This window comes from uncultured Brachybacterium sp. (assembly GCF_947500705.1).
In the GTDB taxonomy this organism is placed as follows: domain Bacteria; phylum Actinomycetota; class Actinomycetes; order Actinomycetales; family Dermabacteraceae; genus Brachybacterium.
In genome coordinates this window covers 113,656-160,737 of the sequence record NZ_CANMSY010000008.1, presented here as the reverse complement: position 1 = coordinate 160,737, position 47,082 = coordinate 113,656, and the positions used below count along the sequence as shown (strand labels likewise).

Below are 47,082 nucleotides of genomic sequence, written 5' to 3'. Positions count from 1 at the left end.
ACTGCACTCGGGAGGGTGTGGGAGAGTAGGTCGCCGCCGGACATCTTTGTGGGAGTGGGAGTGAGCTGGAGACCCTTTCGGGTTTCGCTCCTCCCACTCCCTTTTTTCATGCCCGAAAACAGGCCGGCGAGATCACGGCAGGGACGGCCGCGCCACGCGAAGGGGCACCCTCGGCGTATTCCAGCGGGCACAGCTGCGCTGAGTGGTGTGCTGCGCGCTGCGGTGGCGAGGCGCTGATCCGGCACGACGTTCCGCCGCTCACCTCGGGACGCTGGGGACGCTGAGGAGCCTCTGTCCCCGGTAGACTCGGCTGTCGGGTCTGTGCAGCTCACCGTTGCTGGTCCTGACCCTCGAAGCGACACCGCATCGAACAGTCCGCAGTTCACGTCCAGGGAGCGCCGCCGGTGCCCCGCTGAGTTCCAGGAGAGCCATGCCGTCCACGTTGCCGGGCGTTCCCGACATCGATGAGCAGCTCGCGAACAGCATCGTCGAGCGTCTCGGAGTCATCGAGGAGCGATTGCGCGAGTCCGTGGCCACGTCCGATGACATGGTTCGCTGGACCAGCCGGCACCTGATGGACGCCGGCGGGAAGCGTGTGCGCCCGATGCTGGTGCTGCTCGCAGCATCGCTCGGTGACGTGGACGCCGACGGTGTGCTGGATGCCGCCGTCCTGGTCGAACTCACGCACCTCGCAAGTCTCTACCACGACGACGTGATGGACTCTGCCCCCACCCGTCGTGGCACGGACAGCGCCCATGCCCTCTGGGGCAACAACGTCGCGATCCTCACCGGTGACTTCCTCTTCGCCCGTGCGAGCGCGCTCAGCGCACGTATCGGAACGGAAGCTGTCCGCCTCCACTCCGAGACCTTTGAGCGGCTGTGCCTGGGGCAGCTTCACGAAACCGTGGGCCCGAAGGAGGACGAGGACCCTTTCGCGCATTACATCTCTGTGCTTGCCGACAAGACAGCCTCGCTGCTGTCCCTCGCGGGAAGCCTCGGTGCGTCCCTGGCCGGTGGGCCCGCCGGCTCGGCCGACGTCATGCGTCGATATGGAGAGAAGGTCGGTGTCGCCTTCCAGCTCGCGGACGATGTGCTCGATCTCGAGAGCGATGCCGCGACCAGTGGAAAGACTCCCGGCATCGATCTGCGTGAAGGGGTGCCGACCATGACGACCCTGCTCGTCCGGCGCCGTGCTGCGGCACAGCAGGATCGCGACTCACTGGATCTCGTGTCCCGCCTCGACAGCGACCTCAGCTCCGATGCCGCACTGGCTGAGCTCGTGGAGCTGCTCCGCGCTGATCCGGCGCTCGAGGAGACCCGTGTCCTGGCGATGCGCACTGCCGATGAGGCGGTGGAGATCCTCGAGGAGCTGCCGGAGGGCGACGTCCGTTCCGCACTGACAGCCTTCACCCGGACCTTGGTGGAGCGCGCTCGCTGACGATGTGACGGTTTGAGGCCCCTGAAGCGCCTCGGCCAGCGTCCTCACCCTTCCGTGACCACTCGCTCGTGGTGCACATGCCGCTCTCCGGGTACCCTGGGCTGGGCGCGCGCGCGGAAGTATCGGCTCCGGGGATCCCTCCCTGAGGGGGTGCTGGATACAGGTGACGTGCGCGTTGAGAACTGGAACATGCGCTGGGGGTACGTCCATGTCTGACACCGTGGGATCGAAGCGACGCCGGGGGAGGCGCGTGACGGTCGTGTCCTCGGCCGTCGTCACAGTGATCGCACTGGTGCTGACCGGCTTCGCGCTGCGCTATGAGGGCCTCTCGTCCTCCGATGTCAAGGTCTCCAACGGCGGAGTCTGGGTCTCGAACCAGGATGCCGGCCTGATCGGCCGGGTCAACGTGGACGCCAGCGAGCTCGACGGGCGGCTGATGGCCACCGGCCAGGATCTGGACATCATCCAGTCTGGCTATGACGTCTTCGAGACCGGTCCGCGGGGGATCACGCCGATCAATACCGCCTCGGTAACGCGCAACGGCCTCGTGGAGCTGCCCCCGGAGTCCACCGTGAAGATCGGCGGGGACCGTGTGGTCATCGCTGCCGGGGACGGAAGGGTCTGGATCCTCACGCCCCAGGAAGCGGCGGCATTCAGCCCTGCGGCGGTGGATCCGGTGCTCGAGACCGGCAACGAGGCGCCACCGGTGGCGGTCTCTGACAGTGGAGACGTCTTCGTGCTCAACGGCTCCGAGCTGCTGAGGTTCGAGAAGACCTCGCCGTCCCAGGACACGACGGCGGACAAACCGATCGCCCTGGGGGAGGTCTCCAGCAAGACAGAGCTGCTCCAGCTCACCGTCGTCGGCGATGAGCCGGTGGTCCTGGACAAGGAGAGTCGCCTGCTCCATGTGGGGACCGAGGCCGAGGATTACGACCTCACTGACTACGGAGTCTCCACCCTGGAGCTCGCCGAGCTCCAGCAGGCTGGACCTGCCTCGGAGAACTTCGTGCTCTCCACCCGCGATGCCCTCTTCGTCATCCCCTTCGACGGGGGCAAGGCCACGAAGTACGCCGCCCGCGGCACGGGGAGCGTCGTGGTCCCACCCGCTCAGGTCCAGGGGTGCGCCTACGGTGCCTGGGGCGGCTCCAATCGCTATATGCGTCTGTGCGAGGGGCAGGAGCCGGTTGCCGAGAGCATCCCCGGCGCGGACGGCGCGGCCGATCTCACGCTGCGCGTCAACCGGGACCTGGTGGTCCTCAACGACCAGAAGTTCGGGCTCTCCTGGGAGATCATGGACAACATGGAGCTGGTCGCGAGCTGGGTCGTGACCCAGGAGATCCAGACCAACGAGTCCAAGGAGAAGGAGAAGGAGACTCTCACCACCACGATCACCAACATCGCTGCAGAGCGCGATGAGGAGAACCGTCCCCCGACGGCCAACGACGATCGGTACGGCGTGAGGCCCGGCAAGAGCGTGGTCCTGCCGGTCACCCGCAACGACACCGATCCGGACGGCGACATCCTGTCCGTGCGCGTCGAAGGTGCGCAGCCCGGCATCGGCAGGGTCACCCCGATCCGCGGCGGAACCCAGCTGCAGATCGAGGTGAACGAGGACGCCTCCGGCAGCGCGAGCTTCACCTACCAGGCCGATGATGGCCGCGGTGGCACCGATACCGCGACCGTCGCGCTGGATGTGCGTGCCGACGGCGACAACGAGGGGCCCAGGCCCGCCCAGGAGACCATCACCAAGGTCCAGGTCCGCTCCGGTGAAGAGATCAGCTTCAACATCAGCCCGTACTGGGAGGACCCGGACGGCGACGCCTTCTATCTCGCCAATGCGACCGTCCCACCCGAGGACCTCGTGACCTTCCGCCCCGACGGTCTGGTCACCTTCAACGATGCCGGCCTCGCGCTCGGGACCAAGCAGGTCCAGCTCAGCTTCCGGGACGAGCATGGCAAGCAGGGCCAGGCCACGATCGAGATCGAGTCGGTGACGGAGAGCGATCTGGCCCCCATCACCACCGCCGACCATGCCACGGTCGTGGCGGGCCGCACCACGACCATCAAGCCGCTGCTGAATGATCTGAACCCCAACGGCGGCAACCTCGAATTGCTCACCGTGAGCGACGTCGACGGGCTCGAGATCGACCCGGTGCTCGAGGCAGGGACCATCAATGTCCAGGCCAGTGCGCCGGGCACTCATTACCTCGAGTACACGGTGGCCGCCAGCGGGGCGAGCACCATCTCGTTGGGATTGGTGCGAATAGATGTCATCGAGCCCGAGGCCGAGGATCTCGCACCGGTCGCCGTCGATGACCTGGGCACGGTCACCACCGGGACCGACACCCTGCTGGACCCGCTGGAGAATGACGTGGACCCCACCGGCGGGGTGCTGGTCGTCAACTCCATCGAGGTGCCCGAGGCCAGCGGCCTGAAAGCCACCATCGTGAATCACCACCTGATCCGGGTCGAGGCCGCGCCGGGGGCGACGGTCTCGCAGGATCCGGTCCCCGTGACCTATGAGGTGGCGAACTCGGCCGGCACCACCACCGGCACCGCCCGGGTGATGGTCGCCAGCACAGATACTCAGTTCGCGAACCCGGTGGCTGTCCCGGACCGGGCCGTGGTCCGCGCCGGCGACATGGTCAACATCGACGTGACTGCCAATGACATCTCGCCGACCGGTGCTGATCTCCATCTCGCCCAGGAGATGAACACCGATCGCGCCGATGGCCTGGGGCACACCGAGCCTCATCAGGACCAGGTCCGCTTCCGTGCGAACGATGACGCCTCCGGAGAGGCCGTGGTCCAGTACGAGGTGATCGACGAGACCGGACGGACCGGCTCGGCACTCGCCTACATCACGATCGTGCCCCGAGATGCGGAGAACTCCGCACCCAAGCCGGACAATCTCACCGCCCGCACCGTCGCAGGCACGTGGGTACGGATCCCCGTCCAGACCACCGGCATCGATCCCGAGGGCGACTCCGTGATGCTCACGGGTGTCACCAGCCCCATGCCCACGCTGGGCGAGATCGTCAGTGCGAATGGCGAGTGGATCGAATATCGCCCCTATGACGAGTCCGTCGGCACCGATCGCTTCCGCTACCAGGTGATGGACCGCCAAGGCGCGATCGGCACCGCCGAGGTGCTGGTCGGGGTGGCCGCACCGAACGATCAGAACCAGGCACCCTACGCGGTCGATGACACGGTGGAGGTCCGGCCCGACCGTGAGGTCCAGATCCCGGTGCTCGACAACGACACCGATCCCGAGGGCGACCCGCTGGCCGTGGTGCGCGATGACGTCGAGGTGATGACCGAGATCCAGGAGCACGCTCCGACCGAGGACGCCGACGACAACTTCCTCACCGTCACCACGCCGTCGGAGCCCGGCACCCACACCGTGCTCTACTCCGCGACGGATACGCAGCTGAAGAGCTCGGCGACCGCGACCATCAAGGTGGCGGGCAATGCACCGCTGCGCGCGCCAGTGGCACGGGATGACTTCGTCGCGGTCGAGGACGTCATGGACCCCGAGATGGATTTCGTGGACGTCGAGGTGCTCGCCAACGACTCCGATCCCGATGGCAGCACCAAGGACCTCCTCGTCGCACTCGACGAACCGGTCGAAGGCGTCGAGATGCTCGATGACGAGGGCACCGTCCGGATCCTCCCTCAGGAGGAGCAGCAGCGCATCCGGTACACCATCACCGATGTCGACAAGCTCATCTCTGCCGGGTACATCTGGGTGCCCGGCACCGCGAAGCAGGCTCCGGTCTGGGTGGGGCAGCCGCTCCAGGTGCAGGCCGGCTCCGAGGTGAGCGTCGATCTTGCGGATCCGAGCAACGTCCGGGTGCGCCCCGGCGCCCAGCCCGCCCGCATCACCGATCTGAGCCTGGTCTCTTCGCAGCACAGCGACGGAGGTGAACTCGTCACGGGCGAGTCCACCCTCGTGTACCGGCCGGCAGCGGACTTCTCGGGCAACGACACCATCACGGTCGAGGTGACTGATGGTGCGGTGGGTGATCCCACGGCCGCCGTCGCGACTCTTGCGGTCCCGGTCCAGGTCGCGGCCGAGGAGAGCAACCTCCCGCCGACCCTGCAGGGTGCGGCGCTCGAGGTCGAGCAGGGCGGTGCGCAGTCGTCCATCGACCTGGCCGTCGGCGCCGAGGATCCCGAAGGCGATGCGCTGACCTACGCTCTGGGCGATGTCGCCCAGAACCCGGAGATCACGGTCGGGCTCGAGGGCTCCACGCTGACCGCCTCCGCCACCACGAAGTCACCGAAGGGCGAGATCCTGGAGGTGCCGATCACCGTGACGGACGGGACCAATCCGCCGGTCCCCGCGACCGTGCAGATCACCGTCGGCGGCTCGCAGCGGCCGCTGATCTCGGCCGCCCTGGACGAGGCGACCATCGATGCCGGACGCACCGAATCGATCCCCGTGCTCGAGAACGACTCGAACCCCTTCCCCGGCGGCGACCGGGAGATCGTCACCGCAGCTCTGGTCTCCGGTGATGGCGAGGTCACCCTCGACGGCGACAACGTCGTGATCACGCCGGATCCGGACTTCCACGGCTTCCTCAACGCCAGCTACACGGTCATGGACGACACCGGCGACCCCGATCGACAGGTCAGCGGCGAGGTCCGGGTCACCGTGCTGGGCAAGCCCGATGCTCCCTCCGCTCCACGCATCGGTGAGGTCGGGGACGGCTTCGTCGAGCTGAACTTCGCCGCGGGCAATGACAACGGCTCGCCGATCACCGGATACAAGGTCTCCAGCGCCGGCGGCGGCTCGGTGAGCCAGGATTGCGCCTCCACCTCGTGCACCATCACCGGCCTGACCAACGACACCGAGTACACCTTCCAGGTCACCGCGGTGAACGCTGTCGGGGAGTCCGATCCTTCGGCGGCCTCCGCCGTCGCGCGACCCGATGTGCGCCCCGAACGCCCTGCCGCACCGTCGGCCGAACGGGGCGACGGGCAGCTGACCGTTGCCTGGACCCCGCCGGTCAACCGCGGCTCGGCGATCCAGGGGTACACGGTGCAGATCCACAACACGTCGACCAACACGATCGAGCCGCGAGAGATCGAGGCGGGGAGCACGCAGTCCGTCTTCACCGGTCTGGACAACGGGGTCGACTACCGCTTCCGCATCCAGGCCTCCAACCTGGCCGACGAGCCCTCGGACTGGTCCGGCTGGTCGACCCCCGAACACCCGGCCGGTAAGCCCGCGGTGCCCGGCGGCACTCCGACGGCGCAGCGGATCGATGATCCGGTGGGCGGTGGCATCACGGTGACCTGGCCGAAGATGACCGAGCAGGAGTCCAACGGCGAACCGATCACGCAGTACATCGTCACCGCGTCTTCCGGTGAGAGCCAGACCCTCGACCACACCAAGACATCCACGACCTTCCGTCGAATGGATGCGAACACGGCGCACTCCTTCACCTACACCGGCGTGAACTCTGTGGGCACCGGGGTGGGCGCGTCGAAGCCCTCGAACTCCGTCACGCCGTGGGCGAAGCCCTCCGCCCCGACCGGGGTCAGAGCGACGATGCCGAGCGAGGGCACCGGTGCCGGGCCCAATGGCCGGGCGAAGGTTCATTGGGAGGAGGCCGACGACAACGGCACCACCGTCACCAAGTACGTGGTGCGCTGGAACGGTGGCTCCCGGACCGTCAACGCACCGGCCACCAGCGCAGATATCTCCGGACTCGGCACCAGCGGCACCACGTACAGGTTCACCGTCGAGGCCCGCAATGGCTTCGAGGCCAACGGCGGCGTCAGCGACCGGTCGGCGGAGACGAACGCGGTGCGGCCGTACACGACGCCGGCGAACCCGACCGCCGCCACCCTCTCGACAGGCAAGTGCACCGACGCGAACAACTGCCCGGTGACGTACAAGGCCTCCGCAGGCGGCGGCGACGGCGGGGCCGGGAACAAGGCGCTCCAGGTTCGTATCGACGGTGGCGGCTGGCAGGACTCCGGCACGTCCTACTCCAAGACGATCAAGGCCAAGTCGGGCTCCTCGCACTCGATCGAGGCGCGCGTGGTGACGAAGCCGAAGAACGCCGACGGGTCCACGGCCACCATGACCTCGGGCACCGTGAAGGACTCGAAGAAGGCGCAGACCTACACCCCGCCGAAGCCGAAGGTGGCCGGCGGAGGCCCGAACTGGTCGGCGAAAGGGTCCGCGAATGATGAGCCGGGCTGCACCTCGGACGACAAGTGGGGCGGGCACTGCACCTTCTTCACGATCACATTCGAGAATCTCGAGCCCGGGAAGAAGTACGCCGTGCGGTACGCCAACAGCGGAGACAGCAGCTGGGCATCATGGACCCTGACTGCGGACAGCAACGGCCGTGCCACAACGGAGCAACGTTATTACGGCTACCAGCAGGGTTCCGGAGACCCCGTCCAGGTCTTTGTCGATGACAAGAAGATCGGCGAGTACTACACGCCCTCCTGAACCGCTGTTCTACCCGACGTTGCCGCCATCATTCCCTGACGGAAAGAAGACCCCTCCTCATGAGCATGACCCCCGAACAGGCCCGCTGGTTCGCCGAGACGTTCGACAAGCTCGTCCAGAGCATCGGCCAGGCCGTCCTCGGCAAGAACGAGGTGGTCCGCCTGGTGCTGACCGCGATGATGGCGCCCGGGCATGTGCTGCTCGAGGACGCTCCAGGCACCGGCAAGACCTCTCTGGCCCGGTCGATCGCCGCGACCGTGCAGGGCACGAGCACCCGTGTCCAGTTCACCCCGGACCTGCTGCCCTCCGACGTCACCGGCGTGACGATCTACGACCAGAACACCAAGTCCTTCGAGTTCCACAAGGGACCGGTGTTCGCGAACATCGTCCTCGCCGACGAGATCAACCGCGCCTCGCCGAAGACCCAGTCGGCGATGCTCGAGGTGATGGAGGAGGGTCGGGTCACGGTCGACGGTGTCACCCATGAGGTCGGCAACCCCTTCATGGTGATCGCCACCCAGAACCCCATCGAGCAGGCCGGCACCTACCGCCTCCCCGAGGCGCAGCTGGACCGATTCCTGATGAAGACCTCGATCGGCTATCCGGACCATGCCTCCAGCGTGCAGATCCTGCAGGGCTCCGCGCTGCGTGACCGCAGCAGCCAGCTCACCCCGCGCATCTCCCTCCAGGCCGTCAACGACATGACTCAGCTGGCCTCCACCGTGCACGTGGACCCGGCGGTGCTCGAGTACGTCTCGCGGCTGATGGAGGAGACCCGCCTCGCCCCGGAGGTGCGCGTCGGCGTCTCCATCCGCGGCGCGCTGGCGCTGATGCGCGCGGTGAAGGTGTGGGCTGCGGTCAACGGCCGCCATTATGTGATCCCGGATGATGTCAAGCACCTGGTCGAGCACGTCTGGCTCCACCGCTTCGTGCTCGACCCCGAAGCCGAGTTCTCCGGCACCACCGCCAAGAGCGTCATGACGAAGATCCTCAGCGAGGTGGCGCCGCCGCAGGCGCGGCAGCAGTCGGCATGAGCTCACAGAACTCCCTTCCCAGCGACACCGCAGATGCGAAGGTCGCCAAGGCCCAGGCGAAGAAGCGGCGCAGCGCCGTCAGAGCCGAGGCCAGGGCGCAGTCCCGCTCCACCCGGAAGCAGACGCGCGCCGCGAAGCGAGCGGGGGCTGCTCCCGGGGCAGATCGTGGAACGGATGCCGCGCAGCCGGGCCAACCCGCCGGACAGACAGGTGCAGATGCCGCCCGCAGCACCGGGCTGGCCGGACTCCGTGATCGCGCGGTGGAACTCTGGATTCGATGGATCCATCCCGTGCTCGATGTCATCTCCCCGATCGGGTGGGCCGTGTCCGGTGCCGCCGCGGCCTGCTGGTTCATCGGCCTGACCCTCCACATCACCGAGCTGAACGTGATCGCCTTCGCGCTCACCGTGCCGCTGGTGATCGCGGCGCTGTTCGTGCTGGGCCGTGCCTCGTACAAGGTCACCCTCGACCTGCAGACCCACCGCGTGGTGGTCGGTACCCGCGCCGTCGGCAGGGTCGAGGTCGCCAACCCCACCCAGCGGGTGATCCTGCCCTCGCGCATCGAGCTGGCGGTCGGCTCCGCCACCGCGCAGTTCATGGTCCCCAAACTCGACGCAGGCGCCGAGCACGAGGAGCTGTTCGCCGTGCCCACCAAGCGCCGCGCCGTCCTGGTCGTCGGCCCGGTGCGCTCCGTGCGCGATGACCCGCTCTCGCTGATGCGCCGCCAGGTCACCTGGGCGAAGGAGCAGGAGCTGTTCGTCCACCCGCGCACCGTGCGCCTCGATGAGGCGGCCAGCGGGTTCCTGCGCGACCTCGAGGGCACACCCTCCTCGGACCTCTCCAGCTCCGACATCGCCTTCCATGCGCTGCGCGACTACGCTCCGGGCGATGACCGGCGGCATGTCCACTGGCGCACCACGGCGCGCACCGGGAAGCTCATGGTGCGGCAGTTCGAGGAGACCAGGCGCTCCCATGTGGTGGTGGCGTTGGACAATCTCGCCGAGCATTACGCGAGCGATGACGAGTTCGAACTGGCAGTCTCCGTAGCGGCCTCGATCTCGGGCCAGACCTTCCGGGAGGAGAAGGAGCTGACGCCCTTCACCTTCGACGAGCGTCAGAACACTGTGAGCATGCGCCAGATGATGGACGACTACACCGTCATCGAGCAGCTCAAGGAGCGGGCCTCTTTCCATGAGCTCGGGCAGAAGGCTGCCGATCTCGCGCCCAACGCCTCTGCGGTGATGATGGTCGTCGGCTCCCACACCACGGCGCGCGAGCTGAACTCCGCCGCCAACCAGCTTCCGATCGGGGTGATGGCAGTGGCGATCCGCTGCGTGGATGATGCCGACGTGAGACGCTCGGCGATCGGCAGCCTGGACGTGGTCACGCTGGGTTCGCTCGACACCCTGGCCCGGGCACTGCGGGCGGTGGGCCGATGAGCGCGGCCGCCACCGCACCCAGGCGGGCGCCGAACTACTTCTCGAGCATCAGCAACCATCGCCGGGTGCTTGATCTCATGGCCCTGGGCTCGCTGTTCATCCTGGCGATCCTCGGCTTCCACCACGTCTACGGCGGTATCCAGTACCTCCTGACCGGGGTCATGGCGCTGGTGTTCGGCACCCTGATCGCACTGATCGGGGCACGGTGGCGCTGGGGGCCGCTGCGGATCACCCCGCTCGTGCTGGTCACGTACTTCCTGTTCGGGCCCATGTTCGCGGCCCCGACCCGTGCGCTCTGGGGCATTCTGCCGAGCCCCGGGGCGCTGTGGGAGCTGATCAAGGCTCCGGTGACCAGCTGGAAATCGGTGCTCACGGTGGCGCCCCCGGTCGGTGTCGCCCAAGGTGTGCTGGCCGTGGTCTGGATCAGTGTGCTGCTGCTGTCGCTGCTGGCGATGAGCGTGGTGATGCGGTCCCGGCTGTACGTGCTGGCCTGGCTGTTCCCACTGCTCCTGCTCGGGGTGACGATCTTCTTCGGCACCGACCAGGCGTTCGCGGCGGTGCTTCGCGGTGTGCTCTACGCGATCATCTCGATCGCCTGGCTGACCTGGCGGTTCGAAGCCGGTCGGCTCTCCAATGCCCAGTCCACGATCATCTCGGACACGGTGAGGCCGGGCTCGTGGAAGAACCCGGTGCTGCGACGTCGGGTGATCGGCGGCGCGGTGATCATGGCTCTTGCCGGCGGTGGCGCGGTCGCCGCGCACTCCCTCCTGGATCCGCCTCCGGGCACCATCCGCTATGCGGCGCGTGACAACATCACCCCACCCTTCGACCCGCAGCAGTACGTCTCCCCGCTCACGGAGTTCCGCGGCTACCTCAAGCATCAGCGGGAGGAGGAGCTCTTCACGATCTCCGGGGTCAGCAGCGGTGAGCAGATCCGGCTGGCCACGATGGACTACTACGACCTGCAGGTCTTTAACGTCGCCAGCAGCGAGAACAAGGACGGCGCCTCCGGGGCGTTCCTGCGCACCGCACCGGGGGTCGACCTCCACAGCGGCAGCGGAGTGGAGCGGGTGTCGTCGGTGACCATCGGCGGCTACTCCGGCGTGTGGATGCCCACCATCGGCGCACAGACCAATCGCATCGATCTCGAAGAGATGAACTCCGAGCGTTCGAGCGTGACCTCCGAGAACCTCTTCCTCAACAAGCAGTCCCAGACTGCCGTGAACTCGCGCGGGGTGCGGCCCGGTGACACCTATGAGCTCTCCTACGAGCCCTATGCGGAGCCCACGGCCGAGCAGCAGCGCACCGCCCAGTTCGCACAGATCGAGCTGCCCGAGAACCTTCCGATGGATCTGCTGCGGCCGGTGGCAGAGGAATGGGCAGGTTCGTCGGACTCCGACTACGAGCGGTTCCATAACCTGACCAGACAGATCAAGGACGGCGCCTTCTACTCCCATGGACTCGAAGAGGACGCGGCGTCCCTGTCCGGCCACGGAGCCAGCCGCCTGCTGGTGATGCTCAACGAGGTCGGCTTCGACGAGGAGACCCCGGATGCACAGCCGGAGGGCCGGATCGGCGACGAGGAGCAGTATGCCGCGCTGACCGCGGTGATGGCCCGCTCGATCGACATCCCCGCCCGCGTGGTGATGGGCTTCGAGGTCCCGCCCGGGCAGGAGGGGACCGTCTCGATCACCGGCGACGATGTCACCGCCTGGGTCGAGGTCGCCTTCGAGGACGTCGGCTGGGTGCGCTTCGACCCCGCTCCGGACGAGGAGGACGACCCCACCGAGCCCCAGCCCAAGGAGGTGGAGAAGCCCTTGCCCCAGGTGGCACAGCCTCCGCCGCCTCCGGCTGAGCCGCCCAGCCCGCCGCCGGGCGCAATGAGCGACGACAGCGAGAAGGAGGATGAGCCGCCGGAGCCGACCACCTCATGGGTGGTCTATCTCGGGCTGGGCCTGATCCCCGTGGCGCTGCTGCTGATCGCGGTGCTCTCCGTGATCATCGCCAAGACGGTGCGGCGCGGACGCCGGCGTACCCGGGGCCCTTTGCCGACTCGGATCGAGGGGGGTTGGCAGGAGATCCTCGACCTGCTGACCGACCTCGGCCAGAAACCGGATCCGCTGCTGACCCGTGCCGAGACCGCGGCTCGACTGCAGGCGGACATCCCTGCGATGGGCGCGCTGACGCTCGCCAGCCGCGCGGACCGTGCAGTCTTCGGCCCCGACGATCTTCCCGACGCTGCGGCTGAGGAGTACTGGAGTGAGGTCATGGCGGCGCGGCGTAGCATGTCCGCGGCGGTGCCGTGGCACAAGAGGCTGCGAGCAGCCCTCTCGCTGCGCTCCTTCCGTCGTCGGTCCGCGGACCGCCGCATCGAGAAGAAGCGCCTCCGAGTGAATGCCCGGGCCCGGGACAAGGCCCTGCGCCGCACCGACGTGATGCGCCGTCGCCGGTCCTCGCTCCGCGGAGGCGCCAAGAGGACGAGATCGTCGAGGAAGGGCCGAGCGTGATGAACCAGACGCGATACTGCAGCACCTGCGGGACTCTGCTGTCCGAAGGAGCGGCGATCTGCGGAGAGTGCGGTGCGCGATACCAGGCCTCACCGTATGAGCGTCGGGCGACCGACACCCCGGGTGCCTGGGGGCAGGCACCGCGGGTCCGCACCCGCGACCTGGGGCAGGACGTCGAGCAGGTGCCGGGGGAGGAGGGGATCGAGCTGGTCTCCAGGGAGTCCCTGCTGCCGAAGAACCCGGGCGCGACGGCGCTCCGCTCTCAGGAACAGTACGATCAGATGATGGTGACCCAGCCTGCGATGAATCAGACCGGACCGGGGCCCGCGCCCGGCATGCCCAGCGGACCGGGGTCTGCAGCTCCGGCGCCGAGCGCGCCCGGAGGACAGCCGATGGAGCCACCGCTCGACGGTTGCGTGCCGGGATCGCTGCTGCGACGGTTCCTGGCCGCGCTGGTGGACTCGGTGATCGGCACCATCGTGATGGTTCCGCTCATCCTCGGCGTGGTCCTCATCTTCACCTCCGACACCATCGGCCTGCTTCCGCAGATCCTGATCGGGGTGGGCGTGGCGCTCCCCGTCGCCTACACGGTGCTGATGATCTGGCTGGCCGGATCGAAGGGATTCACCCTCGGCAAGCTCGTCCTCGGACTCCGGATCACCAAGGACGGCGCCGGCGGACCGATCGGCTTCGTCCGGGCGCTGGGCCGCTGGGCCCTGTACGGGATCATTCCGCTGATCATGGCGCTGTCGATCTTCATCGACCCGAAGAAGCAGCTGCGCGGCTTCCACGACCGGGTCATCGGCTCCGTCATCGTGGACGTCAAAGCGGGACGCAACCCGCTGCAGCCTCGCCCGGACGACTTCGAGCGCGAGAGCGCCGACCACTACCTCGGCGCACCGTCGGTCGCGGTCTCCACGCATCAGAACCTGCTCTCCGAGCCGGGGTCCGCCTGGAGCGGCTCGGGAGACTCCGCACCGGCTCAGCCCGCCACGGGAGCCTGGGACGGGAACCAGCAGATGGCACCGAGCCCGTATGCGCCGCCGGCGTCGAGCGGCTCCGCACCCGAGGCACCGATGTCTGCCGGCTGGGCAGCTCCGTCGTCCGCGCCGGACCCCGCCGCGCAGCCATCGGCCGACGAAGGCGGATGGGCGCCGCCGCCCGTCGGCCCGGCTCCCCAGCAGAACTGGGACCAGAGCGCCTCCGCACCGCAGCAGCAGAGCTGGGACCAGAGCGCCTCAGCACCGCAGCAGCAGAGCTGGGACCAGAGCGCAGCCGCACCGCAGCAGGCCCAGTGGGGCCAGCCCGCTCCGCAGCAGGGCTGGGGTCAGCAGGAGGGGTACTCACAGCCTCAGCCGTGGGACCAGCCTGTCTCTCCGCCGCCGGCGCCAGCGCCGCACCAGGCTCCGACCGATGCCTCAGCCCAGGGGTGGGCTCCGCCGGCCTCTCAGGACCAGGCTCCCGCTCCTGAGGCGTATCCCGCTCCGGAACCGGGCGCACCGTCGCCTTACGGCGCTCCGTCCCCGTACGGCGCACGGTCCCCGTACGACGCCCCGTCGCCGTACGCGGCGCCGCAGCCCGAACCCCTCTCGACGCAGGATTCCTCCGCGGGCTGGGGCCCTGCCGGGACTGCACAGGAACCGGTGGGCGCACCCAGCGACCTCACCGGCGACGCCTGGGACGCGGGGGTCGATGAGCAGACCCGTCTCTCCGCACCGGACGACTCGCTCGGTGACCTCGAGCAGACCCGGATCTCCGCGGTGACGCTGCCGGCGGCGAAGACGCTGCGGCTGACCGCTGACGACGGCTCCGAGCGTCTGGTCGAGAAGGCTGTGGTGATCGGACGCAACCCCTCCGCTCCGGGGGAGGAGGTGCTGTTCGTGCTGAAGGACGACACCCGCTCCGTCTCGAAGACGCATCTGCGGATCGACGGCACCGGCGAGGAGATCACGGTCACCGATCTGGGCTCGACCAACGGCTCCACGATCCTGCGTGAGGACGGTTCCCGGGAGAACCTGGTGCCGAACGCGCCCACGGTCCTGCCCACCGGTGCACAGCTGACCCTCGGGGACCGGACCCTGTCCGTGGAGAAGGAGCAGTGATCGACCGCTCCCTGTCCGACCCGGATCTCACCGGGACGATCCGGGTCATCTCCGCTGCCGCCACCCATGTAGGTCATGTGCGGGCCACCAATGAGGACAGCATCCTCAATGTGTCTCCGGTCTATATGGTCGCGGACGGCATGGGCGGGCACAACGCCGGTGAGGTCGCCAGCGCGATCGCGGTCGAGGAGTTCGAGAAGCTCACGATCCAGGAGAATGTCACCGTCGAGCAGCTGGGGGAGGCACTGCGCTCCGCAGCCACCCGGATCGGGGAACTCGGCGGCGAGTCCACCCTGGGGGCGGGGACCACGGTCGCGGTGGTCGCGACGATGGTGCTGGACGGCGTCGGCTATTGGGTGGTGCTCAACCTCGGGGACTCCCGCGTGTACCGCCTCTCGGGAGACATCTTCGAGCAGGTCAGCGTGGACCATTCAGTGGTGCAGGAGCTGATGGATCGTGGCGAGCTCACCCCGGCGCAGGCGAAGGTCCATCCCTACCGGCATATGGTCACCCGAGCTCTCGGCGCCGGACCCGAGTCCGATCCGGACTACTGGCTGATCCCCGCCGAGGTGGGGGATCGGATGCTGATCTGCTCCGACGGACTGACCGGCGAAGTCGATGACACCGGCATCGAGCAGCTTCTGCGCCGGCCCACCGACGTGCGCACCCTCAGCCATGAGCTGGTGGGTCGTGCGCTGGATGCGGGAGGTCACGACAACATCAGCGTGGTCCTGGTCGAGGCGGTCGAGGTGGTGGGGCAGCCCCTGGTCACCGAGAACACTGCCGGGAGCTCCAGCTCCGCGCACCGGGAGGACCAATTCGAGATCGATGAGGACACGCTCCCTCGAGCGCTCCGCGAGGGTGGCGGCGAGGGCTGATGAGCGAGGAGAAGGGCGTAGGGGCCGAGGACCTGCTCGGGACAGGGACCTGGGTGCGGCAGGGCCCGGCCACTCTGGTGATCCGGGACAATGCCTGGGTGGTGCTGGTCCCCGGACTGCGCAAACAGGTCACGGAAGCGGCGTGGGATCTGCTCGGCAGCTCACCCGATCCTGCCCATTTCCTCGATGCTCTGGTGAAGGCCGGAGGGATCGGGAGCCCGGAGAAGCTCTCGGCGCTGCTGTTCGGATTCCACGACGGGACCACCGGTGTCTTCGGCGTGAAGGGCACGACGCCGATCGCCGTCTACACCCCTGAAGGTTCCCAGCAGATCGCGGGGACCGACGAGGAACCTTTCGTCCTGAAGACCGTCGAGGGCGTGCTCCGCACGGCGTTCGGAGATCTCCCGGTCGAGGAATCGCTCGGGGGGCACCGGCTGAGCTCGGGGGTCATCCCGGTGCGAGGATTCGTGCACGTCACGCAGGACCCTGCAGAACTGGGAGATGCCGAGCGCGCTGAGCTCGCCGCACAGGTGGAGAAGGACGGCCGGTCGATCGAGGACCCGGAGGCGAAGAAGCGCCGCGCCTCACGTCCGACGACTGTCCCGAAGCCCGCCGGGAGCAGCGCTGCGGCGCCGCTCGTGAGGCCCGCGACGGCCGCCCGCAAACCCGGGGAGATGCCGCCCTCCGTCTCCCGAGGGGGAGCACCCAGGAGTTCGACCCGGCCCGCCGCAGAGACCGCGTCGAGCGGTCCGAACATGTTCGCGGGTCTCTTCGGGGAAGGCTCGTCGACCGCGCAGTCTGCGGCGCAGGCTGAAGCTGCGGCGCAGGCTGAAGCACCTGCACCTGCACCTGCACCTGCACCTGCACCTGAACCAACGCCCGCCGCGCAGCCGGCAGCATCCGCGCCTGCGGCGGAGAAGACACCGGCTGCTTCTCCCGTCGAGGCCCGACCGTCGGCCCCGGGTCCGGTCCCGCCCGCTGGTGCTCCGGAGGCTCCCGCCCCGGAGGAGCCCAAGGCAGCACCCCCGGTGAAGCGCCGATTGGTCAGCACCTCGCTGTTCGACCGTGGCCGTCGAACGGCCGCCGCGGCACCCGCGGCATCCGGGCCTGAGGCGGAGCAGACGCCAGCCGAGGCGACGCCAGCCGAGGCGACGCCAGCAGCAGCCGCGCCGGTGCTCGCACGACCCGCCCCCTCGGCGTCCGTCCCCACCCCCGATCCTCCGGAGGAGGACGAACACGAGTTCACATCGCCGCCGACCCAGATCGCGCCGATCGATGACGAGGACCAGGACGTCACGAGCGCGCCGGCGTCGGCATCTGCTCCGACGCCTGCGCCCAGGCGGGCGCCGCGCCGGCCTGCAGCGTCGGCAGCCGTCGCGAGCGAACTCGAGAACACCGGGGCCTACGATGATCTCTTCGGCACGACCGTCTTCCGCCGTATCGAAGATGCCGCGGTCCGGCACACCGAGGACGAGGACGACGCAGAGGACCCGGAGGAGAAGCCGGCCACGGAGGGGACGGCTGCGTCGTCATCGCGCCCTGCCTCACCGCCCTCTGAGACCACCTTCATCGCGCCGACGTCCCCGGCCTCGGCCTCCGAGCCGCAGCCGCCCGAATCCACCACCGGCGGAGAGTTCATCGACTGGGTCCCCGGTGTGGGCCGCACCGCCCCGGAGATCGCCCAGACCGCCGCCCGGCGTGCCTCGGAGACTCCGCCGCAGCACCTCGCCTATCCGCAGGTCCACATGCCTGCAAGGCCACCCGCTCCGAATACTGGTCCCGGCCCGGCGCCCACCGCACCGCCGTCGGCGCCGGGCATGCCCTATGGACGCCCGATGAGCACCGGTGATGCTGGCCAGCAGGTCGGATACCCGATGCCTCATGGTCAGCCGCAGCCGTATGCCAATGGTCCCGCGAACCCGGGAGCCGTCGGGCATCAGGTCGGATTCCCCGGACCTCCGATGGGTGGATCACCGAGCGCCGGCTATGCCGCGCCGTCGGGACAGCATCACCGCAGCCCCCACCCCGCGCCGCAGCGGCCCGTGCAGCCCCCGTCTGCCCACCCCGGCACGTCTGCTCCGGGCGGTGCGATGCCTGGGAGGCATGCCAGCGCGCCTCATCCGGTCGCGCCCGTCGGCACCCCGGCGACGCCCGCGCCGCGTCAGGGGTCGGCTCCGCAGTCCGGACCTCGTCCAGCTGCCTCCGCGGGGGGACAGGTCGTCGGAGGTGGTGTGACCCTGACCGGGATGGTGTGTCCGAACGGCCATGCGAACTCGCCGGAGCGCGCTGCCTGCCGGGCCTGCGGTGCACCGCTGCAGGGGCATCCGCGCACCGTCGTGCGCCCGCCGCTGGGAGCTGTCGCGGTCTCCAGCGGTGCTCGTTTCGTGCTGGACCGGACGGCGATCATCGGCAGGCGCCCCCGTGCGTCCCGCGTCAGCGGTCATGAGGTGCCGCAGCTGATCACGGTGCCCAGCCCGCAGCAGGACATCTCCCGTTCACATCTCGAGCTGCGGCTCGAGGGCTGGCATGTGGTGGCACTCGATCTGGGCACCACCAACGGCACCACGCTGTATCGGGAGGGGTACGAGCCGGTCCGACTGCGTTCACGGGAGGGCGTGGTCCTCCACGACGGAGACCATCTGGATCTGGGGGATGACGTGCATCTGACGTTCGGGGAACGGCTATGAGCTCCAGGCCCCCCTCACCGCCGCCCCGGCTGCCCGGCTACGAGTACGAGCAGATGCTGGGCTCCGGTGGCTTCGCCGACGTCTTCCTCTACCGCCAGTTCCGTCCCCAGCGGCGAGTGGCGATCAAGGTGCTCCTCTCGAACGTGCTCGACGAATCGGTACGGCGGCAGTTCGACGGCGAGGCCAATGTGATGGCGCAGATGTCGACGCATCCGTCGATCGTCACGATCCACCAGGCCGAGGTCTCCGCAGATCACCGTCCGTACATCGTCATGGAGTACTGCCCCCGGCCCAACTACGGCGTGCGCTTCCGCAGGGAGCGGATCACCGTCGCCGAGGCATTGCGAGTGGGCGTCCAGATCGCGGGTGCCGTGGAGACGGCACATCGCGCCGGGATCCTCCACCGAGACATCAAGCCAGCGAACATCCTGGTCACCGACTACAACCGTCCGGCGCTCACGGACTTCGGGATCTCGATCGCGGCCGGTCAGGGCGACGACGTCGAGGAATCCCAGGGGATGTCGATCCCGTGGTCCCCACCGGAGTTCTTCGCCGATCCGCCTCGCGCGGACGTGCGCTCCGACGTGTTCTCCCTGGCCGCGACCGTGTACTCGCTGCTGGCCGGGCAGACTCCGTTCGAGCGTCGCGGGCAGCGCAACACCGCCTCGGATCTCATCCATCGCATCTCGAGCGAGCCGCTGCACCCCCTGAACCGGCCCGATGTGCCCGCAGAGCTGAACCGGGTGCTCTCGATCGCGATGGCCAAGGAGCAGGCGGGCCGGTATGACACGGCGCTGGCTTTCGGGCGTGGGCTGCAGCAGGTGGAGCTCTCGCTCTCGCTGCCGGTCACCCAGATGGACGTGCTCGATGATCGGAGCACGGCGGCCGCCCACCATGCCGAGGATGACGACCTCGACATGCACACCCGGATCCGCAAGGTCGCCACCGTCGACCCGGAGTCGGGAAGCACCACCGGCCCCGGTACCCGGAGGAGGCTCGACCCCTACGCCGGAGTGGCCCCCGCGCTCGGTGCCCCGGCGGCCACCGGGTTCGGGGCACCGTCCGCTGCCGCCGCGGAGGAGTCCGTCGAGTTGACGCTGATGCGCCCGATCGGTGCACGGCCTGCGGGGGTCTCTGCGCACTCGCCGCTTCCCGCACCGGGCACTGCGGAGACCGCGGAGACTGGGGATGAGCCTCCGAAGGCACCCGCTTGGCCCTTCGTGACGCTGGCAGCGGTGCTGATCGTGGTGCTCGGCGTGGGCGCCACCTTGGGAGTGCGGTACTTCCTGATCCCTGAGCCGGAGCCGATCGCCAGCACGGACATCAATGTCGCGGCCCCGCCGGTGGATCCGTTGGAACCGCCGACGGATGTCCAGTACGCGTTCATCTCGCCGGAAGGCGTCGCCGATGTGCCAGGAAGGGTCCGGATCAGCTGGGAGCCGCCCGCCGGCATCACGCAGGATGAGCACTTCCTGGTCGAGTGGAAGGACATGCCGGACGGTTACGAGCGCTATCAGCAGCAGCACGAGGTCCACGGACTGAACTCGTTCGTCCTGGAGATCCCGCCGCAGCTGCCCGAGCGCTGCGTCGAGGTGCGGACGGTCAATCCCAACGGCAACGCGAGCCCCCCTGCAGAGATATGTCTTGAGACGAAGTGACGGGTACGGTTCATCCATGACGAACAGTCGTGACGACAGAGGGGACGGCTGACGATGGCGTCGACGATTTCGGTCGAGTTCTGCGGGGAGTGGTACCGCGTCGAGGATGGTGAGGAGCTGACGATCGGCCGCGAGGCCGATCTCGCGATCGATGAGGACAATCCCTTCCTGCATCGACGTTTCCTCACGATCGTCCAGGTGGAGTCGATGTGGTGGCTGGTCAACATCGGCTCGCGACTGTCCGCGACGGTCACCGATGGCATCGGTTCGATGCAGGCCTGGCTCGCTCCTGGCGCGCGCATCCCGCTGGTCTTCGACGTCACCAAGGTGGTGTTCACGGCCGGTCCCACCACCTACGACCTGTCGGTGCATGCCGAGTCCCCGGAGTTCGCCCGGATCGCCGGCCCCGAGGACCCGGCAGGGGAGACCACGGTCGGTTCGGTGCAGCTCACCCCGAGCCAGAAGCTCCTCATCCTCGGGCTCGCCGAGCCGATGCTGACCCGGGAAGGATCCGGGATGAGCTCGGTGCCGACCTCGGCCCAGGCCGCCGCACGACTGGGATGGCCGCTCACGAAGTTCAACCGCAAGCTCGACAACGTCTGCGACAAGCTCGACCGACTCGGCGTCCGCGGACTGCGCGGCGGACCGGGCAAGCTCGCCAGCAATCGGCGGGCCCGGCTGGTGGAGCACGCCGTCTTCTCCCGATTGGTCAGCAGCGAAGACCTGCACCTGCTGGAGCAGTCGCAGGACGCCGACGAGGACTGATCCACCGCCGACACCGCCGCGATCGGTCGAGGCACGCACACGCATTCATGGAACGGGGTGTCCCCAGGGGCGCTGCGGCAGGCGGACGAGGGGTCCGCTGAGGGGGAGGAACACCAATGCGTATCAAGCTCACGCTGCGCAGGCCCGAGGACCGGCTGACCGATCTCGAGGTCACCGCCGATGCGACCGCGACGGTCGCCGATGTGGCGGGGGCTCTGTATCTCGCGGATCCGCTGCGCAACGACGTGGTGGCGCCCGAGGGCCTGACCCTGCAGGTCCAGGACCCTGGTGCGGGCTCCGGGGCGAAGGGGGTGCGCTCCCTGGACCGCGAGATCGACCTCATCCAGGCTGGCCTGCGCTCCGGCAGCGTGGTCTCGATCGCCCGTTCCTCCACCGAGTACGCCACCCGCTCCGAGTCGCGCGGCGCGGCGGTCGCATTGATGCGGGTGCTGTCGGGACCCGAGACGGGCCGCGAGTTCCCCCTGCCCACGGGGTCCAGCGTGATCGGTCGCGAGGGCGATCTGGACATCCGCATCGCGGATCCGATGCTCTCCAAGCGGCATGCCCGCATCAACGTCGGGGACTCGATCGAGGTCGTCGACCTGCATTCCTCCAACGGGGTGGTGATCGGCGGCGAACAGGTCCAGCGTGCGGTGGTCGGCCCCGCGGACACGGTCCTGATCGGCCAGACCACCTTCTCGGTGATCGCCCTGCATCGCCTCGGCGGCACCGCCCCGAGCTCTCCGGTGGTCGAGTTCAACCGCTCGCCCCGGGTGGTGCCGCGGTTCCCCTACCGCCCGCTCAAGGCGCCGGCCCCGCCGAAGGAGCCCAACCCGCAGTTCTTCCCGATCTTCATGATGTTCGCCCCGATCCTCATGGGCGGCTTCATGTTCTCGATGACCCGCAGCCCGTTCTCGCTCATGTTCGTGTTCATGATGCCGATGATGGCCACCGCGGGATACCTGAACCGCAAGTTCCAGCAGAAGAAGATGCTCGAGCGCCAGATCAAGAACTTCGAGGAGGGGCTGGCCTCCCTCAAACGCCGGGTCACCGCCGCACAGGACCTCGAGCGTGCAGTGCGGCTGGTGGAGGCGCCGTCGGCCGCCGACACCGTGGATGCCGCCTTCCGCCTGGGGCGCCTGCTGTGGACCCACCGTCCCGAGCACAACGCCTTCGGCACCGTGAGGCTGGGACTGGGCGTCGCCGAGTCCCGCGTGGGCATCGAGATGCCGGGGGAGAACGACGCGATCCCGAAGTACTACGACATGCTCGATGACATGAACGAGGAGTACAAGCTGATCGCCGGGGTGCCCGTGGTCGCGGAGCTCCGCAGCGCCGGGAACCTCGGTGTCGCCGGCGGTGGGGAGGAGGCCGACGGGGTCGCCCGCGGCATCGTCACCCAGCTCTTCTCCCTCCATTCACCGGCAGAGGTCGCGATCGCCGCGATCACCTCCCGCTCGAGCCGCGAGATGTGGCAGTGGCTGAAGTGGCTCCCGCACACCTCGAGCCCGCACTCGCCGCTGCCCGGAGACCACCTCGCCGACACCCCCGGGCGGGGCAACTCGCTGGTCGCACGGATCGAGGAGCTCATCGAGCAGCGGGTCGGAGACGCCCCGCCCCAGCTGCGCACCCCGATGACCGCGGACATCACGCAGGAGACCCCGATCCCGCCCGAGCCGGTCACCCCGAGCCTGGTGGTCATCATCGAGGACGATGCACCCGTGGACCGGGCCCGCCTGGTGCGCATCGCGGAGCGCGGACCGGACGTCGGCGTGCATGTCATCTGGTGCGCCTCCAACATCGCCGCATTGCCGGCGGCCTGCCGCACCTACGTCTCCGTCGAGGAGTCGGTCGACGGCGCGAGCGCCGGCCACGTGCGACTGGGGGAGCGGTTCTACCCGGTCACCGTCGAGACCGTCTCGGTCGAGGTGGCCTCCGGTGTGGCCCGCCATCTCTCTCCGGTGGTCGATGCGGGAGTCCCGATCGACGACGACTCCGACCTCCCTCGCGCGATCTCCTATCTCAAGCTCGCCGGCATGCAGACGGCCGAGGACCCCAACTACATCATCGAGCGGTGGAAGGAGAACAACTCCCTCACCCCGCGCGACGGCTCCGAGCCGCAGCGCCGCAAGCATGATGCGAACCTCCGCGGACTGATCGGCCACAACGGCCAGGACGCCTACCATCTGGACCTGCGCACCAACGGCCCGCACGCCCTGGTCGGAGGCACCACCGGCGCCGGCAAGTCGGAGTTCCTCCAGGCCTGGGTGCTGGGCATGGCCACCGCCCACAGCCCCGACCGGGTGACCTTCCTGTTCGTGGACTACAAGGGTGGAGCGGCGTTCGCCGACGCGGTCGCGCTGCCCCATACCGTGGGTTTGGTCACCGACCTCTCCCAGCACCTCGTGCGGCGCGCCCTGACCTCGCTGCGCGCCGAGCTGCACTACCGCGAGCACCTGCTCAACCGCAAGAAGGCGAAGGATCTGGTCTCCCTCGAGCGGACCGGCGACCCCGAGGCGCCGCCCAGCCTGATCATCATCGTCGACGAGTTCGCGGCGCTGGCCAAGGAGATCCCCGAGTTCGTGGACGGCGTCGTGGACGTCGCCGCCCGCGGCCGTTCCCTGGGCCTGCACCTGATCCTCGCCACCCAGCGCCCGGCCGGTGTCATCAAGGACAACCTGCGGGCCAACACGAACCTCCGCATCGCCCTGCGCATGGCGGATGAAGCGGATTCCAAGGACATCCTGGGAGACAAGATGTCCGCGCACTTCGACCCCAGCATCCCGGGGCGCGGCGCAGCCAAGACCGGGCCCGGCCGCATCGCCACCTTCCAGACCGGTTACGCCGGCGGCTGGACCACTGACGAGCCCGAACGGGCGCGGATCGACATCGTCGAGAAGGATTTCGGCACCGGTGAGCAGTGGGACATCCCCTCTCCGCCCACCAAGGAGGTCAAGGACCCCGGCCCCAATGACATCTCCCGGGTGGTCGCCACGGTCAAGGCCGCTGCGGAGAGCGCCGGGGTGCCGGCGCCCCGCAAGCCATGGCTCTCCGAGCTGGCCGACGCCTACGACCTCTCCCGGCTGCCCAGCAGGCGCACCGACGAGGAGCTCCTGCTCGGCGTCATGGATGTTCCCGAGGATCAGGCGCAGCCGACCACGTCCTACTACCCCGACCGCGACGGCAACATGGCGATCTACGGGACCGGCGGCTCCGGAAAATCCACCACCCTGCGCACCTTCGCGATCTCGGCCGCCTCGACCGTGCGCGGCGGTCCTGTGCATGTCTACGGGCTCGACTTCGGCGCGTCCGGTCTGACGATGCTGGAGGAGCTCCCGCACGTGGGCTCGATCATCCCTGGCGATGACGAGGAGCGGGTGATCCGCCTCCTGCGGACCCTGCGAGAGATGATCGATGAGCGGGCGAAGGAGTTCGCGAGGATCCGCGCAGGTTCCGTCGCGGAGTACCGCGACCTGGCGGGCAAGCCCGACACCCCGCGCATCCTGCTCCTGGTCGATGGCATGGCAGCATTCCGCGAGGCGTATGACTACTCGAACCTCTCGAAGTGGTTCACGGCCTTCGTCCAGATCGCCACCGACGGCCGTCAGGTGGGGGTGCATGTCATCGTCACCGGTGACCGCCCCAACGCCATCCCCACCTCGCTGGGCTCCTCGATCCAGCGACGGCTCATCCACCGCATGGCCAGCGTCGACGACTACGCCGGGTTCGGGGAGCCCAAGGACGTGCTGGATGCGAACTCCCCGCCCGGGCGGGCGATCCAGGACGGTCACGAGGTGCAGGTCGCGGTGCACGGCGGCGACTCCAACGTCGCGCTGCAGTCCCGTGAGGTCGCCAAGCTCGCCCAGGCGATGCGGAGGGCCGGGGTTCCCGAGGCACCGGCGATCGAACGCCTGCCGGAGCGGGTGGAGTTCTCCTCGCTGCGACCGACCCGTGGCGGGCTCCCGGTGCTGGGCTTGGCCGACGAGACGCTCGCAGAGCTCACCTACGAGCCGCGGGGAGCCTTCATGGTCACCGGCCCGATGGGATCGGGACGCACCACCGCGATGCTGACGATCGCGACCGGGCTGAAGGCCATGGACGAGCCGATGCGCCTCGTGCGCTTCTCGGCGCGCCGTACCCCGCTGACCGGCCTGTCGATCTGGGACGTCGAGGCGTCGGATCCCGACACCGTCCGGGAGCTCGCCGCCCAGCTGCGCGAGACCATCGAATCCGGCACCGTCGGAGAGGGCAAGCTGGCGCTGTTCATCGACGGGGTCGCAGACTTCACCGGCAGCGGGGTCGAGAACGATCTGGACAAGCTGATCCGTGCCAGCACCCGCGAAGGGCAGTTCGTGGTCGGCGAGAACGAATCCGCCTCGTGGTCGCAGGCTTATGTGCTCGCCCAGCCCTTCAAGGCCGGCCGCCGGGGACTGCTGCTGCAGCCCAGCGATATGGACGGTGACTCCCTGCTCGGCACCGGATTGGGGAGGATCCGTCGAGCGGACTTCCCCGCCGGACGCGGCTTCCTCGTCTACAGCGGTCGCGCGCTGAAGCTGCAGGTCGCGCAGATCACCACCGGCTGAGCAGTCCTCGCGCGCAGGATGGTGCGGGTGGTTCCGGACCCTCCCGCCGTCGCAGGACGACGCGGTCCTCCGGCGGTTGTCCCCATGGGGACTCCTCCCCATGGTCCGTGTCCCCGGATCGCTCTAGAGTGATTCCCGTACGACAGCAGGCCGGTGCACCGGATCAGGGCGCAGGCGCGAGACACCAGGAAGGGGAACCCGAACCGTGAACGCGACGAAGGGTATGAACGTCGAAGAGGTCCGGCGGATGTCGGCCCAGCTCCGGGATGCGGCCGAGGAGATCACGAGGATCGAGCAGGAGCTCACCACCGGTCTTGAAGAGGTGGATTGGACCGGTCCCGATGCAGATCGCTTCCGTGGCCAATGGTCCGGAGAGATGGTTCCAGCGCTGCAGCAGATCATGAATGCTGTCAACGATCTCGGGGACTCGGCAGACCGCAATGCGGCCGAGCAGGACGCCACCTCCTCGAACTGACCGAGCATCACCCGGTTCTCGCGACCGGCCCCGAGGCCCGCACGGAATGCGCGTTCGGGCCTCGTTCGTGCCTGATATGTTTGGCGCCGTCAGAGGTGGGACGAACGGAGCTAATCCATGGCCAAGAAGATCGAGTATCCGAGCGCAGATTTTCCCGGTCCGCCGCGGATCGCCGTCCACGTGCCGGACGACTGGGAGACGCTGACCGTTCCCGGAGTCCAGGTCGCTGTGGCGCAGCCCCGGGTGGAGGGGCAGTTTCGGGCGAACGTCGTGGTCACTGTGCAGCGGTTCGGGCCAGACTTCACCCTCGAGGCGGCCAAGGCCGGCCTCGAGCAGCGCAAAGCGGCCCTGCCTGAGCTCGAGGAGCTGGGCACGGGGGAGATCCAGGTCGAGGGGATGACCTGGATCGCCAGCGAGTACGGGTACACGCAGCCCGGGCGCCCCACGGTTGTTCAGGCTGCCCGCTATGCGGTCGGCGATCGTGGCGGGGTGGCGAAGGACGTCCTGGAGATCGTGGGCAGCTGCGGTGCAGAGAGCGCGGATGAGGAGATCGAGACCGTCCGCGCGATCCAGGACTCCGTGAGCTTGGACCTCAGCTGACAGGCGGCTTCGTCAGCTGGTGACGGCCTCGGACCTTCGGGTCCGAGGCTTTTCGCATGCGGCGGCGGCACCGCGGTTCTGCCTGCCCGGGGAGGACGGCAATGGGTGCCAGGTGGGGCCTCTGCCTGGGGAGTTGTCCCCATCGCCACGTGGGGGTGGGGGTTCTAGAGTGGAGTCATCACCTGGGGGACAGGGTCGAGGATGCGGTCGGTGGCCGTGGAGGTCTTCTCCGGTGGGTGGGACCGAGTTTTTTCTACGACATGGAGGACACCATGAAGAAGGGCATGACCCCGGAGTCTGTCGAGCAGATGGCTCAGCAGATTCAGCAGGCCGGCGATGATGTTCAGCAGGCGTTCCAGCAGATTGCTTCGCGGGTGTCGGAGTTCGATTGGACCGGTGAGGATCGGGATCGTTTCGTCTCTGAGTTCACCGATGGTCTTGGTCAGCTTGCGCAGCAGGTGAGTCAGCAGTGTGGCGAGTTCTCTGAGCGTGGGACGAGGAACGCTGCGGCGCAGCGTGAGGCGTCTTCCTGATCTTCGGATCTTCGGTTTCTTTTCTTTGTGTGTTCTGAAGCTCCGGGATGGGGCGAAAGGGGTAGGTCATGGCTTTCAAGGGTATGAATCCGGAAGAGGGTCGCGAGGTTGCGCAGGGCGTGAATGAGGCTGGTCAGCAGATTCTTGAGCTGATCAACGGCGCCACCAACCTGGTGAACTCGGTGGAGTGGGTCGGTCCGGACTACGACACGTATCTGCAGGAGTGGAACAGCTTCGTGAGCGGTCCGGTGGCTGATCTGGTCAACGCGATGGCGGATAAGGGTTCTGAGCTCAACAACCATGCTGAGCAGCAGGATTCGACCTCGAACCAGGCCTGAGCGTCCGGTTCTCGTGGGGACGGCCCCGCACCCTTGGTGGGTGCGGGGCCGTCCTGCATGCCATGGCCGGCGCAGAGGTGGCGCCGTCCGCCGACTCGACGGCCGTGCGGGCTCAGCGGAGCGTCGGCCCTGCGGGGACTGCCGTTGACCCTGCGGGGACTGCTGGAGACCGTCCGAGCCGAGAGGCGGGCACTTCGCTGTGCACCGCTGTCGCAGAGCAGCGAGCGACCCTGCGCAGCGGAACGACTCTCGATGCCGCAAGGGGAGCCGGAGTGGGGAGCCAGCTCTGTCCACAACGCCAGAACGCTGCCGATAGATGCCTGACCTGCATCAATGCCACAGAATCGGATTGTGGAGGGCCATGGGGAGTTGTCCCCATCGCCACGTGGGGGTGGGGGTTCTAGAGTGGAGTCATCACCTGGGGGACAGGGTCGAGGATGCGGTCGGTGGCCGTGGAGGTCTTCTCCGGTGGGTGGGACCGAGTTTTTTCTACGACATGGAGGACACCATGAAGAAGGGCATGACCCCGGAGTCTGTCGAGCAGATGGCTCAGCAGATTCAGCAGGCCGGCGATGATGTTCAGCAGGCGTTCCAGCAGATTGCTTCGCGGGTGTCGGAGTTCGATTGGACCGGTGAGGATCGGGATCGTTTCGTCTCTGAGTTCACCGATGGTCTTGGTCAGCTTGCGCAGCAGGTGAGTCAGCAGTGTGGCGAGTTCTCTGAGCGTGGGACGAGGAACGCTGCGGCGCAGCGTGAGGCGTCTTCCTGATCTTCGGATCTTCGGTTTCTTTTCTTTGTGTGTTCTGAAGCTCCGGGATGGGGCGAAAGGGGTAGGTCATGGCTTTCAAGGGTATGAATCCGGAAGAGGGTCGCGAGGTTGCGCAGGGCGTGAATGAGGCTGGTCAGCAGATTCTTGAGCTGATCAACGGCGCCACCAACCTGGTGAACTCGGTGGAGTGGGTCGGTCCGGACTACGACACGTATCTGCAGGAGTGGAACAGCTTCGTGAGCGGTCCGGTGGCTGATCTGGTCAACGCGATGGCGGATAAGGGTTCTGAGCTCAACAACCATGCTGAGCAGCAGGATTCGACCTCGAACCAGGCCTGAGCGTCCGGTTCTCGTGGGGACGGCCCCGCACCCTTGGTGGGTGCGGGGCCGTCCTTGGTGTGCAGAGGTGGTGTGCAGAGGTCGAACGCCGGCGCGGCAGGGTCAGCGGTAGTTGACGAACTGCAGCGCGACGTCCAGATCCTTGCCCTTCAGCAGCGAGATGACGGCCTGCAGATCGTCACGGCTCTTGGAGGAGACTCGCAGCTCGTCACCCTCGATCCGCGCCTTGACCGCCTTGGGCCCCTCTTCGCGGATCAGCTTCGAGATCTTCTTGGCGTCCTCGGTGCTGATGCCCTCCTTGAGTGCAGCGGCCAGACGCGTCTCCTTGCCGGACTGCTTGGGCTCGTCCACCTCGAGCGCCTTGAGGGAGATCCCGCGACGGATCAGCTTGGACTGGAGCACATCCAGCACGGCGAGCACGCGCTCCTCCGCGTTCGCGGTCATGACGATCTCGTCGCCGCTGAGCGTGATCGACGCCCCGGTGCCCCGGAAGTCGTACCGCTGCCCGACCTCCTTCACTGCCTGGTTGACAGCGTTGTCGATCTCCTGGCGATCGAGCTTGCTGACGATGTCGAACGATGAATCTGCCACGGTGGGTCCTTCCTTCGGGCGGCCGCAGGGACGGGCCGCACCCCTATTGTCCACGAGCCGCATCGAGAGCTGTGATGCTCTTCATGCGGCCCGAGGCCCTTCCGGGTTCGCATCGGCGGCGGGACGCCGCTATGCTGATTCAGGTCCGCTTCCGGCGGCCACGCGATCCAGGTCGGGTGGGCAACGGGAGCAGTCGCGGCAGATTACCCGAGCGGCCAAAGGGAGCTGACTGTAAATCAGCTGGCATTGCCTACGGGGGTTCGAATCCCTCATCTGCCACCGCGGAGGGTCCATGTGATCCGAAGCACCGGGGTCCGCCCCCGAATTGCCTCCGGGCAACGAGGCGGGTAAGGTTTACCGGGTTGCCCTGATAGCTCAGTCGGCAGAGCGTCTCCATGGTAAGGAGAAGGTCAAGGGTTCGATTCCCTTTCAGGGCTCTGATGGATGCGGCGGCTCGTTCTCATTCGAGACGGGCCGCTTCATCGGTCATGCCGGGGTAGCTCAGACGGTTAGAGCGCACGACTCATAATCGTGAGGTCGCGGGTTCGATCCCCGCCCTCGGTACCACACCGGTCATCACCGGCGTGCAGAATCCACATCCCCCGAGCACGGGGACCCACGAGGCGCGCTGCGGAGCGCGTCACCCGGACGAAAGAGGCGAACCGTGGCGAGCAAGAGCTCTGACGTGCGTCCCAAGATCACTATGGCTTGTGTTGACTGCAAGGCGCGCAACTACATCACCAAGAAGAACCGTCGCAACACGCCGGACCGGCTCGAACTCTCGAAGTTCTGCCCGACCTGTGGCAAGCAGACGGCACACCGCGAGACCCGCTGAGCGAGTCACACGCACTTCCACGAAGGCCACCCGGACTGCCCGGGTGGCCTTCGTCGTCCCCGGAGTCCCCAGTGCTGGGCCGGGCCACGGTTCAGGACGCCGCTCCAGCATGCCGGGGCGCTGCGAGGGCCGCCCGACGGTGAGATGATCGAGGAGTCCACACTCGTCGGCCCCGCCGACCCGACCTCGCCCCACCGACCCGACCTCGGGAGACATCGTGACCACCACCCCTGATCCCGCCTTCGCAGGGCGCAGCTACCCGGCCGGACCCGCGCACACGGTCTCCGCCGCGAAGATCATGGAGTTCGCCCACGCCACCGGCGCCACCTCCCCTCTGCACAGCGACCCCGAGGCCGCGCGCAGAGCCGGCCACGCCGACGTCGTCGCACCTCCGACCTTCCTGGTCTCCCTTGCCCAGGCCACCGAGGCGCAGTACATCGAGGATCCCGCCGCAGGCATCGACTTCCGCCGCGTCGTGCACGGGGAGGAGACCTTCACCCTCCATCGACCCGTCGTGGCCGGTGACGTCCTGGTGCCGACCCTCACCGTCGAGGCGGTGCGAGCCGCCGGCGGCCACTCGATGATCACCACCCGCGTGGACCTGGCCGATGAGGCCGGCACCGATGTCGCCAGCGTGCGTAGCATGCTCGTCGTCCGCGGCGCCTGACCCTGGTCCACGCCCGCCGCGCCGAACCTCGCCACGCCCGCCTCCCCGGAATCCAGGAGCAGACATGACCGCCACCACGCCCACCCCAGTAGATCTCGCCGACCTGGTCGTCGGCCAGGAGCTCGCCCGCACCCGGCACGAGATCACCCGCGACACGCTCGTGAGGTATGCCGGTGCCTCGGGGGACTTCAACCCGATCCACTACAACGACACCGTCGCGACCGAGGCCGGGCTCCCGGGCGTCATCGCCCACGGCATGCTCACCATGGGCACCGCAGTGACCGGGCTGCTCGACGCGATCGCGGATCCCACCGCGGTGCGGGCCTACACGACTCGCTTCACGAATCCGATCCCCGTGCCCGCGACCGGCGCGGCCGTCCTCGAGGTGAGCGCCGTCGTCGCAGCGATCGACGAGGCCGCACGCACGGCAAGGGTGGACCTCACCGCCGAGTTCGACGGCACCAAGGTGCTCGGGCGCGCCCGGGCCACTCTTGCGCTCCCGGGCCCCGACTCTGCAGAGGCGCGCACCGGGAACGATGCCGCATGAAGCTCTCCGACCTGACGACCCTCCGGATCGGAGGTCAGATCCGGAAGCTGGTCGAGGCGCGCACCGCCGATGAGGTGATCGAGGCGGTCGCTGCCGCCGACGCCGCGGGCGAGCCGCTCCTGGTGCTCGGAGGCGGCTCGAACCTGGTGGCCTCCGATGCCCCGTTCGACGGCACGGTCGTGCTGCTGCGGGACCCGGAGGAGCCGCCCCTGCTGGACGCCACCTGCGAGGTCGGCGCCTCTGGAGAGCCCGACGGCATCCCCGTGGACCCGGCCGAGCTGACACCGCTGGATCCCACCTGCGGCGGCGCCATCGTCGAGTACTTCGCCGGGGTGAACTGGGATCGTGCAGTGCGCTACGCGATCGCCCGCGAGATGGTCGGGATCGAGGCGCTCTCGGGCATCCCCGGCACCATCGGCGCCACCCCGATCCAGAACGTCGGCGCCTACGGGCAGGAGGTCGCCTCGACCATCTCCCGGGTGCGCACCTGGGACCGGGAGAAGCAGGTGGTGCGCACCTTCTTCGCCGCCGACTGCGGGTTCGCCTACCGCGACAGCCTCTTCAAGCGCACCCGGTATGCGGGCCCGGTGCCCTCGGCCACTGGCCGCTATGTCGTGCTCTCGGTGACCTTCCAGCACACCATCGGCTCCCGCTCCGCGCCGATCCGCTACGGCCAGCTCGCCGAGGTGCTCGGCGTCGAGGTCGGGGACCGGGCCCCGATGAGCGCGGTGCGGGAAGCGGTGCTGCGGATCCGCGGCGACAAGGGCATGGTGCTGAACCCGCTGGACCACGACACCTGGAGCGCCGGATCCTTCTTCACCAACCCGATCCTCTCGCCGGACGAGGCGGCGCACCTGCCTGAGGACGCACCGCGCTACGCGGTCGATGGCGGGCGGATCAAGACCAGCGCCGCCTGGCTGATCAGCCACGCCGGCATCGAGCGGGGGCATGCGCTGGGGGAGCGGGCGGCGGTCTCGACCAAGCACTCCCTCGCCCTGACCAACCGCGGCGGCGCGAGCAGCGATGACCTGGTGTCGCTGGCTCAGGATGTCCAGCAGCGGGTGAAGACGGCCTTCGGCGTGCAGCTGGTCCCTGAACCGGTGCGTCTCGGCCTCGAACTCTGAGCCGCCCCGCCGGGATCCGTTCCCGCGACCTAAGATGGCCGGACGGCGTCCATCGCCCATCCGCCCCGAACACTGCAGGAGGCCCTGTGAACGTCCTCGACCAGTCCATCTCCGAGCTCGACCCGGACATCGCCCAGGTGCTCGACCGTGAGCTGGCGCGCCAGCAGCGCACGCTCGAGATGATCGCGAGCGAGAACTTCGTTCCCCGCGCCGTGCTGCAGGCGCAGGGATCCGTGCTCACGAACAAGTACGCCGAGGGCTACCCGGGTCGCCGCTACTACGGCGGCTGCGAAGAGGTCGACGTCGCCGAGCAGATCGCGATCGACCGTGCGAAGGAGCTCTTCGGCGCCGAGCACGCCAACGTGCAGCCCCACTCGGGCGCCTCGGCGAACGCCGCGGTGATGCATGCCCTGGCCCGCCCCGGTGACAAGCTCATGGGCCTGTCGCTGGCACACGGCGGCCACCTCACCCACGGCATGAAGATCAACTTCTCCGGCCGTCTCTACGACATCGTCGCCTACGAGACCGAGCCCGAGAACGGGCAGATCGACATGGCCAAGGTGCGTGAGCTGGCCATCGCCGAGCAGCCCAAGGTGATCGTCGCCGGCTGGTCCGCCTACACCCGCCAGCTCGACTTCGCTGCATTCCGCGAGATCGCCGACGAGGTCGGTGCGGTGCTCTGGGTCGATATGGCGCACTTCGCGGGTCTGGTCGCCGCGGGCCTGCACCCCAGCCCCGTCCCCTACGCGGACGTCGTCTCCACCACCATCCACAAGACCATCGGCGGGCCCCGCTCCGGCATGATCCTGTGCAAGGAGAAGTGGGCCAAGAAGATCGACTCGGCCGTCTTCCCCGGCCAGCAGGGCGGGCCGCTGATGCACGTCATCGCCGCGAAGGCCATCGCGCTCAAGATCGCCGGCACCGAAGACTTCAAGGACCGTCAGGCCCGCACCCTCGAAGGCGCGAAGATCCTCGCCGATCGACTCCAGGCGGAGGACGCCAAGGCGGCCGGCGTGAAGCTGATCTCCGGGGGCACCGATGTGCACCTGGTGCTGGTGGATCTCACCGGTAGCGAGCTCGACGGCCAGCAGGCCGAGGACCGCCTGCACGAGGCCGGGATCACGGTGAACCGCAATGCGGTCCCCAACGACCCGCGCCCGCCGCGCGTCACCTCCGGCCTGCGCATCGGCACCCCGGCGCTGGCCACCCGCGGTTTCGGCGCCGCAGAATTCACCGAGGTCGCCGATGTCATCGCCCTGGCCCTGACCGGTGGCGCGGATATCGAGTCGTTGCGTGCCCGCACCGCTGCACTGGCCGAGGCGAAGCCCCTGTACGCCGATCTCCAGCAGTACTGAGCAGCCCCGTGGGGCCCGGCACACAGCGCCGGGCCCCACTGGTGTCCCTGCACCCGGTCCCTGCGCCGCGTCCTGGGACAGGGGCCCTCCGCCACAGCTGCTGCACCATCCATCACCCCCAGAGAACCCAAGGAGCACCATGACGGCTCAGATCCTCGACGGCAAGGCCACCGCGAAAGCGATCAAGGAGGAGCTCGCCGAGCGCGTCGCCCGACTCGTCGAGGGTGGGCAGCAGCGCCCCGGCCTCGCGACCGTCCTGGTGGGTGATGATCCGGGCAGCGCCGCCTATGTGCGCGGCAAGCATCGCGACAGCGAGCAGATCGGGCTGAACTCGATCCAGAAGCACCTCCCGGCGGACGCCACCCAGGAGGACGTCGAGGCGCTCGTCGATGAGCTCAACGCCGACCCCGCCTGCACCGGGTACATCGTGCAGCTCCCGCTGCCGAAGCAGATCGACACCGCTGCGATCCTCGAGCGGATCGACCCGGCCAAGGATGCCGACGGGCTGCACCCGACGAACCTCGGGCGCCTGATCCTCAACGCCTACACCGCGATCGACACCCCGCTGCCCTGCACCCCGCGCGCCGTGATCGAGCTGGTGGAGCGCCATGGCCAGGACTTCCGGGGCAAGGACGTGGTGGTCGTCGGCCGCGGCGTCACCGTCGGCCGCTCGATCGGTGCGCTGCTGACTCGTCGGGAGCACAACGCGACCGTCACGCTGTGCCACACCGGGACCACGGACCTGCCCTCCCACCTGCGCCGTGCCGATGTGATCATCGCCGCCGCCGGTGCCGCGCATCTGGTCCGTGCCGAGGATGTCAAGCCCGGCGCGATCGTGCTCGATGTCGGGGTCTCCCGCCGGGAGGACCCCGAGGGGGGCAAGGCGAAGCTCGTGGGTGATGTGGATCCTGCGGTGGGCGAGGTCGCCGGCTGGATCAGCCCGAACCCCGGAGGCGTCGGGCCGATGACGCGTGCGCTGCTGCTGAAGAATGTCGTCGAGGCGGCCGAGCGCGCCGCCGGGATCGAGATGCCCGCATGAGCCTGATCCTCGCCACCGTCAACGTCAACGGCCTGCGCGACGCCGCACGGAAGGGGATGGACGACTGGCTCTCCTCCACCCCGGCGGACGTCATCACCCTGCAGGAGGTGCGCGCCCCGGAGGAGCTGCTCGCCGGTCTCATGGGAGAGGGCTGGTCCATCGTGGGGGAGGCCTCGCAGCTGAAGGGCCGCGCCGGAGTGGCGATCGCTGCCCGCACCTCCCTGGAACGCATCGACCTGGCCGGGGTGCGCCGCGGCCTGCCCGGCCTCGACGAGGACGCCCACACCGGCCGCTGGCTCGAGGCCGACCTCGAGGACCCGCTGGGAGACGGGACCACGATGACGGTGATCTCCTGCTACGTGCATTCGGGCAACACCGAGAAGCCGCAGACGATGATCGACAAGTACGCGTTCCTCGACGTGATGATGGAGCGTCTGGAGACTCTGAGGGGCGAAGGACGGCACGTGGTGCTCACCGGCGACATCAATATCGCCCACACCGAATGGGACATCAAGAACTGGAAGGGCAATCTGAAGTCTGCAGGGTTCCTGCCCGAGGAGCGTGCCTACCTCGATCGCCTCACCACCGCCGCGGGCTACGTGGACGTGCACCGCACCCTCCATGGTGACGGCCCCGGTCCGTACACCTGGTGGTCGCAGCGGGGGAAGGCCTTCGACAACGACGCAGGCTGGCGGATCGACTACCAGCTCGCCACCGAGGGCCTCGCCGCGAAGGCATCGTCCGCGCAGGTGGATCGTGCGCCGAGCTATGACACCCGCTGGTCCGATCACGCCCCGCTGGTGGTCAGCTACTCGTGAGCTGACTCCGAGCGACGCAGGGCGTGAGCTGCCGAGCACACCGGCTCGCGCCCTGTCGTGCTCCGGTGCGAGGGGACCGGTGCTGCTGTCCCCCTGTCAGGCGCGCTCATCGCGGAGCGTCAGCCGGTGCTCTCACCAGGGGCACGAACCCCCGGGCGATCTCGGAGCGAGACATATACGGAGCGCACACGCCTTCGCATATCTCTCGGAGGACCCCTATGGCCATCGTCTCCACCCACGTCGCCCGCACACTCGCCCGCCACGTCCATGAGGTCTTCGGCCTCATGGGCAACGCCAACGCCTGCTTCATCGACGCACTCCGGCAGGAGACCGACGCCGTCTGCACCGCGGTGCGACACGAGGCCGGCGCCGTGGTCGCCGCCGATGCGCACTTCCGCACCACGAGGTCGGCTCGCCGCCGACGAGAAATGCGAGCTGAGGACCGATGTTCAGAAGAGCATCGGTCCTCAGCTCGCATTACTTGCCGGATTTCCCGCGTGGGAGCCGGATCGCCCGCGTGGGCGGCGCGGGGTGTGTCGGCCCGCGCGGGGCGGGGCGGTCAGACGCGGCCGCGGATCACAGCCTGCTTGACCTCGGCGATCGCCTTGGTGACCTGGATGCCGCGGGGGCATGCCTCGGTGCAGTTGAAGGTGGTGCGGCAGCGCCACACGCCTTCCTTGGAATTCAGGATCTCCAGCCGCTGATCACCGGCATCGTCGCGCGAGTCGAAGATGAAGCGGTGCGCGTTGACGATCGCGGCGGGGCCGAAGTACTGCCCGTCGGTCCAGAACACTGGGCACGAGGAGGTGCAGGCGGCGCAGAGGATGCACTTGGTGGTGTCGTCGAAGCGCTCGCGCTGCTCGGCGGTCTGCAGCCGTTCGCGGCTGGGCTCCTGGCCCTTGGCGACCAGGAACGGCATGACCTCCTTGTAGGAGTCGAAGAACGGCTCCATGTCGACGATCAGGTCCTTCTCCACCGGGAGCCCCTTGATGGGCTCGACGGTGATGGGCTTGTTGATGTCGAGATCCTTGAGCAGGGTCTTGCAGGCCAGACGGTTGCGGCCGTTGATCCGCATCGCGTCCGAGCCGCAGATCCCGTGCGCGCAGGAGCGGCGGAAGGTGAGCGACCCATCGAGGTGCCACTTGATCTCATGCATCGCATCCAGCACCCGGTCGGTGCCGTGCATGGTGACGGTGAAGTCCTCCCAGTGGGTGCCCTTGTCATCCTCGGGGTTGAAGCGAGCGATGCGGAGGGTGACCTGGAACGAGGGGACCTCGCCCGCGGACGCGTCGACCTCGGGCTTCTCAGCGACGGCAGTCATCAGAACGTACGCTCCTTCGGCTCGTAACGGGTGATCACGACGGGCTTGGTGCCCAGGCGGATCGAGGTGCCCTCGAGGCCCTCCTCGTCGGGGAGGGTTCGATAGGCCATGGTGTGCTGGAGGAAGTTGACGTCGTCGCGCTTCTCGAAGTCCTCACGGAAGTGGCCGCCGCGGGACTCCTTGCGCTCGAGCGCGCCGAGCGCCACGATCTCTGCGAGGTCCAGCAGGAAGCCCAGCTCCACGGCTTCCATCAGGTCGAGGTTGTAGCGCCGCCCCTTGTCCTGGATGGCGACGGTCTCGTAGCGCTTCTTGAGTCCCTTGATGTCGGCGAGGGCCTGGCGGCAGGTCTCGTCGGTGCGGAACACCTGGACGTTCGCGTCCATCGTCTCCTGCAGTGCGCTGCGGATGTCGGCGATGCGATCCTCGGTCGCGGGACGGTCGCGCAGCCGCTCGAGCAGCTCGACGGTGGGCAGCTCGAGGCCCTCCGGCAGCTCGGGCAGGTCCACGGTCGCGGCGTGCTCCGCTGCGGCGATGCCGGCGCGGCGACCGAAGACGTTGATGTCCAGGAGGGAGTTGGTGCCCAGGCGGTTGCCGCCGTGCACGGAGACGCACGCGGTCTCCCCGGCGGCGTACAGCCCGGGGATCACGTCGGTCGCATTGCGGAGCACCTCACCCCGGACGTTGGTGGGGATGCCACCCATGCCGTAGTGCGCAGTGGGGAACACCGGGATCGGATCCGTGTACGGCTCGACCCCGAGGTAGGTGCGCGCGAACTCGGTGATGTCCGGGAGCTTCGCATCGATGTGCGAGGGCTCGAGGTGGGTGAGGTCCAGGAAGACGTAGTCCTTCTTCGGGCCGGCGCCGCGGCCCTCTCGCACCTCGTTCGCCATCGCTCGCGCCACGACGTCACGGGGAGCGAGGTCCTTGAGCGTGGGGGCGTAGCGCTCCATGAAGCGCTCCATCTCGCTGTTGCGCAGGATGCCGCCCTCGCCGCGGGCCGCCTCGGAGAGCAGGATGCCCAGCCCGGCGAGGCCCGTCGGATGGAACTGGAAGAACTCCATGTCCTCCAGCGGGATGCCGCGGCGGAATGCCATCGCGGGCCCGTCACCGGTGAGGGTGTGGGCGTTCGAGGTGGTCTTGAAGATCTTGCCGAAGCCGCCGGAGGCGAAGATGACGGACTTCGCGCGGAAGATGTGCAGCTCGCCGGTGGCCAGCTCGTAGGTGACCACGCCGGAGGCGCGCACGCCCTCGTCGCTGCGCGGGTCGCCGGTCATGAGCACATCGAGCACGTAGTACTCGTTGAAGAACTCGACCTGCTGCTTGACGCAGTTCTGGTAGAGCGTCTGCAGGATCATGTGGCCGGTGCGGTCCGCGGCATAGCAGGAGCGGCGCACCGGGGCCTCGCCGTGGTCGCGGGTGTGCCCGCCGAAGCGGCGCTGGTCGATCTTGCCCTCGGGGGTGCGGTTGAAGGGCAGCCCCATCTTCTCCAGGTCGAGCACCGCGTCGATGGCCTCTTTGGCCATGATCTCGGCGGCGTCCTGGTCGACCAGGTAGTCACCGCCCTTGACGGTGTCGTAGGTGTGCCATTCCCAGTTGTCGTCCTCGACGTTGGCGAGGGCGGCGCACATGCCGCCCTGGGCCGCGCCGGTGTGGGAGCGAGTGGGATAGAGCTTGGTGACGACTGCGGTGCGGGAGTTCTTCGAGGACTCCAGGGCCGCGCGCATGCCGGCACCGCCGGCGCCGACGATCACCACGTCGTAGTTATGGGTCTGCATGTCTGGTGACTGCTCCGTTTCGGGTCGACCGGGAAGAAGGAAAGGGGCGGTCGATGGGATCGACCGCCCCAGGGGCGTCAGCCCTCGCAGAAGGAGGGCAGCAGGCTCGGCTCGGCGCCGACGGGGCAGGGGTCGAAGGTGAAGATCACCAGGGTGCCCAGGATGATCGTGACGACCACGGCGAAGTAGAGCAGGCCCTTGAGGACCATCCGCAGACGATCACCGCGGGCGTAGTCGTTGATGATCGTGCGTACGCCGTTGCCGCCGTGGATCAGGCCCAGCCACAGCATCAGCAGGTCCCAGACCTGCCAGAAGGGGGAGGCCCACTTGCCGCCCACGAAGGCGAAGTCGATGCCCTTGACACCCTGGCCGAGCCAGAGGTTCACGAAGAGGTGGCCGAAGACGAGGATCACCAGCAGCACGCCGGAGGCTCGCATGAACATCCACGAGAGCATCTCGGCGTTGATCCCGCGCTGTCCGGTGCGGCGGTAGCGGGTGGTGGGATCCGGGATAGAGGTTCCGGTCTGTGCACTCATGGTCACGCTCCGAACATGTGCATGAGTTGGCGGGGGAGGAAGCCGGCCATGAGGATGGCCCACACGATCACCACACCCCAGAACAGGCTGCGCTGGCGCTTGGTCCCCTGGGACCAGAAGTCCACCAGGATGATGCGCAGGCCGTTGAGGGCGTGGAAGAGGATCGCGCCGACGAGGCCGACCTCGCCGAGGCCGAACACCACCGTCTTGTAGTGCCCGATCACCTCGTTGTACGCCTCGGGGGAGACACGGACGAGAGCGGTGTCCAGGACGTGCACCAGCAGGAACAGGAAGATGAGCATTCCTGAGATGCGGTGGGCGACCCAGGACCACATGCCCTCGCGTCCGCGATAGAGCGTCCCGGATTGGGCTGAAGCCACGGAGATCCTCCAGAAGCGTCGGGATGAAGCCGGGAACGGTGACGAGATGCCATGGAGCACGGCGCCCGGCGCGGCCGGGCGGAACTCGGGCGGCCATCGCGTCCTGGACGCCTCGCGGACGAACATTTCACGACACGGCGACATCATCATCGCCCCCGACAGGGGCATTGCCAGCGTAGCACCAGGCAGGGCCGCTGATGCGCGGCACGGCGCGGTCCGTGGCGTCGGCGACGGAGGACTCATGGACCTCGACCGTCGGACCGATACGCTGGGACGATGCCCCAGGCTCCTTTTGTGCCCGTGATCCCCGCCGGTGGCGCCGGGACCCGATTGTGGCCGCTCTCACGCCGCTCCCGGCCCAAGTTCCTGCTCGATCTCACGGGGGAGGGCCGCTCCCTCCTGCAGGGCACGATGGAGCGACTGGCGCCGCTGACGGACCAGGCCCCGATCGTGGTCACCGGGGTGAGCCATGAGGCGGCGGTGCGTGAGCAGCTGGGTGAGCTCGGCATGGCGGCCGTGGTGCTGGCCGAGCCCTCCCCTCGCAACTCGATGCCCGCCATCGCGCTGGCCGCCGCCCTCGTGGAACGGGAGCACTCGGAGGCGGTCATCGGCTCCTTCGCCGCGGATCATCTGGTCGACGACCAGGAGTCCTTCGCCCGCGCCGTGGCCAGCGCCCGGCAGGCGGCAGAACTCGGCTACCTGGTGACCCTGGGAATCCAGCCGACCTTCCCGGCCACCGGATTCGGCTACATCGAGCAGTCGGCATCGGCGCCCGCCGAGCATGGAGATCCCGTGCAGGGCGACGAGGCGCTCGCAGCGAGCGGGGCGCTTCCCGTCGCCCGCTTCGTGGAGAAGCCGGACCGCGAACGTGCTGAGGTGTTCCTGAGCACCGGACGATTCCTCTGGAATGCCGGCATGTTCGTGGTGCGCGCCTCCGTGCTGCTCGATGAGCTCGCCGCCCAGATCCCGCCGCTCGCGCACGGGGTGCGTGAGCTCGCCGCCGCGCACGGCACCGAGCAGTACGACGAGGTGCTCGCACGGGTATGGCCCCGGCTCACCGCGATCGCCATCGATCATGCCTTGGCCGAGCCGCTCGCCGCAGCAGGGAAGGTCGCAGTGGTGCCCGCCGGCTTCGGCTGGGACGACGTCGGAGACTTCGCGGCGCTCGCCCAGCAGCTGCGCGCCGGAAGCGGAGCGGACTTCCGGGGCATCGGTGCCCCGGACCGTCGGGCGGCCGACGGGGACGAGCCTCCTGGCGCCGGCGATGGCGGTGATGTCCGGGTGCTGGGAAGCGCCGACGTCGATGCTGTCTCCTCACGGGCCACGGTGTACGGTGCCACGGATCGCCATATCGCCCTGGTCGGGCTGGACGGCATCAGCATCGTCGACACCGAGGACGCGCTGCTGGTGCTCGCCGACGCGCACGCGCAGGACCTCACGACGCTCGTCGCCCGCCTTGACGAGCGGGGACTGGGCCACCTGCGCTGACGTCGACCGCCTGCAACGGCCACCGCGAACGGCACCGGCCCCCGGCGAGCCCCGCCGACGGCCATCCCGAACGGACGCAGGGAGTACACAGGTGGAGCAGTCGCAGCAGGTCCTGCTGGGGACCGTGCAGCAGCGGTCGATGCTGGGACCGGAGGGCCTGATCGCCCGGACGGTCGCCGAGAAGTCCGCGGACCTCCGCGAGGTCAGGCGCCATCTCCATCGGCACCCCGAGCTCTCCCATCAGGAGCACGCGACCACCGACTACATCGCCGAGCAGCTCGCCGCACTGGGTCTCGCCCCGCAGCGCATGGCGCAGACCGGCCTCATCTGCGACATCCCCGGCAACGACCCTTCGCTCGGCCTGATGGCCCTGCGCGCCGATATGGACGCGCTCGGCATCCCCGAGCTGAGCACCGTCGCCTTCCGCTCCTCCGTCGACGGGGTGTCCCACGCCTGCGGGCACGACGTCCACATGAGCGCGGTGCTGGGAGCGGCGACGGCCCTGGTGCGGGTGGCGGAGGTCGGCGGCCTGCACCGAGGGGTCAGGCTGGTCTTCCAGCCCGCTGAGGAGATGCATCCCTGCGGCGCCCTCGAACTGATCGGCCAGAACGTGCTGGACGGCGTGGACTCGATCCTCGCCCTGCACTGCGATCCGGGCGTGGACGTCGGGCACGTCGGGTTGAAGTCCGGCCCGATCACCTCCGCCACGGATCCGGTGAAGATCCAGGTGCGCGGAGCCGGCGGGCACACCTCCCGACCCCATCTCACCCAGGACCTGGTCTATGCGCTCAGCTCCATCGCCACCCAGCTGCCGGCCGCGCTGACCCGCCGGATGGACCCGCGCTCGGGCGTGAACCTCACCTGGGGCAGCATCCATGCCGGTTCCGCCTTCAACGCGATCCCCAGCAGCGGCACCCTCGAGGGAACCCTGCGCTGCCTGGATCATGACGCCTGGGACCGGGCCGAGGAGCTGCTGGAGTCGGTGCTCGCGGATCTCGTGCGCCCCTGGGGCGTCGACGCCTGGGTCACGCACGACCGCGGCGTGCCGCCGGTGTCCAACAGCCCCGCCAGCGTCGAGGTGCTGGCTGCCGCGGTGAGCGGCGTGCTCGGCCGGGAGAACCTCGATCCGACCGCGCAGTCCCTCGGCGGCGAGGACTTCGCCTGGTACCTCGAGAAGGTGCCCGGGGCGCTGGCCCGGCTCGGCACCCGCACCCCGGGCGGACGCACCTTCGACCTCCACATGGGGGACCTGATGATCGATGAGCGCGCGATCGGGATCGGCGCCTCGGTGCTCGCGGCGGCCTGTGTCCAGCGGGATCTGCTCCCCGCCTGAGCGACCTGGCAGGGACTCTCAGGGTCACGTCGCGTTCGCGTATACGTCACATCCGCGTCGATTTCATAACGGTTCACGGACTGGAACCGAAGCGGCCCCCCGCAGGCGCCTCGCGCGGATATGGTCCAGATCGCACTGCGACAGCGCTGTCGCCACGGACCCCACGGGGCGATCCGGCCCCACATCTGACCCGAAGGAACCTTCATGAAGAGCATCACGCGTGCCCTCGCCCTGGTCGGCGCCGGCGCCCTGACCCTCGCCGCCTGCGGCACCGCCCCGGAGGAGACCGCAGGGAGCAACGGCGGCAGCGATGCCGGCGGCGCCTCGAGCGACTACAAGGCCTGCATGGTCTCCGACGCCGGCGGCTGGGATGACAAGTCCTTCAACGAGTCCAGCTTCAAGGGCCTCGAGAATGCGAAGGCGGATCTCGGCGTCGAGACGCAGACCGCGGAGTCCACGACCGTCTCCGACTTCGCCCCGAACATCAACAACATGGTGACCCAGGGCTGCGATCTCATCATTACCGTCGGCTTCCTGCTGGCGCCGGCCACCGGTGCGGCCGCGCAGGAGAACCCCGACACCGACTTCGCGATCGTCGACTCCACCGCTCAGGACGCCGACGGCGCTCCGCTCGAGCTGGAGAACGTCAAGCCCCTCGAGTTCAACACCGCCGAGGCCGCGTTCCTGGCCGGCTACCTGGCCGCGGGCATGACCGAGACCGGCAAGGTCGCCACCTACGGCGGCGTGGACATCCCCACCGTCACCATCTTCATGGACGGCTATGTCGACGGCGTCGCCCACTACAACGAGACCCACGGTGAGGACGTCGAGGTGCTCGGCTGGAACAAGGAGACCCAGTCCGGCTCCATCGTCGGCACCTTCGAGGACCAGTCCAAGGGCAAGGCAGTCTCCGACGAGTTCTACAACGCCGGAGCAGACATCGTGATGCCGGTGGCCGGTCCCGTCGGTGCCGGTACGCTCGCCTCTGCCAAGGAAGGCGAGAACCGCAAGGTGATCTGGGTGGACGCGGATGGTTACGAGACCAACTCCGCCGATCCCGAGGCGCAGTCGGTCATCCTCACCTCCGTCATGAAGGAGATGACCGTGGGCGTCGAGGATGTCATCGCCGGTGCTGCCGGTGGCGAGTTCGACGCCACCCCGTACGTCGGCACCCTCGAGAACGGCGGAGTGGGCCTGGCCCCCTTCCACGATTTCGAGGAGGACGTCCCGGCAGAGCTCACCGAAGAGCTGGATGCCCTCGAGCAGGAGATCATCGACGGCACCGTCAAGGTCGAGTCCGAGGCTGCTCCCGCGGGAGTCTGAGCATCGGCTGATCCGAGCGCGGTCCCCGTCTGAAACGGCGGGGGCCGCGTCCCATGTCTGAACACCACTGCCTGAACACCGCCGGGGCGCCCGGCCTGCACCGACGGAAGCGAGCGCTGTGAAACTCGAACTGCGCGGGATCACGAAGACCTTCGGGGGATTCGTGGCCAATGACGCCATCGACCTGGTCGTCGAACCGGGGGAGATCCATTCCCTGCTGGGTGAGAACGGGGCCGGCAAGTCGACCCTGATGAACGTGCTGTACGGGCTCTACCGGCCCGATGGCGGGCAGATCGTCATCGACGGCACCCCGGTCACCTTCTCCGACCCCGGCGACGCGATGGACGCCGGCATCGGGATGGTCCATCAGCACTTCATGCTGGTCCCCGTCTTCACCGTCGCCGAGAACATGGTGCTGGGCAACGAGCCGACCAAGGGTGGTCTGCTCGACCTCGCCGCCGCCAGGAAGCTGGTGCGGGATATCTCCGCCCGCTTCGGCTTCGATCTCGATCCCGACGCCCTGGTCGAGGACCTGCCCGTCGGTGCCCAGCAGCGCGTCGAGATCATCAAGGCGCTCAGCCGTCGTGCCGAGGTGCTGGTGCTGGACGAGCCCACCGCCGTGCTCACCCCGCACGAGACCGACGAGCTGATGGAGATCATGCGTCAGCTGCGGGACGAGGGCACCTCGATCGTGTTCATCACCCATAAGCTCCGCGAGGTCAAGGCGGTCTCCGATCGCATCACCGTGATCCGTCGCGGCAAGGTCGTCGGCGAGGCCGACCCGTCCGCGGACCAGGCGGAGCTCGCGTCGCTGATGGTGGGTCGCCAGGTCTCCCTCGCGCAGGACAAGGTTGCGGCCACCCCCGGCGAGATCGCGCTCCAGGTCACCGACCTGCGGGTCAGCGATGCGGCCGGGACCAGGACCCTCGACGGCGTCTCCTTCGAGGTGCGCCACGGCGAGGTGCTCGCGATCGCAGGCGTCCAGGGCAACGGCCAGACCGAGCTCACCGAAGCCCTGCTGGGGCTGCAGGAGACCGTGCACGGTTCGGCGAAGCTCGAAGGACAGGAACTGGTGGGACGCACCACCAAACAGGTGCTCGACGCCGGCGTCGGCTTCGTCCCCGAGGACCGCACCCACGACGCGCTGGTCGCCGACTTCTCCGTCGCCGAGAACCTGGTTCTGGACCAGCACGACCGCGCGCCCTTCGGCAGCGCGTTGGCGATGAAGCTCAGGACCATCCGCGAGAACGCGGAGCGCCTGATCCCGGAGTTCGACATCCGCACAGAATCGGCGGTGTCCGCCGTCTCCACCTTGTCCGGCGGCAATCAGCAGAAGGTCGTCATGGCCCGCGCGCTCCACCGCAAGCTCGCTCTCCTGATCGCCTCCCAGCCCACCCGCGGCGTGGACGTGGGCTCGATCGAGTTCCTCCACCGCCGCATCCTCGACGAGCGGGACAAGGGCACCCCGGTGGTGATCGTCTCCACCGAGCTCGACGAAGTCACGCAGCTCGCGGATCGCATCGCCGTGATGTACCGCGGGAAGATCCTGGGGATCGTCCCGGGGGACGAGGATCGCGATGTGCTCGGCCTGATGATGGCCGGTTACAGCGTCGAGGCCGCCCGTGAGGCTGTCGCCGCCGGCGCCCGTACCACTGACTCCCAGCTCGCCGACGAAGGAGAGATCGTATGAGCACCATTGTTCGGCGACGAACTGCGAGGAACGAGCGGCAGGAGATGAACGCAGTGAGCAGTGTTCGGCGACGAACTGCGAGGAACGAGCGGCAGGAGATGAACGCAGTGAGCAGTGTTCGGCGACGAACTGCGAGGAACGAGCGGCAGGAGATGAACGTATGAGCACGCTCGAGGCCGCCGAGTCCGGCTCCGCCCCCGGTGTCGGGGCGGGAAGCTCCGACACCCCGCCGCCACCCTCCGAGTCCGCGGAGACGGCTCTGGCCAGGACCCTGCAGAAGATCGCCCGTGGCGACCTGCTGGTCGTGGTGATGAGCTTCGTGTTCGCCTTCCTGATCGGCTCCGTGCTGATCGTGATCGCCAACCAGGAGGTCCGTGGGACCCTCAGCTACTTCTTCGCCCGCCCCACCGACGCGCTGTCCGCGATCTGGCAGTCGGTCACCCAGGCCTATGGCGCGATGTTCCGCGGAGCGATCTTCGACATCCCCGGCTACACGCGGGCTGCCGAGAGCGTCCGGGAGGCCGGAGGGTCTGGCACCTATGTGTTGCTCCCTGCTCTCTCCGCGGGGTTTCGGCCCCTCACCGAGACCCTCACCGTCGCCACCCCGCTGATCATCGCGTCCGCGGGCATGGCCGTCTCCTTCCGCGCCGGGCTGTTCAACATCGGCGGCACCGGCCAGCTGATCGCCGGCGCGATGGCTGCCGGCTACGTGGGCTTCACCTTCGAGCTTCCGATCGTCGTGCATCTGCTGGCCTGCCTGATCGCCGGTGTCCTCGCCGGTGGGGTGTGGGGCGGCATCGCCGGTTTCCTCAAGGCCCGTTTCGGAGCCAATGAGGTCATCAGCACCATCATGCTGAACTGGATCGCCACGTACCTGCTGTTCTTCGCGCTCAAGACCTCAGCGTTCACCGGCGTCAACCAGTCCCAGCCCACCTCGCCCTCCGTGGGCGACAACGCGGTGCTGCCGCTGCTGCTGGGCTCCGGGTTCCGCCTCCACGCAGGTCTGTTCCTCGCCGCCGGGGCAGCCGTGCTGCTGTGGTGGCTGATGAGTCGCTCCACCATCGGCTTCCACTTCCGCGCGGTGGGCTCCAATCCTCGTGCCGCGCAGGTCGCCGGGATCTCCCCGGCCCGCACCTCCTTCCTGGTGCTCGCCGTCGCCGGGGCCCTGGTGGGTCTCGCCGGTGCTGTGCACGTGCTCGGCACCGAGCAGAGGCTGACCGAGGGTGTGGCCGGGAGCCTCGGCTTCGATGCCATCACCGTGGCGCTGCTGGGCCGCTCGGGCCCGGTCGGCATCGTGCTCGCGGGCCTGCTCTTCGCGGGGCTGTCCACGGGTGGGCGCTTCATGGAATCCAACCAGGGCGTCCCGCTGGACCTGGTGCAGGTGATCCAGGTGCTCGTGGTGCTGTTCATCGCCGCCCCGCCGCTGGTGCGGACGCTGATCGGCCTGCGCCGCATCGACCATCCCGGCGCCGCCGCTCGCGTGCGGGGTGCCCGCCGTCCCAGGACCGGTGCCGAGAAGGTCGCTGTCACCTCCGGCGCCCCCGGAGCTGCGGGCACCGCGACCAGCGGCGGACCACCAGATCCCCACGCGACCGACGACACCGATCCTTCCTCCCTGGAAGGACCGACCCCCGCAGCGGACTC

At 68.5% G+C, this 47,082-nt stretch carries 34 protein-coding genes, 3 tRNA genes and 1 pseudogene (1 of these 38 only partly in view); 33 read left to right on the top strand and 5 right to left on the bottom strand.

Translation table 11 applies throughout. The features are described 5' to 3' along the window. Nucleotides 1-430 precede the first annotated feature (430 nt). From Q0937_RS14030 to Q0937_RS13950, 17 genes are all read left to right on the top strand, one after another. Entirely contained in the window at nucleotides 431-1,438 is a 1,008-nt protein-coding gene (locus tag Q0937_RS14030; RefSeq protein ID WP_299304758.1) for a polyprenyl synthetase family protein, read from the top strand. A 250-nt stretch (nucleotides 1,439-1,688) separates the two neighbouring features. After that, nucleotides 1,689-7,910 (top strand): Ig-like domain-containing protein, encoded by a 6,222-nt coding sequence (locus tag Q0937_RS14025; protein ID WP_299304755.1) that lies wholly within the window; start codon nucleotides 1,689-1,691, stop codon nucleotides 7,908-7,910. Between the two features lie 59 nt (nucleotides 7,911-7,969). Then, nucleotides 7,970-8,944: a MoxR family ATPase gene (locus tag Q0937_RS14020; protein WP_299304753.1), complete on the top strand. Its 975-nt coding sequence runs from the start codon at nucleotides 7,970-7,972 to the stop codon at nucleotides 8,942-8,944. Further along, nucleotides 8,941-10,383, top strand: coding sequence for a DUF58 domain-containing protein (locus Q0937_RS14015; protein ID WP_299304751.1), 1,443 nt, complete (start codon nucleotides 8,941-8,943; stop codon nucleotides 10,381-10,383). Before Q0937_RS14020 ends, Q0937_RS14015 begins: the two co-directional genes overlap by 4 nt. Further along, nucleotides 10,380-12,890: a transglutaminase domain-containing protein gene (locus Q0937_RS14010; RefSeq protein ID WP_299304748.1), complete on the top strand. Its 2,511-nt coding sequence runs from the start codon at nucleotides 10,380-10,382 to the stop codon at nucleotides 12,888-12,890. The genes Q0937_RS14015 and Q0937_RS14010 overlap by 4 nt, the downstream gene beginning before the upstream one ends. Continuing rightward, nucleotides 12,890-14,992: an RDD family protein gene (locus tag Q0937_RS14005; protein WP_299304745.1), complete on the top strand. Its 2,103-nt coding sequence runs from the start codon at nucleotides 12,890-12,892 to the stop codon at nucleotides 14,990-14,992. Before Q0937_RS14010 ends, Q0937_RS14005 begins: the two co-directional genes overlap by 1 nt. Next, nucleotides 14,989-15,870, top strand: coding sequence for a PP2C family serine/threonine-protein phosphatase (locus tag Q0937_RS14000; RefSeq protein ID WP_299304742.1), 882 nt, complete (start codon nucleotides 14,989-14,991; stop codon nucleotides 15,868-15,870). Before Q0937_RS14005 ends, Q0937_RS14000 begins: the two co-directional genes overlap by 4 nt. After that, nucleotides 15,870-18,557 carry an FHA domain-containing protein gene (locus tag Q0937_RS13995; RefSeq protein WP_299304739.1) on the top strand — a complete coding sequence of 896 codons (2,688 nt, stop codon included), beginning with the start codon at nucleotides 15,870-15,872 and terminating at the stop codon, nucleotides 18,555-18,557. Before Q0937_RS14000 ends, Q0937_RS13995 begins: the two co-directional genes overlap by 1 nt. Beyond that, nucleotides 18,554-20,215, top strand: a complete 1,662-nt coding sequence (locus tag Q0937_RS13990) for a serine/threonine-protein kinase (protein ID WP_299304736.1) — start codon at nucleotides 18,554-18,556, stop codon at nucleotides 20,213-20,215. The genes Q0937_RS13995 and Q0937_RS13990 overlap by 4 nt, the downstream gene beginning before the upstream one ends. Nucleotides 20,216-20,269: 54 nt before the next feature. Beyond that, nucleotides 20,270-20,980, top strand: a complete 711-nt coding sequence (locus Q0937_RS13985) for a hypothetical protein (protein WP_299304733.1) — start codon at nucleotides 20,270-20,272, stop codon at nucleotides 20,978-20,980. Nucleotides 20,981-21,096: 116 nt separating this feature from the next. Next, nucleotides 21,097-25,563 (top strand): FtsK/SpoIIIE domain-containing protein, encoded by a 4,467-nt coding sequence (locus Q0937_RS13980; protein ID WP_299304730.1) that lies wholly within the window; start codon nucleotides 21,097-21,099, stop codon nucleotides 25,561-25,563. A gap of 205 nt (nucleotides 25,564-25,768) precedes the next feature. Further along, on the top strand, nucleotides 25,769-26,038 hold the full coding sequence (locus Q0937_RS13975; protein WP_299304727.1) for a WXG100 family type VII secretion target: 270 nt from the start codon (nucleotides 25,769-25,771) through the stop codon (nucleotides 26,036-26,038). Nucleotides 26,039-26,155: 117 nt separating this feature from the next. Then, the gene (locus Q0937_RS13970; protein ID WP_299304724.1) at nucleotides 26,156-26,638 is read left to right on the top strand and encodes a hypothetical protein; all 483 of its coding nucleotides are present in this window, start codon (nucleotides 26,156-26,158) and stop codon (nucleotides 26,636-26,638) included. 272 nt (nucleotides 26,639-26,910) lie between these two features. Beyond that, a complete protein-coding gene (locus tag Q0937_RS13965; RefSeq protein WP_299304721.1) occupies nucleotides 26,911-27,171 on the top strand; it encodes a hypothetical protein in 261 nt (86 codons plus the stop codon). Nucleotides 27,172-27,239: 68 nt separating this feature from the next. Beyond that, nucleotides 27,240-27,509, top strand: coding sequence for a hypothetical protein (locus Q0937_RS13960; RefSeq protein WP_299304719.1), 270 nt, complete (start codon nucleotides 27,240-27,242; stop codon nucleotides 27,507-27,509). Between the two features lie 508 nt (nucleotides 27,510-28,017). Then, the gene (locus Q0937_RS13955) at nucleotides 28,018-28,278 is read left to right on the top strand and encodes a hypothetical protein (protein ID WP_299304721.1); all 261 of its coding nucleotides are present in this window, start codon (nucleotides 28,018-28,020) and stop codon (nucleotides 28,276-28,278) included. Nucleotides 28,279-28,346: 68 nt separating this feature from the next. Continuing rightward, nucleotides 28,347-28,616: a hypothetical protein gene (locus Q0937_RS13950; RefSeq protein ID WP_299304719.1), complete on the top strand. Its 270-nt coding sequence runs from the start codon at nucleotides 28,347-28,349 to the stop codon at nucleotides 28,614-28,616. Nucleotides 28,617-28,718: 102 nt separating this feature from the next. Here the strand turns inward: Q0937_RS13950 and Q0937_RS13945 are convergent, their stop codons facing one another. Next, the gene (locus Q0937_RS13945) at nucleotides 28,719-29,207 is read right to left on the bottom strand and encodes a YajQ family cyclic di-GMP-binding protein (protein ID WP_299304716.1); all 489 of its coding nucleotides are present in this window, start codon (nucleotides 29,205-29,207) and stop codon (nucleotides 28,719-28,721) included. 197 nt (nucleotides 29,208-29,404) lie between these two features. On the opposite strand from Q0937_RS13945, the gene Q0937_RS13940 reads away from it, so the two are divergent. The 11 genes and pseudogenes from Q0937_RS13940 to Q0937_RS13890 all read left to right on the top strand — a co-directional run. After that, nucleotides 29,405-29,486: transfer RNA gene (locus tag Q0937_RS13940), tRNA-Tyr, on the top strand. 85 nt (nucleotides 29,487-29,571) lie between these two features. After that, nucleotides 29,572-29,644: transfer RNA gene (locus Q0937_RS13935), tRNA-Thr, on the top strand. A gap of 53 nt (nucleotides 29,645-29,697) precedes the next feature. After that, nucleotides 29,698-29,774: transfer RNA gene (locus tag Q0937_RS13930), tRNA-Met, on the top strand. Nucleotides 29,775-29,871: 97 nt separating this feature from the next. Next, the gene (gene rpmG / locus Q0937_RS13925; RefSeq protein ID WP_029360274.1) at nucleotides 29,872-30,042 is read left to right on the top strand and encodes a 50S ribosomal protein L33; all 171 of its coding nucleotides are present in this window, start codon (nucleotides 29,872-29,874) and stop codon (nucleotides 30,040-30,042) included. A 217-nt stretch (nucleotides 30,043-30,259) separates the two neighbouring features. Beyond that, complete coding sequence (locus tag Q0937_RS13920; protein ID WP_299304696.1) at nucleotides 30,260-30,709, top strand: MaoC family dehydratase N-terminal domain-containing protein; 450 nt, start codon at nucleotides 30,260-30,262, stop codon at nucleotides 30,707-30,709. 64 nt (nucleotides 30,710-30,773) lie between these two features. Further along, complete coding sequence (locus Q0937_RS13915) at nucleotides 30,774-31,256, top strand: MaoC/PaaZ C-terminal domain-containing protein (RefSeq protein WP_299304693.1); 483 nt, start codon at nucleotides 30,774-30,776, stop codon at nucleotides 31,254-31,256. Continuing rightward, nucleotides 31,253-32,380 carry a UDP-N-acetylmuramate dehydrogenase gene (locus tag Q0937_RS13910; protein ID WP_299304691.1) on the top strand — a complete coding sequence of 376 codons (1,128 nt, stop codon included), beginning with the start codon at nucleotides 31,253-31,255 and terminating at the stop codon, nucleotides 32,378-32,380. Before Q0937_RS13915 ends, Q0937_RS13910 begins: the two co-directional genes overlap by 4 nt. Nucleotides 32,381-32,466: 86 nt before the next feature. Further along, nucleotides 32,467-33,735, top strand: a complete 1,269-nt coding sequence (gene glyA / locus Q0937_RS13905; protein WP_299304689.1) for a serine hydroxymethyltransferase — start codon at nucleotides 32,467-32,469, stop codon at nucleotides 33,733-33,735. Between the two features lie 139 nt (nucleotides 33,736-33,874). Beyond that, nucleotides 33,875-34,774: a bifunctional methylenetetrahydrofolate dehydrogenase/methenyltetrahydrofolate cyclohydrolase gene (locus tag Q0937_RS13900; RefSeq protein ID WP_299304686.1), complete on the top strand. Its 900-nt coding sequence runs from the start codon at nucleotides 33,875-33,877 to the stop codon at nucleotides 34,772-34,774. After that, nucleotides 34,771-35,592: an exodeoxyribonuclease III gene (locus Q0937_RS13895; RefSeq protein WP_299304684.1), complete on the top strand. Its 822-nt coding sequence runs from the start codon at nucleotides 34,771-34,773 to the stop codon at nucleotides 35,590-35,592. Before Q0937_RS13900 ends, Q0937_RS13895 begins: the two co-directional genes overlap by 4 nt. A gap of 218 nt (nucleotides 35,593-35,810) precedes the next feature. After that, nucleotides 35,811-35,987, top strand: a pseudogene (locus Q0937_RS13890) (thiamine pyrophosphate-binding protein); the annotation flags it as partial. 164 nt (nucleotides 35,988-36,151) lie between these two features. On the opposite strand, the gene Q0937_RS13885 reads toward Q0937_RS13890, so the two are convergent. The 4 genes from Q0937_RS13885 to sdhC form a co-directional block, all read right to left on the bottom strand. Further along, nucleotides 36,152-36,913 carry a succinate dehydrogenase iron-sulfur subunit gene (locus Q0937_RS13885; RefSeq protein ID WP_299304682.1) on the bottom strand — a complete coding sequence of 254 codons (762 nt, stop codon included), beginning with the start codon at nucleotides 36,911-36,913 and terminating at the stop codon, nucleotides 36,152-36,154. Continuing rightward, a complete protein-coding gene (sdhA, locus tag Q0937_RS13880; protein WP_299304680.1) occupies nucleotides 36,913-38,688 on the bottom strand; it encodes a succinate dehydrogenase flavoprotein subunit in 1,776 nt (591 codons plus the stop codon). Before sdhA ends, Q0937_RS13885 begins: the two co-directional genes overlap by 1 nt. 77 nt (nucleotides 38,689-38,765) lie before the next feature. Then, the gene (gene sdhD, locus Q0937_RS13875; protein ID WP_299304678.1) at nucleotides 38,766-39,224 is read right to left on the bottom strand and encodes a succinate dehydrogenase, hydrophobic membrane anchor protein; all 459 of its coding nucleotides are present in this window, start codon (nucleotides 39,222-39,224) and stop codon (nucleotides 38,766-38,768) included. A 2-nt stretch (nucleotides 39,225-39,226) separates the two neighbouring features. After that, nucleotides 39,227-39,604 (bottom strand): succinate dehydrogenase, cytochrome b556 subunit, encoded by a 378-nt coding sequence (sdhC, locus tag Q0937_RS13870; RefSeq protein ID WP_299304676.1) that lies wholly within the window; start codon nucleotides 39,602-39,604, stop codon nucleotides 39,227-39,229. A 276-nt stretch (nucleotides 39,605-39,880) separates the two neighbouring features. On the opposite strand from sdhC, the gene Q0937_RS13865 reads away from it, so the two are divergent. The 5 genes from Q0937_RS13865 to Q0937_RS13845 form a co-directional block, all read left to right on the top strand. Further along, entirely contained in the window at nucleotides 39,881-41,092 is a 1,212-nt protein-coding gene (locus Q0937_RS13865) for a mannose-1-phosphate guanylyltransferase (RefSeq protein ID WP_299304674.1), read from the top strand. A 91-nt stretch (nucleotides 41,093-41,183) separates the two neighbouring features. Further along, nucleotides 41,184-42,425: a M20 family metallopeptidase gene (locus tag Q0937_RS13860; RefSeq protein WP_299304672.1), complete on the top strand. Its 1,242-nt coding sequence runs from the start codon at nucleotides 41,184-41,186 to the stop codon at nucleotides 42,423-42,425. Between the two features lie 204 nt (nucleotides 42,426-42,629). After that, on the top strand, nucleotides 42,630-43,748 hold the full coding sequence (locus tag Q0937_RS13855; RefSeq protein WP_299304670.1) for a BMP family protein: 1,119 nt from the start codon (nucleotides 42,630-42,632) through the stop codon (nucleotides 43,746-43,748). Nucleotides 43,749-43,866: 118 nt separating this feature from the next. Next, on the top strand, nucleotides 43,867-45,438 hold the full coding sequence (locus Q0937_RS13850; protein ID WP_299304669.1) for an ABC transporter ATP-binding protein: 1,572 nt from the start codon (nucleotides 43,867-43,869) through the stop codon (nucleotides 45,436-45,438). Between the two features lie 160 nt (nucleotides 45,439-45,598). Beyond that, nucleotides 45,599-47,082, top strand: partial view of an ABC transporter permease gene (locus Q0937_RS13845; protein WP_299304667.1) — the 5' portion only. It continues 40 nt past the right edge of the window; the window shows 1,484 of its 1,524 coding nt (coding positions 1-1,484); its start codon is at nucleotides 45,599-45,601; its stop codon lies beyond the right edge, outside the window.

Excerpts from the sequence above, each read along its gene's own strand:
- Q0937_RS13960 (WP_299304719.1), top strand. The coding sequence starts at position 27,240 with ATGGCTTTCAAGGGTATGAATCCGGAAGAGGGTCGCGAGGTTGCGCAG.
- Q0937_RS14015 (WP_299304751.1), top strand. The coding sequence starts at position 8,941 with ATGAGCTCACAGAACTCCCTTCCCAGCGACACCGCAGATGCGAAGGTC.
- Q0937_RS13980 (WP_299304730.1), top strand. The coding sequence starts at position 21,097 with ATGCGTATCAAGCTCACGCTGCGCAGGCCCGAGGACCGGCTGACCGAT.
- sdhA (WP_299304680.1), bottom strand. The coding sequence starts at position 38,688 with ATGCAGACCCATAACTACGACGTGGTGATCGTCGGCGCCGGCGGTGCC.
- sdhD (WP_299304678.1), bottom strand. The coding sequence starts at position 39,224 with ATGAGTGCACAGACCGGAACCTCTATCCCGGATCCCACCACCCGCTAC.
- Q0937_RS13985 (WP_299304733.1), top strand. The coding sequence starts at position 20,270 with ATGGCGTCGACGATTTCGGTCGAGTTCTGCGGGGAGTGGTACCGCGTC.
- Q0937_RS13950 (WP_299304719.1), top strand. The coding sequence starts at position 28,347 with ATGGCTTTCAAGGGTATGAATCCGGAAGAGGGTCGCGAGGTTGCGCAG.
- Q0937_RS13915 (WP_299304693.1), top strand. The coding sequence starts at position 30,774 with ATGACCGCCACCACGCCCACCCCAGTAGATCTCGCCGACCTGGTCGTC.
- Q0937_RS14030 (WP_299304758.1), top strand. The coding sequence starts at position 431 with ATGCCGTCCACGTTGCCGGGCGTTCCCGACATCGATGAGCAGCTCGCG.
- Q0937_RS13865 (WP_299304674.1), top strand. The coding sequence starts at position 39,881 with ATGCCCCAGGCTCCTTTTGTGCCCGTGATCCCCGCCGGTGGCGCCGGG.
- Q0937_RS13855 (WP_299304670.1), top strand. The coding sequence starts at position 42,630 with ATGAAGAGCATCACGCGTGCCCTCGCCCTGGTCGGCGCCGGCGCCCTG.
- Q0937_RS13970 (WP_299304724.1), top strand. The coding sequence starts at position 26,156 with ATGGCCAAGAAGATCGAGTATCCGAGCGCAGATTTTCCCGGTCCGCCG.
- Q0937_RS13910 (WP_299304691.1), top strand. The coding sequence starts at position 31,253 with ATGAAGCTCTCCGACCTGACGACCCTCCGGATCGGAGGTCAGATCCGG.
- Q0937_RS13900 (WP_299304686.1), top strand. The coding sequence starts at position 33,875 with ATGACGGCTCAGATCCTCGACGGCAAGGCCACCGCGAAAGCGATCAAG.
- Q0937_RS13995 (WP_299304739.1), top strand. The coding sequence starts at position 15,870 with ATGAGCGAGGAGAAGGGCGTAGGGGCCGAGGACCTGCTCGGGACAGGG.
- Q0937_RS13955 (WP_299304721.1), top strand. The coding sequence starts at position 28,018 with ATGAAGAAGGGCATGACCCCGGAGTCTGTCGAGCAGATGGCTCAGCAG.
- Q0937_RS14010 (WP_299304748.1), top strand. The coding sequence starts at position 10,380 with ATGAGCGCGGCCGCCACCGCACCCAGGCGGGCGCCGAACTACTTCTCG.
- Q0937_RS13885 (WP_299304682.1), bottom strand. The coding sequence starts at position 36,913 with ATGACTGCCGTCGCTGAGAAGCCCGAGGTCGACGCGTCCGCGGGCGAG.
- Q0937_RS13895 (WP_299304684.1), top strand. The coding sequence starts at position 34,771 with ATGAGCCTGATCCTCGCCACCGTCAACGTCAACGGCCTGCGCGACGCC.
- Q0937_RS14005 (WP_299304745.1), top strand. The coding sequence starts at position 12,890 with ATGAACCAGACGCGATACTGCAGCACCTGCGGGACTCTGCTGTCCGAA.
- Q0937_RS13990 (WP_299304736.1), top strand. The coding sequence starts at position 18,554 with ATGAGCTCCAGGCCCCCCTCACCGCCGCCCCGGCTGCCCGGCTACGAG.
- Q0937_RS13965 (WP_299304721.1), top strand. The coding sequence starts at position 26,911 with ATGAAGAAGGGCATGACCCCGGAGTCTGTCGAGCAGATGGCTCAGCAG.
- Q0937_RS14020 (WP_299304753.1), top strand. The coding sequence starts at position 7,970 with ATGAGCATGACCCCCGAACAGGCCCGCTGGTTCGCCGAGACGTTCGAC.